Origin of the sequence: Suilimivivens sp. (genome assembly GCF_037359455.1) — a bacterium.
Taxonomy (GTDB): domain Bacteria; phylum Bacillota; class Clostridia; order Lachnospirales; family Lachnospiraceae; genus Suilimivivens; species Suilimivivens aceti.
Map to the genome: position 1 here is coordinate 1 of NZ_JAXXXI010000004.1, position 57,671 is coordinate 57,671.

A 57,671-nucleotide genomic window follows, 5' to 3' on the forward strand; every position below is an offset into this window, starting at 1 on the left:
ACCCACGTATCCAGCTTGGAAGGCTGGTGTTCTACCATTGAACTACACCCGCATATCAGATATGTTATTACAATTCTCACGAACAGATGTTATCATACCACAGAAGAACCTGAAAGTCAACGAAAAAATTGAATAAAAGATTGTAGATTGTAGGAAAAAGGTGCAAAAAAATTGACATAAGGGTACGATGTTCTTACAATAGAGATAACTAAAATTTCAAAGGGGATGGGTTAAAAATGAGTTTAAAAGAAAAGCATGCATTCAGTGAGAAGCAGCTTGTAAATCAGAGGTTTCTGGTATGTTACGGATCCGTGATCGGCATTCTGCTTCTGGCGTATATCGGGGAGTACATCAAGGGTAACAGGACACCTGGTTATCTGGCGGTATTCTGTACCATTATGATGATCCCGTTTCTTGCATGCATGATCCTGTATTTTGTGAAGAATAAGGAAAGTGCAGCGATCAAATACATAGGAATGGGCGGCTTTCTGATCCTGTATGCCTATGTCATGTTTACATCAGACAGTATCATTGCATTTGTTTACATTCTTCCCATGCTGACGGCGATCACACTTTTCCAGAATGGAAAGTTCAGTCTTGGAGCCGGATCACTGGCAGTTGCTATCAATGTATTTTATATTGTGGAAGAAGTGGGAAACGGCAGGGCAGACAGCAGTTCCATCATCAATTATGAAATTGCCCTGGCAGCAGTGCTTCTTGTGGATGTGTTCTGTATCGTATCCTCCAGAAATCTGGAGAGGATCAGCAATTTCAAGATGGCGCAGATTTCTGAGGAAAAAGAGCATACCGGGGAGATCCTGGAGAATATGACTTCCACCACCGGTGAGCTGATCGAAAAGATCACTGCTATTGATGCGCAGTCCAAGGATATGGAGTCCCAGGGTGAAAACAGCAAAAATGCGATCGAAGAGATCGTGACCGGAGCCAATGACCTGGCACAGACGATCCAGAAGCAGCTTGAAATGACAGAAAATATCGGTGTGCAGACGGACAATGCAGTACAGATTTCGGACAGGATCAGTGAGAAATTCCAGACCACACTGAAGATCACGGAAGAAGGCAATCAGGATATCGGACAGCTCCGGGCAGCGTCAGCTCAGACAGAGAGTGCGGGCGGCGAAGTCAGTGCGACCATGAACACATTGCTTGAACAGATCGAGGAAGCCAATAAGATCCTGCAGATGATCGCCGGTATCACGACACAGACCACGCTTCTTGCGCTCAACGCAAGTATAGAGGCTGCACATGCAGGCGAAGCTGGCAAGGGCTTTGCGGTAGTTGCAGATGAGATCAAGAATCTGGCAGCAGGCACAGAGCAGGCAACCCAGCAGATCAGCGACATGCTGGATGAGACCAAGAAAGAAGTAGAACTATTGAAGACCATGGTGTAGTGGAGGACAGCAGAAGAAACAGGCGGTGTCAGAGTCCGGCCACGGATGAAGAGGCATAAGCTGCAGATAAAAAGGAAACCGGTCAGACGGTGATGCTGCCGGTTTCGGAATCATAGGCCAGATAAAGGTGGATACCATCTTCAGTGTAGGTTTCCACAGGAAGCTCGATATCGTAGGTAACCCCTTCTGTGGTTTCCAGTGTAAGCATCCAGGGTGTGTTTTCTGCATTTCGTTTGATCTGGAGTCCTGTCAGGGACTGGGTCGGAGAAAGACTTTCAAGTCCGGAGAGGATATTGATACGGGCTCCTGCACTGTCCTTCTGATAGAGGGAGATCAGATCGAAGGAAAAAGAAGTATTATTGGTCAGAGAAAGAGGAATAGCTGTCAGTTCGGCGGCATCCTCTTCTTTTTTTGTATTTCCAAGCTGTGCAAGATAATCCTGATAGGATGCGATCAGCGTATCCATTGTGGACATCAGCAGGGTGATCTCCTCCTCTGACATGTCTTTCAGGTTATAGGACTGTATGGTATTCAGGTCATCCTGCAGGACGGAAAGAGCATCATCATAGGAGGTATCATCTACTTCCTTATGGACTTCTACTACTTCATTATGGATCTGTACAAGTTCTGTATATTTATCCTGTGCGGCCGCAAGCATCTCAGCGGAGGGAGCACAGCCTGTAAGGAAAGTAACAAGGAATGCCAGAATGAGGAAGAACGGAAGAAAATATTTATAGTAATGTTTCATAATAATTTTGTTAATCTCCTGCGAAAAGCTTTTTAATAACAGTATAAAGAATAAGGAGGAGAATAACAAGAGGAAAAATAAACCTGATGGACAGCCAGATCGTGACTGACTGTCCATGATAATCTGTCAGCACATAGATGGATTGCTGGCAGCATAGTTCCAGAAAGCCTTCTGCTCCATACTGGCATCAGGAAGGTCAGAAAGGGAATAATCCCTGCCAAGCTGTTCCCATTTGGAGCTGCCAAGGGAGTGATAGGGCATGATCTCACAGGATTGGATACAGGAGTAGGATTCCTGTAAATGACGTATAGCAGAAAAATGCTCTTCTGTATCGTTACAGCCGGGAATAATGGGGCAGCGGAGAATGAGAGGATGATGGATCTCATTCATATATGCAAGGTTCTCCAGCATGAGGTGATTATCAACACCTGTCAGCCGCCTGTGGAGTCCGGCACCAGTAGCTTTATAGTCCAACAGGAACAGATCCACATAACGGGTAAGCTCCCGAAATCGTGCCGGTGCAACGATGCCATTGGTTTCCAGACAGATGTGCAGATTTTCTTTCTTTGCTTCGGTAAGAAGCTCAAGCAGAAAATCGTACTGCGTAGTAGGTTCTCCACCAGAGATTGTGATGCCGCCACCGCTCTGTTCAAAATAAGGCCGGTCCTTTACCACTTCTGAAAGGATATCCTGTACACTGCGTTCCATGCCGAAAATCTTCAGGGCATTTGTCAGGCATTCCTGTACGCAGGTGCCACAGGCAGTACACAGAGAACGGTCTATATGATGTCCGTTTTCATCAAAAGAGTGTGCATGAACCGGACATACAGTAGTACAGCGCTCACAGCCAATGCAGTTGGAAGCTGTGTAGGAAAGTTCCGGCTGCTTTTGGAACGATTCCGGATTATGACACCAGAGACAGCGAATGTTGCAGCCCTTCAGAAAAACAGTGGTGCGGATCCCAGGACCATCGTGGAGACAGAATTTCTGTATATCAAAAATAATACCCATATTTCCTCACAATCTAGGAAGCAAACGTAGTACGTCTGATAATTTCTTCCTGTACAATGGGATCCAGTTCTACAAAGCGGGCACTGAAGCCACCGATCCTGACAATCAGGTTCTGATATTTCTCGGGATGCTCCTTGGCTTTGATCAGGTCATCCTTTCCAATTACCATCAGATTCAGCTGACTGCCATTATTCATGAAAAATGCCTGGATAAGCTGTTTCATTTTATCAAACTGGTCTGTAAACAGTTCTTTTGTAAAACGGATGTTATTAATCACGCCGGCATGCAGTGAGTGATCAAATTTGCGCATGGAATTTAAAAGTGCGGTGGCACCACTTCTGTCACAGCCAATAGAAGCCCCGTTGGCATTGGCAAGAGCTTCTCCATTTTTCCTTCCACAGGCAGATGCCATGGTGACATTGCCCCAGACAGCGCTTTCACTATTATTGACACTGACCATCATGTATTTATCAAGGCCGGTCTGATCTGTAAGGGCGAGGCTGGCCTTTGCGATATAGTTAAAGACACGGATTGCCATGCGGTCGGCTTCATCATTGTCGTTTCCGTACTTGGGGCAGGACTGCATAAGCCTGCGCTCCTTTTCATAGCCTTCAAAATTGGCATCCAGTATACTTACAAGCTGTTTTAAACTCATGATCTGCCTGTCATAAACAAGGGTTTTGATTGCAGTAAGACTGTCAGCGGCAGATATCATACCCATGATTTCAGTCATGCCGTGAAAATAGCGGACACCACCTTCTAAAAGAGGTTTACCTTTTTCCAAACAGTCGTGCATCAAAAGACTCAGATGAAGACACCCGGCATTTTCGGCAATGATATCGTAACAGTCTTTTTCTGCAAAGGCTACAAGAGTAAGCTCAGGATCTATCTGTGCAGTAAAGGCATCCCAGAGATCTTCAAAGGTTGCAAAATCCTCTACAGCACCAGTATCGGGACCGGCCTGTACCTGATAATACATATCTCTGCCGTGATGAAGGGCAAGCTCCAGTGCTTTCAACAGATTCAGGGAGCTGTTTGGAGTTCCCACACTCCGCCCCTCCAGAATATATTCACCACAGCCGGCCGGAATATAGCTCATGGCATCGTCCAGATTTACCTGAAAGGCTTTCTGGATAGCGGGAATATTGGTATCGTCACTGTACAGGATCGGAAAGGAGCAGCCTTCGGCATTTACCTGAAGGGCTTTGTCAAAAACAGTCTGGTTCATACCCTCGTAGCATCGTAATGTCAATTGGGGGATAACCTCTTTTGTCCGCCTGGTGGTTTCCATAAGGAGAAGAGCAAGCTGATCTGCATTCTGGGGATTTCTTCGTCCAAGACCGCCAAGGATGATGCGGGCGTCATGGATCTTGCCGATTCGCCTGATCTTTCCATAAAGATCAGTAAGATAGCTGATAGCTGTTTCTTCATCAATAATGCCCTGCTGAAGATCTGCAGCATAGAAATCGCCAAGATAAATATCCATACGGCCATAATTCATCAGGTCAGATATCACAGCATAGATCCAGAAAAGCTGCAGGGCTTCTAAAAAAGTATTTGGTTTCTGATAACGGATGCGGCTGAGGTCAGCGTAAATACGGCGCAGCTCTGTATTATCGGGATCCTTTTCCAAAAGGCTGCAGAGCTGATATTTGTAGAAATCAATGGCATCCTCAACTGTAGTAATCGTGATCAGCAGAGCCTGGATAAAAGGATCTGTCTGATCCTTCAGTGCAGCTTCTTCATAAAGATGGTGAAGTCCAAGCTGAAGAAGCTTGTCCAGATCGGGTATGGTGAGGGCAAGACGACCATCAGGAATGCTGGAAACGCCAAGGCGCCCTTCTTCCCCCAGTCTGTGTACAGCCTTTTGATATGGATCGAGATGACCATGCTTTGATGCAAAACGATCATTCAGCTTGTACAGAGTACGTTCTGTATGCCAGTAAGCAATGGCAGCTTCTATTTCATCAATCCGGGACAGGAATTCCCTATTATCGTCAAGAAGTTTTCTTGCCTGATCCTCTTCAAAAAAGTAAATGTATTTGCCGCCATATTGCGGACTGAAGCCAATAAAGGTGTGGTGAATACTGCCAGCAAGAAGATCTCCCTTCTGGAAATCCTGTAGAATGTGCGGAATCTGAAGCTTCAGTATGCGTGCCTCCCGGAGATACTTGTTCTCATTTGTGCGGTAAATTTCGGTAAAATGTAAAAAATAATCAAAGGTATCTTGGATATGTTTTCTATTCATTGTATAGATCTCCTGTCATATAATTCTGTTATCCTGCAGTTCTGAAAAATAGATTAATGAGACTGATTTCAGTGTATAACAGAAGTAAAAAATTCACCTTTACTCTATGCGCTTTTTATTATGCTGTATTGATAAGTTCTGTTACATATGCCTTGCGGCAAAATCCTTTGGAGTGCAGTGATAAATAGAGTGAAATACATTATAGAAATGACTCAGATTATTAAATCCGCACTGATAACAGATCTCAGTAATGCTGTACTTATTAGAAAGGATCAGCTCACAGGCATATACCATACGCTTACTGTTGATATACTCCGTGGGAGACATCTTATAATACTTCTGAAAGGAGCGGATCACGTGGGCCTGGGAATAGTTGCATAATTCCATGAGCCTTTGGAGCCCCTGGATATAATTGTGACGTTTGCTCATTTCAATATCCAGCTTGTAGAGCCAGTCCGGAATCAGCTGAGTTCTTGTATGGACAAATTCTGTTTCTGCGCCAAGCAGAGGATAATAGAGCTCAGAAGCGAAGGAACGGAATAAGGGGCGGCATTTTTGACTGGGGTACAGGGAAGCGAGCTCTAAAAGCATATCACGCAGATGATCAAACTGTTTTCCTTCTATTTTAAGGTGAATAGGAAGCAGAGGAGAGTCAATGACAGAAGGGGAAATGCCAAGGTATGAAAGAACGGGGGCGATTTCACTTATATAATACCCGATGTTAATGATCTTGAAATCAAAATAGTTAATGGCAGCGTAGCTGTGGACATCATTAGGGCGTATAAAGACAAGACTTCCCTGGGACAGGAGCTGCTGGGAATTATTGATGCTGTGAACAGCTTTGCCATAAGTTACCAGAAAGACCTCATAAAAATCATGATAATGATCTGGAAAAGTATCAGCAACACTTGTCTGGTACAGGGCACGGGGACCAAAATCATATTCTTCTTTTGCAAGTTTCAGAAAGATAGGTAGCATGAATCATTCTCTCCTTCAATAAAAAAGATTACCTATAAAATAAGTGTTCACATAAAAATTATCAATAGGAAATTCAAAAAAAGGGAAGATCAATATACCATAAAACATAGTCAACATGAAAGAGGAAAAAGGGACTGATATGGTGTTTAATAAAGTCAATCCAAATAAAAATGAACCAAAGGGAGGGCATCATAATGAAGAAAAAATGGATTGCAGCGATTATGACTGCAGCAATGGTTATGACAACACTTGCCGGATGCGGAAGCAGTACCGGTACAGCAACAGAAACTGACAGCACTGCAGCAGAAACACAGGAAACAGAGGCAGCAGATGACAGTACGGCAGCAGATGACAGTACGGCAGCAGGAGATGTTACCTTGTCTCTTGCATTCCATTATCCGGAAGATTTCTATGAAGAAAATATTGTTCCTATTGTGGATGAATTCAAGAAGCTTCACCCTGAATTAAAAGAAGTAAAATTTACAACACTGTCAGGTGCAAGTGATGAACAGCAGGTTACCAGACTGACTGGTGGACAATATGAGGATGTAATCCTTGTTCCTTCTGTTCTGCTGGCAAGTGAGCTGCCAAATTATTTTGCACCTCTAGGAGATGCGGCAGAAATGGCATCAAAATACTATTATGGTGACTATATGCAGTATGAAGGCCAGAGCTATGGCATTCCGATCGGTATCGTATACGAAGGACTTCTTTACAATAAAACAGTTTTGGATACATACTGTGATGGTGTGGTTCCCAAAACTCTCGATGAGCTGTATGCAGATCTCGAAAAGTGTAAAGAAAATGGTATTACGGGTATTTACACAAATGCAGGTTCTGTATGGACCATGCGTTACTGGGACAATCTGGCAATCACCATGTCTGGTGATGATGATTATGCAAATAAGATTCTGACAGATCAGACTCCGTGGGCTGAAGGAAGTGCTTTAAGAGAAGCTGATGATATTCTGGCTGATTTTGCAAAGAAGGGATATGTAGAAGCTGATGTTGTAACAGCAGATCAGTGGGATTCTTCACTGACATCCATTGGCGGAGAGAAAACTGCATTTATATTTACAGGTACATGGGCATTATCCCAGGCACAGGAGCATGCAGAAGAACTTGGTCTTTCCGCTGATTCTATTGGGTTTATTCCTTTCCCTTACAAGAATGATGTAAGTGCGGACAATAAGCTCAGAATGAGAATTGCGCAGGATCTGTTTATGGGTGTTAATAAGAATTCTGAAAACCTTGAGCTTGCAAAGGAATTTTGTGCATTCTTCTGTGAGAATATGGCCTTGGCACTTGGTATGAATGAAATCATGATTGACGGTGGTGAAAACCAGCCTGATCTTGCGTTCCTGCAGGATCTTGATTATGTAGAGACTTATACTTCTCCTGCAAAGGATCCTAAGATTCAGGAAATGGCAGGAACTGCTGAGATAGATGTTTACTCTTTCGATGGATATCTTCTTGATTATGTTATGCTGCCGGTTATGAATGGTGGAGAGCCTGAATATGATAAGCTGAATGAGCTCTGGGGAAAGAATTTCCAGTAAGCAGCTTCAGCACATGATAGCCTGATGGGAGGGCGGTATACGCTCTCCCATTCATTATACTATATGATATCAATATAGTATAAAAAAGACAAAAAAATAGTGAGAAAGTCGGAACAGGATGGAGGTACAGCAATTGGCAAAACAAGAAAAAGGGAAACTGGGATCCAAAAGAAAATGGCAGAAAAGAAAGATATTGATTCTGTTCTTAACAATTCCGATGCTCTTTCTTCTGTATTTTACAGTATATCCTATCATTACCATGTTTTATTACAGCTTTACGGACTGGAAGGGTTCTGTGTCACCGTATGATTTCGTGGGCGTTTATAATTACAAAAATATTTTTACAACAGAATCCTACAGAAATGTATTTGTGACGGCAGGTTATTATCTTCTGGCAGGGCTTCTGCAGCAGGTGCTCTCACTGTTTCTCGCAGTGATCATGAACAAGAAGCTGCGTGGGAGCGGCTTTTTTAAAGGAATCATTTTCTTCCCGTTCATTATGAATGGTGTAGCGGTAGCTATGGCATTCCGTATGTTCTATCAGATCGGTGGTGGATTGGATACGCTGATGAATGTGGCAGGTTTTGGTGACTATATTAAGGTATGGATTTCAGATCCTAAAACCTGCAATTTTGCACTGGCATTTATTTTCCTGTGGAAAAATGTGGGCTACAGCTTTCTGATCTATCTTGGAACTATGCAGTCTATTTCCTCGGAATATTATGATGCAGCAGCAATTGACGGAGCCGGGACATGGGCAATGTTCAAAGCCATTACTTATCCGAATATCAAAATGATTGTCGGACTGATGGCGACTTTCTCCATTGTGAATTCTATTTCTGTATTTGACATTCCTTATGTTCTCACGAATGGAAAGAATGGAACGAACTCCTTTTCCACAACACTGATTGAAACAGCATTCAGCTATAACAAATATGGACAGGCCTGTGCCATGGCAATCTGTATGCTGGTGATAGCAGCTGTTGTTATGGTGTTTAAGAATATTGTTTTCAAGGAGGAGAATGAGAATACATATGAGTGATAAAGTAAAAAAATACAGTATAGCTATCCTGAAATACATCATATTGATCTTTGTGGCATTTGTTGTCATTTATCCTCTGATCGGTGTTTTTCTGGCTTCCTTTAAAACGAAAATTGAATATCTCTCCACGGGCAGCATGGAGCTTCCAGAAAACTTTAAGAATTTCAGCAATTATGCAACTGTAATGATAAAGGGTAATGTGCTCAGAGGATTTATAAATACCATTTTTATTATTGTATTTGCCTGCATTATATCTACTGTATTGTGTACAATGGTTGCCTTCTGCCTGTCCCGTTTCCAGTTTAAGGGAAAGGGATTTATTGACAGATTTTATATGATGGCTTCCTTCGTGCCAGGCATTATCGTACATCTGATCATTTTCAAGGATTTTGCCAGAGTAGGTCTTGTCAATAATCTGTTCAGTGTTGTTATCCTATATTCCGGAGTAGATATTGTAAGCCTGTATCTTTACAGACAGTATCTGAATCAGATTTCCATTTCTGTAGATGAGTCTGCATTAATGGAAGGCTGTTCCTACTTCAGGATTTACTGGAATATTTTGCTCCCGATGTTAAAGCCTGCGATCGTAACTGCCTGCATTATTAAAATTACATATATTTATAATGATTTTTATACAGCATTTCTGTATCTGCCGGCAACAGAAAAAGGTGTCATGTCAACAGTGCTGTACCGCTTTATTGGTCCTTACTCGTCAGAATGGAGTGTGATCGCAGCAGGAATTATCGTGGTGAGTATACCTGTATTTGTAGGATTTATATTTGCACAGAAATGGATCTACAAGGGATTTTCAGATGGCGCAGTGAAAGGGTAAACAGGCTGGGCGATGAAAAAGTAAAAACAGATATTTAAAAGGAGAGAACTGCTGGAAGCAGAACTGCAGGATATAGAAAAATGAACAGAAATAGTAGCGAAAACAGATCATGGATGGATACCGGTAAAAGTGCAGGAGAACGTGCTGACCTGCTGCTTGCGGAAATGACACTGAAAGAAAAAGCAGGACAGCTGAATCAGAAGCTTTATGGATTCCGGATCTATGACAGAAAGGGTGATACTGTTACCCTGAAGGATGAATTTTATAAAGAGGTGGAGAACTGCGGAGGACTTGGAGCCCTGTACGGGCTGTACCGTTCGGATCCCTGGTCGGAGAGAGATTATGAAAACGGTCTTTGCGGAGAAATGGCCATAAAATTGTATAATGAGATCCAAAAGTACGTAATGGAGCATTCTAGACTTCATATTCCGGTCATGATGAGCTCGGAATGTCCTCACGGGCATCAGGCGCTGGACGGATATCTTCTTCCGGTTAATCTGGCTGCTGGTGCAACGTTTCATCCGGAACTTTTGCGGAAAGCATATCGTGTCTGTGGCAGTCAGCTGAAAGGTATGGGTGCCCACCTGGCGCTGTGCTCCATGTTGGATATGCTCCGGGATCCCAGATGGGGAAGATCTGAGGAATGCTATGGTGAGGATCCTTTCTTAAGCAGCAATCTGGCGGCAGCAGCGATCACGGGACTCCATGAAGGCGGTGTACAGGTGGTAGCCAAGCATTTTGCTGCACAGGGAGAATCAACTGGTGGCGTAAATGCCAGTGCAGCAAGAATTGGAGAGCATGAACTCAGAGAAATCCATCTGCCGGCCATGCAGGGTGCAGTAAAAGCCGGTGTAAGGGGTGTCATGGCTGCCTATAATGAGATCGATGGTATCTACTGTCATGCAAACAGGAAGCTGCTGACAGAGCTGCTGCGGAATGAATTCGGATTCGATGGCATTGTTATGGCAGATGCACTGGCAATCGATCAGCTTGATAAAATGACAGGTGATGGAACCGTTTCAGCAGGACTTGCACTCCGGGCAGGTGTAGATGTCGGGCTTCTGGACGAAGCCTACAGCCATCTGGAAGAGGCTGTAGGAAAAGGACTGATCACAGAGGATGAGATCAATCAGGCGGTACGCCGTGTCCTGAAGCTGAAATTTGAAGCGGGTATCTTTGAACATCCATTCGTTGAGGAAAATATGCTGCCGGAGTTTTCTTATGAGGAGTATCCGGAATCATTGAATCTTGCCAGAGAGTCTGTGATTCTGTTGAAAAACAGGGAAAACAGCCTGCCTCTTGAAAATGCCGGAAGTATTTTGGTCACTGGCCCAAATGCAGATGATATTTACAGCCAGCTTGGTGATTATACACCGCCTGTCAGGGAAAACTCGGTAACTACTGTTTATCAGGGAATTCATAAACAGTATCCGGAAGCAGAGATCCTTTTCGCAAAGGGAAGTGACCTGACAGAAACTACAGAGGAAATGCTTCTGGAAGCAGAAGAAAAAGCGGAAAAATGTGATGTGAGCGTTGTGGTTCTTGGTTCTTCATCCAGCCGCTTTACAGAGGCTGACTTTGATGCAAACGGTGCAGCCAGACTTTCTGATCACTTATATATGGACTGCGGGGAAGGCATGGACCGGTCAGAGCTGAATATCCCGGAAGCCCAAATGAGGCTGTTCCGCGCAGTACGGGCAAAGAGCAAAAAGGTGATCACTGTTGTTATAGCCGGACGTCCCATGATAATCAATGAAGTGGAAAAGGAGTCGGATGCTCTTCTTTTATCCTTCTATCCAGGACCCTGCGGCGGACAGGCCATTGCGGAGATCCTCCGTGGTATTGTAAATCCGTCCGGAAGACTTCCGGTATCCCTTCCGAGAGCAAACGGACAGCTGCCGGTTTATTATAATTACAAGAGCTCCTATCAGGCAATGCATTATCTGGATGAGAAGCAGAGTCCGTTGTTTTCCTTTGGATATGGGCTTGATTATACAGAATATACCTATACAGGTGTAAAGCTGGAGAAAAAGGAAATAACAGAAGAACAGCTTCAGAAAACAGGAGTGGAACTGCAGTTTAAGGTAAAAAATGCAGGGGACAGGGAAGGCTTTTGCGTTCCTCAGCTGTATATCACAGATCTGCAGGCTTCTGTAGTACGCCGTGTCCGTGAACTGAAGGGATTTACCAAGATCCGCCTGAAACCGGGAGAAGAAAAAGAGGCAGGAATACGGATTGCCTTTGATGAGCTTGCATTGTATAATTGTGATATGAATAAGGTAGTAGAACCCGGAATGTTCCGTATTGTCCTAATGGATCAGGACAGGGAACTGTGGCAGGGAGAACTTAAGGTAACAGAATAAACAGAAGAATTACCAAAGGATGGAATACGTATGAGTAAGATTATTGGAAAATCACTGCCAAATATTCCGTGGCAGGACAAGCCGGAAGGATATACCATGCCGGTATGGCGCTACAGCGAAAATCCGATCATCGGAAGAAACGGAAATAAGGTTTCCAACAGTGTTTTTAACAGTGCGGTAGTTCCGTTTGAGGATGGCTTTGCAGGGGTATTCCGCTGTGACAGCAGATCTATCAGTATGGATATTTTTGCAGGAAGAAGCAGGGATGGCATTCACTGGGAGATTGAGGATGAGCCGATCCATTTCGAGGGAGCGGATGAGGAGATCCTTCACAGGGAATACCGTTATGATCCGAGGGTCTGCTTTCTGGAGGACAGATATTATATTACATGGTGTAACGGCTATCATGGACCGACGATCGGCGTAGCCTATACCTATGATTTCAAGAAATTTGTACAGCTGGAGAATGCATTCCTTCCCTATAACAGGAATGGTGTGTTGTTCCCGGAGAAAATCGATGGCATGTATGCACTGCTCTCAAGACCCAGTGATACAGGACATACTCCTTTTGGTGATATTTTCGTCAGCTTCAGTAAGGACATGGAATTCTGGGGACATCACAGACATATCATGGGGCCTATCCCCGGAGATGAGTCTGCATGGCAATGCACTAAGGTAGGACCTGGGCCTATCCCGATCAAGACTGATGAAGGCTGGCTTCTGATCTATCATGGAGTTATCACGACCTGCAATGGCTTTGTTTATCGTATGGGTGTGGCACTTCTGGATCTGGAGAAGCCATGGAAGGTACTGGCGAGATCCAAAGAATATATTCTGGCGCCTCACGAATATTATGAGTGTGTTGGTGATGTGCCGAACGTAACCTTCCCCTGTGCGGCACTGACGGATGCAGATACGGGAAGGATTGCGATATATTACGGATGTGCGGATACTGTGACTGGTATGGCATTTACGACTGTGGATGAGCTTCTGGCAGCAGCAAGAAGATAACAGGGAAGCAGAACAGAATGAGGGCTACAGAAAGGAGCCGGGTGTGGAAAAAGCATATCAGCGTGAGTTCACCGGAGAAAAAAGCGGAAGCTTATATGTGAATTGCTGCGGACTGTCAAGGACAGAGCCGCTTCACAGCTTTGGTCCGGCCTTAAAGCCCCATTATCTGATCCATTATATTGTCAGCGGACGGGGGAGGCTTCAGCTTGGCGGCAAGGAATACCCGCTGGAGCAGGGCTACGGCTTTCTGATTCCACCGGAGGAGCTTGCTTTTTACCAGGCGGATGAAGCTGATCCCTGGACGTACGTGTGGGTGGGATTCTATGGCTCCCTGGCACAGGATGTGCTGAATTCCATGGGACTGTCCCTGACAAGCCCGGTATTTAAGACAGATAAAGGGAAAGAGATTTATCAGTCTGTGAAGGATATGCTGGAGCACAATACCTTTGGAGTATCCAATGAGCTCCGGAGAAATGGACAGCTTCAGCTATTCCTTTCCCTGATTGCAGAGAGTGCACCGGTTGAAGAAAGGGGAGAGGATGACAAGGCAGATACCTATGTGAAACGGGCTGTTGCTTTTATTGTCGGGAATTACTGCAATCCCATCAAGATCACGGATGTTGCCGATTACGTCTGTATTAACAGGAGCTATCTCTATACATTATTTAAGAAAGCCATGGGAATGTCACCCCAGCAGTTCCTTTCGGTATTCCGCCTGACCAAGGCGGCGGAGCTTCTGCAGGTAACGGTACTTCCGGTAGAAAGTATCGCCCTTTCCTGCGGCTATACGGATCCGCTGGTATTTTCCAAGGCATTCCGGCAGTTAAAGCAGATGTCACCCTCAGCATACCGTAAGGAGATGCAGAAGGGGGAAACCAGGAAGAATCAGGAATATCTGAAGCAGATTGAGGATTTTATCAATCAGGTCAATAAAATAAACGGTTAACATTTTGACAGGTTTGTATAACAAACCTGTCTGTTTTTTTTGTTGGTATTAATTTACCATAAGGGTACAAAGGTGAATGGAGGGTTGGCAATGAAAGAAACAGTTTTAAAGGAATTTGGAAAAGTATTTGGGGATACAGATGGCGTGAAGGTGTTTTTTGCACCGGGACGTGTAAATCTGATTGGAGAACATACAGACTATAACGGAGGTCATGTTTTTCCCTGTGCACTGACGATCGGGACCTATGCCGCCGCCAGGGTGAGAAATGACAGAAGACTCCGTTTCTATTCTATGAATTTTGAACAGCTTGGTGTGATCGAGTCTTCCCTTGACGGTCTGAAGCCGGAGAAGGAGGCAGACTGGACCAACTATCCGAAGGGTGTTATGTGGGCATTCGGGGAGAGAGGCTTTGAGATCCCGCAGGGGATGGACATTCTGTTAAATGGTAATATTCCCAATGGATCCGGACTTTCTTCCTCTGCATCCGTAGAGGTGCTGACAGGAGCGATCCTGCGTGATTTCTTCGGTTTCCAGGTAAGCAATCAGGATCTGGCACTGATCGGCCGGTTCTCTGAGAATAAATTCAACGGTGTCAACTGCGGCATCATGGATCAGTTTGCTATCGCCATGGGTAAGAAGGAGCATGCGATCTTCCTTGATACAGCTGATCTTTCCTATGCCTATGTGCCGGTGAAATTACAGAATGCGAAGATCGTGATCGCCTGCAGCAACAAGAAGAGAGGACTTGGGGATTCCAAGTACAATGAAAGAAGAAGCGAGTGCGAAACAGCACTGGCAGAGCTGCAGAAGGTAGTAGATATCAAGAGCCTTGGCGAGCTGAGTGAAGAGCAGTTTGAAGAATATAAGTCTGCGATCAAGGACGAAACAAGGGTCAGAAGGGCAAAGCATGCAGTTTATGAGAACCAGAGAACGCTGAAGGCAGTAAAGGCACTGGAGGCCAATGATATCGCACAGTTTGGACAGCTTATGAATGCTTCTCATGTTTCTCTTCGTGATGACTATGAGGTAACCGGTATCGAGCTTGATGCGCTGGTTGAGGCAGCATGGAAGGTGCCAGGTGTGATCGGATCCCGTATGACGGGTGCAGGCTTTGGCGGCTGTACTGTAAGTATCGTAGAGGATGACGCGATCGATACCTTTAAGAAACAGGTCGGTGATGCCTACCTTGCAAAGATCGGCTATGCAGCAGACTTTTATGTAGTAGAGATCGGAGACGGTCCGGTAATTTTATAAGGCAGGGGAGATAAGAAATGGAACAGAAAAAGATTTTTGACAATATCAGGAAGCTGACAGCATATGGGATCCTGACCGGACTTGTGCCGGAGGAGGACAAAATCTATACAATCAACAGACTGTTAGAGCTTTTTCAGCTGCAGGAGATCGATGACAGTGAGGAAGAGGTATGCGTTTCTGTAGAAGATCTGGAGGGGATCCTTGCCGAAATGCTGGATTATGCATATGAAGCAGGATTGATGGAAGAAAACAGTGTGGTTTACCGGGATCTGTTTGATACGAAGATCATGGGTATGCTGGTCGCAAGACCGAGTGAAGTGATCCGCACCTTCCGCGCACTCTATGCAGAGAACCCGAAGAAGGCTACTGAATATTATTACAAATTCAGCTGTGATACGGACTATATCCGCAGATACCGTATCAGGAAAGATAAAAAGTGGATCGCCTCTACAGAATATGGAGATCTGGATATTACGATCAACCTCTCCAAGCCGGAGAAGGATCCAAGGGCTATTGCAGCAGCCAGGAATGCGAAGCAGTCAAGCTATCCGAAGTGTCAGCTCTGCCGCGAAAATGAAGGCTATGCAGGCAGACTGAACCATCCGGCCAGACAGAACCACAGGATCATCCCGATCACTATTCAGGGAAGTGAGTGGGGATTCCAGTATTCTCCTTATGTATATTACAATGAGCACTGCATCGTATTTAACGGACAGCATGTGCCGATGAAGATCGATCACAATACCTTCTGCAAGCTGTTTGATTTTGTGAAGCAGTTCCCGCATTATATCCTTGGCTCCAACGCGGATCTGCCGATCGTGGGAGGCTCTATTTTAAGCCATGACCATTTCCAGGGCGGTCATTATGAGTTTGCCATGGCAAGAGCTGGTGTGGAGAGAAGCTTTACCGTTCCCGGCTTTGAGGATGTGGCAGCAGGCGTTGTGAAGTGGCCCATGTCCGTGATCCGCCTTTCCGGAGAGGATACAGAGAGGATCATTGCACTGGCAGATAAGATCCTGGATGCCTGGAGAGGCTACAGCGATGAGGCAGCCTTTATCTTTGCAGAGACAGACGGAGAGAAGCACAATACGATCACACCCATTGCCAGAAAGAGAGATGACAGATATGAGCTGGATCTGGTACTCCGCAATAACATTACCACAGAGGAGCATCCTCTTGGTGTGTATCATCCCCATGCAAAGCTGCATCACATCAAGAAGGAAAATATCGGTCTGATCGAGGTGATGGGAGTTGCCGTACTTCCGGCAAGGCTGAAGGGTGAGATGGAAGCCTTAAAGGAAGCTGTGCTGACAGGAAAGGATATCCGTAAGGATGAGGTTCTTGCAAAACATGCAGACTGGGTAGAGGAATTTTCTGCAAAGTATGATAAGATAGATGAGGAAAATATCGATACTGTCATAGAAAAGGAAATCGGTCTGGTGTTCATGCAGGTTCTTGAGGATGCAGGCGTTTATAAGAGGACTGCAGAGGGACAGGAGGCATTCGACCGGTTTATCAAGAGTCTGTAATATGAAATTTTTACTGGTTGGAATTAATTCCAAATATATCCATTCCAACCCTGCCATTCATTATCTGAAGCTGTATGCAGGGAAAGAATATCAAAATACCGTTGAACTGGCGGAGTATACGATCAATCATCTGAAGGAGCAGATCCTTTCCGATATTTACAGGAGAAGGCCGGATGCGGTCGGCATCTCCTGCTATATCTGGAATTTCAGGATGGTGCAGGAGCTTTTACCGGAGATCCACAAGGTACTGCCCGGCCGGGATATCTGGCTTGGAGGACCGGAGGTTTCTTTTGAGGGAGATGAAGTGCTTGCGCAGTTTCCTTATGTGACAGGGATCATGACAGGAGAAGGAGAGGAAACCTTCCGTGAGCTGCTCTCCTGCTACAGGGATGAGAAGGATTATCATGGAGTAAAGGGATTACTTCTGCCAGACGGATTTACAGGAAGCAGAAGGGAGCTGTCGATGGATGAGCTTCCTTTTTTGTATACCGATCTGCAGGAATATGAGAACAGGATCCTGTATTATGAAACCTCAAGAGGCTGTCCGTTCCAGTGTACCTACTGTCTTTCTTCCATAGAAAGAAAGGTGCGCCTCAGGAGTCATGAAAAAGTGGAGCAGGAGCTTTCTTATTTTCTTGCAAAGAAGGTACCGCAGGTAAAGTTTGTGGACAGAACCTTTAACTGTAACCGGGAGCATGCCCTTTTCATCTGGAATTATATCAGGGAACATGACAATGGTGTCACAAATTTCCACTTTGAGGTGGCTGCAGATATCATGAATGAAGAGCAGCTTGCAGCACTTGCTGCGATGCGGCCAGGGCTTGTGCAGCTTGAGATCGGTATTCAGACGACTAATGATAAGACACTTCATGAGATCAACAGGTATGCGGATACGAGACATATCGCCGGAGTGGTCGCAAGGCTCCGGGAGCCTGGCAATATCCATATCCATCTGGATCTGATCGCCGGACTGCCCTATGAAGATTATGAAAGCTTTGGGCGCTCTTTTGATGAGGTCTATGCCATGAAGCCGGAGCAGCTTCAGCTTGGATTCCTGAAGGTGCTGAAGGGCTCGCCCATGTATCACATGACGGAGCAGTACGGGATCGTCTATCAGAGTACACCGCCTTATGAGGTGCTTTATACGAAGTGGCTCAGCTTTGACGAGATCCTGCGGCTCAAACGGATCGAGGAAATGGTAGAGCTTTATTACAATTCCAATCAGTTCCGGAAAACACTGCTGGTGCTGGAACAGGCTTTTTCCGGGCCTTTTCAGATGTATTCCAGGCTCGCAGATTACTACGAGGAAAAGGGCTATTTTATTAATACACCGGCAAGGAGCTACCGCTATCAGGTGCTTCTTGATTTTGCCATGGAAAGGGAGCCGGAAAAAGCAGACCTTTATACAGAGCTTCTGACCTGCGACTATTATCTTCGGGAAAATGCCAAGAGCAGGCCATCCTTTGCGGCTGATCAGACCTGTTATTACAGGGAAATGGCGGATTTCTATGAAAAGGAAGAGAAGGAGCCGGAGATCCTTACGGGATATGAGGGCTATCATGCTAAACAGGTGATGAAAATGACCCATATGGAAGCTTTCTTTTATCCGGTGTGGGAGAACTGTCCGGAGAAGATCTGCGAAAGGTGGGAGAAGCCGGGCTTCCTGCTGTTTGATTATGAGAAACGAAATCCGCTCACCGGAGATGCCAGAACGGTGCTGATCTGAAGGAACCCGGCATATACTGATAAGGAATCAGCCTATCAGGAGCCTTTATATGGCATTTGTGCTTACCAATCTGTCGAATATGATCATCCCGGCGCTGGTCTTTTATATTATTGCTTACGGACTTGCCAGTCACTGTAAGATATATGAGGATTTTGTAAAAGGGGCGAAGGAAGGGCTGAAAACCGTGGTGGGGATCATGCCGACACTGGTGGCACTGATGATCGCAGTGGGAGTACTCCGATCTTCCGGCTTTCTTGATTTCCTGGAGGAGCTGTTCCTGCCGGTCTCAGAATATCTGCACTTTCCGGCACAGCTCCTGCCGCTTTCCTTTATCAGGATGTTTTCTTCTTCGGCCGCTACCGGGCTGGTGCTGGATATTTTCAAGAATTACGGGACAGATTCCTATATCGGGCTTGTCACTTCGATCATGATGAGCTGTACGGAAACGATTTTTTATACAATGAGCGTTTATTTCCTGGCGGCGAAGGTCACGAAGACCAGATATACGCTGCCGGGAGCACTGCTTGCCACGCTTTCCGGGATCATAGCGAGCGTGGTGATCGCAGGGGTGATCAGTGGATGAAAAATGGAGAGAATACGAATGAGCCAAAAAAGAGTATCTTTGAAATAAGTAATATTGGAGACCTGATCAAAGAGTAAAGAGATATGAGACAGAAAATAAAGTAATAAAATATACATATGTGACAACGCAGATAGAAACAGCAGGTATGTTTCTGACGCCGGTAGAAACATATTGTCAGGAGCAGCTTGAGGATCAGATCAGTCCAAAGCTCTTGATGAGATACAGAAACAGTGTCAGGGTCACGGAGCTGAAAAAGGTTGTGGTGACCACTACACTGGAGGTCAGGACTCCCTCATGTCCCATATTTTTGGACATGATGTAGCAGCTTACGGTAGTGGGGGAGCCGAGCATCACGAGGATACCCACAAGCTTCTCACTGGTGAAGCCCATATAGGCGGCGATCGGAAGAAAGATGATCGGCCAGAGTAATAATTTCATAGCAGAACAGATCAGCGTTGGCTTAATTTCAGCCAGCGCTTTTTTGCCCTCAAAGCCGGCACCAAGGCCGATCAGGGCAAGCGGTGTTGCCAGAACAGCGATATTATTTACCGTCTTTTCTGCAATCACGGGCATAGAGATGGGAAGCAGGGAAAAGATCATGCCGGCGGCGATGCTGAGGATAATGGGGTTTGTCAGGATGCCCTTCAGTGACTTCTTCAGGGCGGCAGGGGATAAGCCGCCATTTCCTTCTGCAGTCAGGGAAAGAATGATAACGGCAGCTACATTATAAAGAGGCACCGTGCCGATGATCATGAGGGGAGCCATTTTGGCATCTCCGTAAATATTCTGGATAAAGGCGATTCCAAGGACAGCGGCACTGCTCCGGTAGGAAGCCTGTACAAATTCTCCAACCAAGTCCTTTCTATGGGACAGGCAAGCTGTTATAATCCAGGTAAAGGCAATACAGAATAAGGTGGCGAAGAAGCAGAACAGGACATAACGGGTATCCCAGACCTCAGAGAAATCCGAGGAAGCGATATCGCGGAAGAGCAGGAAGGGAAGCGTCACCTTGAAGTTGAAGGAGTTTAAGGTCTTTACGAAGGAGGCATCCAGAAAGTGGATCTGCTGCAGGATGTAGCCAAAGACCATAAGCAGAAAAATAGGGATAGTTGCATTCAGGCTGAATATCAGATTTTCCATAAGTACTCCTTTATATTGCTTCTTTGCGCAGCTGTATTGTCGAAGCTGAAACGATTGTAAGGCGGTTTGGCTGTTTTGTCAATTGGAGGAAAGGATGTGGACAACATGGCGACAATAAATGGAATGCTGTGGATAGCGGGTGCCGGAGCCGGGATCATATTATTGATCGTGCTTCTGGTATTTTTTGTGAAAAGAAAGAAAAAGTCCCCGGATGTCTTTGAGGACATGGAGGGACATGAATTTGAATATTTCTGCGCAGACCTTCTGGCTGACAGGGGCTTTACCGAGGTTGAGGTGACGAAGGGGAGCGGAGATTATGGCATTGATATTCTGGCACAGAAGGATGGGGTGACCTATGCGATCCAGTGCAAGCGTTATACGGCACCGGTAGGGGTCAAGGCCATCCAGGAGGCCTATGCGGGAAGAGATTATTATGACCGGATGGTAGGAGCGGTCATGACCAATCAGTACTTCACGACACCGGCGGTAGAGGCGGCGAAGAAGCTGAAGATTCTGCTCTGGGACGGTGGCTATATCGAAGGTATGCTGGAGGAAAACTGAGTCCGGCGGCCTGCGCCGTACAGCTGCAGCCATATGCTGCGTGGTGACTTTCCACAAAAGTCAGGAGACCGCATACAGGGGCAGCGCCTCCCTCAGTGACTGGAAATCTGCAGGCCCCATTTCCAGCAGGAACTGGTGGAACCGGTACAGGGAAAAGTCCTTTTCCCACAGCACCATGGCTTCTTCCTTCAGCTTCAGGATTTCCAGATAGCCCACATAGTACTTGGGATAGCTGCAGGGCTCCTCTGTCAGATAAGCATAAACGGAATCTACAGAAGAAGGATCAGTGATGCCGATGGTCTTAAGGATCCCGGCAACCTGCTCTTTCGAAGCTCCATCATAATGGATGGCGATATCAAGAAGCGAGTAGAGCCCGAGGTGGAGATTACGGTTTAACCGGCAGGCCTCGTAGTAAGCGGCAGCATGGGGATTGTGCACAGCCATTTCCCTGGCATAGTCATAAGAGAGATTTTCCGCATAGTAGGCCCAGCCCTCGGTGTAGCCGCCGTAGTGGAGAAGATACCGGAGAGCCGGTGTTTCCATTTTTCCAAGATACTGTCTGCTGTAAATAGTCTGGTAGAGATGCCCGGGATAGCCTTCATGGGCCAGGGTGGTGTAAAGGGACAGGTTATCATGGAAATTGCTTCTGTTCAGACAGATCGTCTGAGTGCTCCAGTCATCAATCGGGGAGATCAGGTAGTAGGCAGGGCTGGTGTATTCCTCCATGGAGGAAGGAACCGTTTTCAGTACGACAGATACAGGAGAGAGTGGATCGGAAGCACAGGGGACAGGAAAATCCTTCTGGATCCGTTCATGGAGCTGCTTTAGGGCACCGGAGGCGGAGGACAGGGAAAGATCCAGGGAAGCAGTCAGCTCACTGTCACCGATCTCAGGATATTTTGTAAGGAGTGAAATCAGGGCATTATAATTATTCTCATAGTCTTCGTAGAGAAGAAGCTTGGTTTCGGATATGGGACGGTTACTGCCTGTAGTGGCAGAAAGAAGATACTCATAGTAAGCTTTTCCGTCAGGAAGGCTGGACAGTCCGGCTGGTGTGTGGCCATATTTCCGGAAGGAAGTAAAGGTGTCAGCCATTCTCACGTAGGTGGGGGCAAGGACGGACTGGAGCAGGCTGTCATTTCTGGCACAGAACACTTTCCCGTCTTCTTCACTTATACTGCCATCTTTTACGAGAAGGGAAACCTTTTCTTCAAATGTCTTCTGAAGAAAATGAGAGCCATCGAGGGCATCTTCCGGAAGAATGGTACTGCACTGCTTTATGACCTTATCTGCGGCTGCATGTGACATGAACAGACCGGCTTCTGCTTTCTCCTTTTCATAGAGAAGGAGACCGTCAAGGTAATCACCGGACTGTTCCAGCAGGGAAAGATAATCCTCCACATCCTTTCTGCTGCGGAAGGCATAGTCGGCAAGAAGGGAAGGAAAGCTGTTCTGGATCCCGCTTCCAGGGGAAAAGGGCTCCGGATAATAAGGGAAGGCGGTGGCTTTCAGCTGGGACTGCAGATAGCGTTCTGTTAGCAGACAGGTATAGGCATCCTCGGAAGAGAGGTGGTCCGTTGAGATCCTGGAAAGCACGGACAGTGCATTTTTCAGGGAGGCAGTCTCCTTTTCCCGGTCTTCTTCTGCACCGGAGTAAACAGGAAGAACGGGATCTTCATTCAAACCATAGGTGGAAGGATCAGCGATCAGGTAATGAAGAGTAAGAGTGTTGCCGGACAGCTCCGTATGAAACAGCTTTGATGAATACAGACGGAAAAGAAGGGAATCACTGCGGAAAACCAAAAAGCTGCCGGCAAGGAGTACGAGCAGGAGGAGCATAACGGGAACAAGATATTTTTTTGGACGGAAGAAATGATATTTCAAGGAAAACTCCCTAAAGAGGACTTCTATCCATTATATGCGGTGCGGTAAGGGAAAATGCTGTAAAAATGCCCTGTTAATGGGAAAATCAGAGCAACAATTAACGTAGACGGAAGTATGGCAATATGATAGAATAAAAAAGGTTAAAAAAATGTTTTTTCGGGTAAACGGAGGTAAGCATGAATAATCTGGAGCTAAAGAAAATGGCCAATGAAGTGCGTAAGGGCATCGTAACGGCTGTCCACAGCGCAAAGGCAGGTCATCCTGGTGGATCCCTGTCTGCAGCAGATATTTTTACGTATCTGTATTTTGAAGAAATGAATATTGATCCTGCTGATCCGGGGAAAGCAGACAGAGACCGGTTTGTACTGTCCAAGGGACATACAGCCCCCGGACTTTACTCTGCACTGGCGCACAGAGGATATTTCCCGGTTGAGGATCTCAAGACCCTGAGAAAGCTGGGTTCCTATCTGCAGGGACATCCCTGTATGCAGCATATTCCCGGTGTGGATATGTCAAGCGGATCTCTTGGGCAGGGTATTTCCGCAGCAACAGGAATGGCACTTGGTGCCAAGCTGGATCAGAGTGATGTCAGAGTATATACACTCCTTGGAGATGGTGAGATCCAGGAGGGACAGGTATGGGAGGCATCCATGTTTGCCGGATTCCGTAAGCTGGACAACCTGGTAGTGATCGTAGATAATAACGGACTGCAGATCGACGGAGCAGTAGATCAGGTATGTTCTCCTTATCCGATCGATGAAAAGTTCAAGGCTTTCAACTTCCATGTGATCAATGTGGATGCCCACGATTTTGATGCCCTTCGCGCGGCCTTCAAGGAAGCAAGAGAGACCAAGGGTATGCCAACAGCAATCATTGCCCACAGCATCAAGGGCAAGGGTGTTTCCTTCATGGAAGGACAGGCAGGCTGGCATGGCAAGGCGCCTAACGATGAAGAGTATGCTATCGCAATGGCAGATCTTGAGAAGATCAGCGAAGAGCTGAAGAAGGAGGAAGCATAATGGCAGAGGTAAAGAAGATCGCGACCAGAGAAAGCTACGGCAATGCGCTGGTAGAGCTGGGAGCAGAATATCCGGAACTTGTTGTGCTTGACGCAGATCTTGCAGCAGCGACCAAGACAGGCGTATTTAAGAAAGCGTATCCGGACAGGCATATTGATTGTGGTATTGCAGAATGTAATATGATGGGAATTGCAGCGGGACTGGCTACCATGGGTAAGATTCCCTTCGCCAGCAGCTTTGCTATGTTTGCGGCAGGCAGAGCCTTTGAGCAGGTAAGAAATTCTATCGGCTATCCTCATCTGAATGTAAAGATCGGTGCAACCCATGCAGGGATCACTGTAGGAGAGGATGGTGCGACTCATCAGTGTAATGAGGATATCGCCCTGATGAGAACCATTCCCGGAATGGTAGTTATGTGCCCGGCAGATGATATTGAAGCCAAGGCAGCAGTAAGGGCAGCTGTTGAGCATGAAGGTCCTGTTTATCTCCGCTTTGGACGTGCAGCATGTCCGGTGATCAATGACAGGCCTGATTACAAATTCGAGATCGGCAAGGGAACCGTAGTCAGAGAAGGAAGTGACCTGACCATCGTTGCCACTGGTATCTGTGTAGGTAATGCACTGGAAGCAGCAGAGATGCTGGCAGCTGATGGCATCAGCGCAGAGGTCATCAATATCTGCACGATCAAGCCTCTTGACGAGGAACTGATCATCAGGTCTGCAAAGAAGACCGGCAAGGTTGTGACTGCGGAAGAGCATTCTGTGATCGGCGGACTTGGCAGCGCTGTCTGTGATGCACTCTGCAAGAGCTATCCGGTACCGGTAATGAAGATTGGTATGCAGGATTGCTTTGGTGAGTCAGGATCTGCTTCTGCACTGCTTGAGAAGTACAAGCTGGATGGCAAGGGCATTTATGGGCAGATCAGTGATTTTCTGAAATAAAGGGATAAAGAATCTGGAGATAGAATAATTATGTACATTTTGGCACCATCCCTGCTTGCAGCGGATTTTACAATACTGGGAGAACAGATCAGGGAGATACAGAAAGCAGGTGTGAATTATCTGCATATTGATGTTATGGACGGTATGTTTGTACCTAGTATTTCCTTTGGTATGCCGCTGATTGCTTCGATCAGAAGTGCAACCACCCAGTTTTTTGATGTACATCTGATGATTACAGATCCTATTCGTTATATTAAAGACTTTGCGGAATGTGGTGCGGACGGCATCACATTCCATTTAGAGGCGGCAGACCATGTGGATGAGGTCATTGACAGGATCCATTCCCTGGGACTAAAGGCGGGACTTTCCATAAAACCCTCCACGCCACTGGAAGAGGTGTATCCTTATCTGCCAAAGCTGGATACTGTCCTCATTATGAGTGTAGAGCCGGGATTTGGCGGACAGGCCTTTATGGATGAGGCCTATGGGCGTATTGCAGAGCTTCGTAAATATATTAACAGCCACTGCCTTCCGGTGAAAATAGAGGTAGATGGCGGTATCGGCAAGAAAAATGTACGGGAAGTTCTGAGGGCAGGAGCTGATATCTGTGTAGCAGGATCAGCAGTATTCAAGAAGAGAAGCATCAGTGAGAATATCGCACACTTCATGGAGGCATTCCATGAATGTGAAGAAGAGGCCGGAAAGCCGGTTACTGAATAAGGCCTGTTAGAAGGTCTGGAACCGAGGATATATGGAAAAACTGGGAAGAAATGACATGTGCTGGTGCGGCAGCGGTAAGAAGTACAAGAACTGTCACATGGCACTCGATGAAAAGATCCATCATTACGCATTGCAGGGGCATATCGTCCCGACACACGATATCCTGAAAACACCGGAACAGATCCAGGGAATCCGTGACAGCAGTGTGATCAATATTGCAGTACTGGATGAAGTGGCGAAGATGATAAAGCCGGGTGTCAGCACAGAAGAGATCGACAGACTGGTCTATGATGTGACAACAAGGATGGGCGGTATTCCCGCGCCTTTGAATTATGAAGGCTTTCCGAAGAGTGTCTGCACATCTATTGATGAAGTGGTATGTCACGGAATCCCCTCCCCTGATAGGATCCTGAAGGAGGGGGAGATCGTCAACGTAGATGTTTCTACCATATATAAAGGTTACTTCTCCGATTCCTCCAGAATGTTCTGCATTGGAGAGGTCAGTGAGGAAAAGAAAAAGCTGGTGCAGGTAACGAAGGAGTGCGTGGAGCTTGGCCTTGAACAGGTAAAGCCCTGGAACTTCCTTGGAGACATGGCTCAGGTGATCAATGACCATGCAAAGGCAAATGGCTACAGCGTGGTGGTAGACATCGGTGGACATGGCGTTGGACTTGAATTCCATGAGGAGCCCTTTGTCAGCTATGTTACCAGGAAGGGTACAGAAATGCTGATGGTTCCCGGTATGGTATTTACCATTGAGCCTATGGTCAATATGGGAACCTGTGAGGTTTGTGTAGATGATAAAGATGGCTGGACTGTCTATACAGAAGACGGCAAGCCGTCAGCCCAGTGGGAGATTACGGTTGCTGTTACAGAAACTGGGCATGAAGTACTAACCTATTAATTGAAATCCGCTTGCCAACCCCTGTGAAAACGTGATACTATAAATATAGTAACGGACTGCGCAACTGGCGGAAGACAGGAGTCAAAAACTGTTGTGAGAGTACTCACGGGAAGCGTGGTAATAAATAAAATGCCGACCGCCTGGGCGAACACTTTTGAAGTGCCGCTCAGGCGGTTCTTTCATTACCATGCATGTGAAAATGATCATGCAGACCATTTGAAACTCAAAACAAGGAGGATAACCATGAAACAACTGTCACTGAAGGAAGAATTACAGAACAATGCATATCCCGGCAGAGGCATCGTGATCGGGAAATCAGCCAATGGCAGATATGCAGTCACAGCCTATTTTATCATGGGAAGAAGCACCAACAGCAGGAACAGGGTTTTTGTTGAGGACGGAGAAGGCATCCGTACACAGGCATTTGACCCATCCAAGCTGGAGGATCCCAGTCTGATCATCTATGCGCCAGTCAGAGTACTCGGGAATAAGACGATTGTAACAAACGGAGACCAGACAGATACCATTTATGAAGGAATGGATAAGCAGCTTACCTTTGAGCAGTCCTTAAGGAGCAGGGAATTCGAGCCGGACGGTCCTAATTATACCCCTCGTATTTCCGGCATCATTCACATTGAGAACGGCGGCTACAACTATGCGATGTCCATTTTGAAGAGCAACAACGGTAATTCGGACAGCTGTAACAGATATACCTTTGCCTATGAGAATCCGGCAGCAGGAGAGGGACATTTTATCCATACCTATATGCATGATGGCAATCCCCTTCCCAGCTTTGAAGGAGAACCAAAGCTGGTAGCAATCCCGGATGATATGGATGCTTTCACAGATATGCTATGGGAGAGCCTGAATGAGGACAACAAGGTATCCCTGTTTGTCCGTTATATCGAGATTGAGACCGGCAGATATACCACCAGAATCATGAACAAAAATAAATAGAGAGCTGTCTTACGAAGGGAGAAATACGATGAAAGAAATTCAGTTAAAATATGGATGCAACCCGAATCAGAAGCCGTCCCGTATCTTCATGGAGGATGGCAGTGAGCTTCCGGTTACCGTTTTAAACGGCAGACCCGGCTACATCAACTTTCTGGATGCCTTTAACGGCTGGCAGCTTGTAAAGGAACTGAAGGCAGCCACAGGACTTCCGGCAGCTACTTCCTTTAAGCATGTATCTCCTGCAGGGGCAGCAGTAGGACTTCCGCTGTCAGACACTCTTGCAAAGATCTACTGGGTGGATGACCTTGGAGAGCTTTCTCCCCTTGCCTGTGCATATGCGAGAGCAAGAGGTGCAGACCGTATGAGCTCCTTTGGTGATTTCATCGCACTGTCAGATGTCTGTGATGTGGACACGGCAAGGCTGATCAAGAGAGAGGTATCAGACGGTGTGATCGCACCGGGATATACAGAGGAAGCACTGGAGCTGTTAAAGGCCAAGAAAAAGGGTGCTTACAATGTGATCCAGATCGATGAATCCTATGTGCCTGCACCAATCGAACGCAAACAGGTATATGGCATCACCTTTGAACAGGGAAGAAATGAACTGGTGATCAACGAAGAGCTGTTCTCCAATATCGTAACGAAGAATAAAGAGCTTCCTGAGCAGGCAGTGATCGATATGAAGATTGCCCTGATCACACTGAAATATACACAGTCCAATTCTGTATGCTATGTAAAGGACGGACAGGCCATTGGCATCGGTGCGGGACAGCAGTCCAGGATCCATTGTACCAGGCTGGCAGGCCAGAAGGCAGACAACTGGTTCCTGCGTCAGTCGCCCCAGGTTATGAACCTTAAGTTTGTGGACGGTCTTGGCAGGGCAGACAGAGATAATGCGATTGATGTTTACATGGGTGATGAATGTATGGATGTCCTTGCAGAGGGAGCATGGCAGCGTGTATTCAAGGAGAAGCCTGAAGAGTTTACCAGAGAGGAAAAGAGAGCATGGCTTGACAGTCTCACCGGTGTAACGGTTGGCTCAGATGCATTCTTTCCTTTCTCTGACAATGTGGAGCGTGCCCATAAGAGCGGCGTGAAATACATTGTACAGCCTGGCGGCTCCGTCAGGGATGATGCAGTGATCGAATGCTGCGACAAGTATGATATGGTGATGGCATTTACCGGTATCCGCCTGTTCCACCATTAAAAATAAAATGTATTGGGAAAGGGGTTTCCTTATGCTTGATGTAGTAATTATCGGTGCGGGCGTCAGCGGCTGCGCCATTGCAAGAGAGCTTTCCAGAGAAAGGCTGCAGATCGCAGTGCTGGAAAAGAGTACAGATGTATGCGAAGGTACTTCCAAGGCGAACAGTGGTATCGCCCATGCCGGCTTTGATGCTAAGCCGGGAACACTGATGGCAAGGCTTAACCTTAAGGGAAGCGAAATGATGGAAAAGCTCTCCAAGGAGCTGGATTTTCCTTATAAGAAAAACGGATCGCTTGTTCTTTGCTTTGATGAAAAGGATATGGATAAGCTGGAGGAGCTGAAAGAGCGTGGAGAAAAGAACGGGGTGCGTGAGATCTCCATTCTGAATCAGGAAGAGCTCCGGAAGCTGGAACCGGAGGTGGGAGAGGGTGCCGTGGCAGCGCTGTATGCGCCTACAGGTGCGATCATCTGTCCCTTTGGCCTTACTATTGCGCTGGCGGAGAATGCGGCGGTGAACGGTGCAGAGTTCCATTTCGGAGCAGAAGTAACAGGAATCAAAAAGACAGAAAATGGTTACCTTGTCAGCACCACAAAGGGCGGTTTTGAGACAAAGACAGTTATCAATGCCGCCGGTGTATATGCTGACAGGATTCATAATATGGTCTGCTCCGAGGAGGACAGACTTACGATCACACCGAGAAAGGGTGAGTACCAGCTTTTCGATAAGAAGGTAGGAAATCTGGTATCCCATACGCTGTTCCAGCTCCCTACAGTGCTTGGCAAGGGTGTTCTCGTAACCCCTACAGTACACGGCAATCTTCTGATCGGTCCTACTGCAGAGGATATTCCTGATAAGGACGGAACGGACACGACAGCGGAAGGACTTTCTGATATCATGCAGAAGGCATCCTTAAGTGTGAAAAAGATCCCGGCAGGAGCTGTGATCACATCCTTTGCAGGACTTCGTGCCCATGGGGATCGGGGTGACTTTATTATCGGTGAAGTGAAGGGAGCAGAAGGCTTCTTTGATGTGGCTGGTATGGAATCACCGGGACTTACCTGTGCACCGGCAGTCGGCGAATATGTGGCAGCACTTGTGAAGGATAAGCTGCATCCGGAGAAAAAGGAGCATTTTATCAGTACCAGAAAGGGAATTCCCAGTATGGCACTGGCAGATGAATCAAGGAAAGAGAAGCTGATCCGTCAGAATCCGGCTTATGCCAATGTGATCTGCCGCTGTGAAATGGTGACAGAGGGTGAAATCCTGGATGCAATCCACAGACCTCTTGGCGCTACCACCACAGATGGCATCAAGAGAAGAACAAGGGCAGGCATGGGAAGGTGCCAGGCAGGCTTCTGTCTGCCAAAGACCATAGAGATCCTGGCAAGAGAGCTTCAGGTGCCTGTCAGCGAGATCCTGAAGAATGAGGCAGGCTCTTCCTATCTGCTTCCGGATGAAGAGACAGAGAAAGGCACAGATGCCGGAAAGGGAGGCTGCAGATGAAGAAGGATTTATTGATCATCGGGGGCGGCCCGGCAGGTATGGCTGCTGCTGTTGCCGCATATGACAAGGGCATTACGGATATCCTGATCCTGGAGAGAGACAGGGAACTTGGTGGTATTCTGAATCAGTGCATCCACAATGGATTTGGACTTCATACCTTTTCGGAAGAGCTGACAGGACCGGAGTATGCGGCGCGGTATGAAGAGATGGTATATGAAAGAAGGATCCCTTACCTGCTTGATACCATGGTAGTGAATGTGCAGGGCGGAGATCCCTGCCGGGTAACTGCCATGAACAGCATACAGGGACTGTTTACACTGGAAGCGAAGGCTGTGGTACTTGCCATGGGCTGCCGAGAGAGACCGAGGGGTGCCATGAACATACCGGGTTACCGTCCTTCCGGCATTTATTCCGCAGGAACAGCGCAGCGCTTTGTGAACCGGGAAGGCAGACTTCCGGGCAGGGAAGTCGTGATCCTGGGATCCGGTGATATCGGCCTTATCATGGCGAGAAGAATGCATCTGCAGGGTGCCAGGGTAAAGCTGGTTGCAGAGATCATGCCGTATTCCGGAGGACTTAGGAGAAATATTGTGCAGTGTCTGGACGACTTTGGCATTCCGTTAAAGCTCAGCCATACAGTAACGGAGATCCATGGAAAAGAAAGAGTGACCGGTGTTACGGTATCCAAAGTAGATGAAAATTTAAAGCCCATTCCGGGCAGTGAAGAATATGTTTCCTGTGATACTGTCCTTCTTTCCTGCGGTCTGATCCCTGAGAATGAGCTGTCAGAGGGAGCAGGGGCGGAAATGGATCCTGTGACAAAGGGACCTGTGGTCAATGCCGGTCTGATGACGACAGCAGAGGGTATTTTTGCCTGCGGCAATGTACTGCATGTGCATGATCTGGTGGATAACGTATCCAAAGAGGCAGAGCAGGCAGGATTTCATGCGGCAGAATATATCCGGAATAAGCCGGAGGGCTTTGGCAGGGCAGTCCGGCCGAAGATCCCTGAGAAGTCGAAGAGTGTGATCCCGGAGGGAAGAGATGCCAGTAAGACACTGATCTGTATCGGCTGTCCGAAGGGATGCATGATCACAGTAGACAAGGAGGAAGACGACAGTCTTGTCATTACGGGAAACAGCTGCAGGATCGGTGAAAACTACGCCAGAAATGAAATGACAGCACCGAAGAGGAGTCTGACCAGCATGATTCGGGTAGAGAAGGGATGTGACCCGGTGGTACCGGTGAAGACCAGGGATGAAATCCCTAAAGATAAGATCGAAGACTGCATGGAGATCATAAGAAATACTACGGTTACGGCACCTGTGAAGCTCGGAGAGGTTCTGATCAGGAATGCTGCAGGTACGGGGGTAGATATTGTAGCGACCGCAACCGTTATAGACAGATAAAAGAGAGGGTATGCTTATGGAGAAATATATCATGGCACTGGATCAGGGTACAACCAGCTCAAGATGTATCCTGTTCGACAAGGGGGGAAACATCTGCAGCATGGCGCAGAAGGAGTTTACCCAGATTTATCCAAAGCCCGGCTGGGTAGAGCATAATCCGGTAGAAATCTGGTCTTCGCAGCTCGCTGTCCTGACAGAAGCCATGGCGATGGCAGGGGCAGATGGGGAGGATATCTGCGGAATTGGTATCACCAACCAGAGAGAAACGACGATCGTCTGGGATAAGGAGACGGGAGAGCCGGTTTACAATGCTATTGTCTGGCAGTGCCGGAGGACAGCACCAAAGATCGATGAACTGGTGGCGGCAGGCTATGGAGAGATGATCAGGGAACGCACAGGTCTTGTACCGGATGCTTATTTCAGCGGCACGAAGATTGCCTGGATCCTGGACAATGTACCGGGTGCAAGAGAAAGAGCCGAAAAGGGAGAGCTTCTTTTTGGAACGGTGGATTCCTGGTTGATCTACAATCTGACCAAGGGTAAGGTGCATGTGACCGATTACACCAACGCATCAAGAACCATGATCTTTGATATACATAAGCTGTGCTGGGATCAGGAGCTGCTTTCCTTATTGAAGATACCGGAATGTATGCTTCCGGAGGTGAAGCCCTCCAGCTATATCTATGGGTATACGGACGCATCCGTGACCGGCAGTGAGATCCCGATTGGCGGAATTGCAGGAGATCAGCAGGCTGCATTATTCGGTCAGTGCTGCTTTGAAGCAGGACAGGTGAAGAATACCTACGGAACAGGCTGCTTTCTTCTGATGAATACGGGAGAACAGGCGATCGCTTCCGGGCATGGGCTTCTGACAACCATAGCAGCAAGCTGCACAGAAAAAGTGGAATATGCCCTTGAAGGCAGCGTGTTTGTGGCGGGCGCTGCGATCCAGTGGCTGAGGGATGGCATGCGTATGGTGAAAAGTGCATCCCAGACCAGTGAATATGCAGAAAGAGTACCGGATACGACAGGTGTTTATATTGTACCTGCTTTCGCGGGAATGGGAACCCCCTACTGGGATCCTTATGCCAGGGGAACGATCGTTGGTATTACCAGAGGCTGTGAAAAGGAGCACTTTATCCGTGCGGCGCTGGAATCCATTGCCTACCAGACGGTGGATGTGCTCCGGGCGATGGAGGAGGATGCTCAGGTAAATATTAAAGGACTTAAGGTAGACGGTGGTGCCAGTGCCAATGATTTTCTGATGCAGTTTCAGGCAGATATTCTTGGCGGTAAGGTTTACAGACCTGAGTGCATCGAAACTACAGCACTTGGTGCGGCATATCTTGCTGGCCTTGCCACAGGCTATTATAAGAGCCGGGAGGAGATCAGCGAAAACTGGAGGCTTTCCAGAGAGTTTGGCAGCGAAATGACAGAAGCTGACAGAGAAAAACTTCTGAAAGGGTGGAAAAGGGCAGTCCGGTGTGCCCTTGCCTTTGCAGCGGAGGAATCCAGATAATCAGGGAGGGATCATTTTTTGGAAATACAGGAAATTAAGGAAGAACTAAAAGACTCATTACAGAAGATACTGGCATATGCAGACTGTGATAAAAAGCTGGAGGAGGCATTTGCCAAAAGCCTTATCAGCTATAAGAGACTTTCACAGAAGAGCAGCAGTGATGATGCTGCCAGGATACTGCGGCATGAACTGACGGGATTGTTTTACAAGCTGTACGAAAAGGTGTTTGGGACTTTCGTAAAGACAGGAAAGCTTCCTGTCGTGATCCGGATGTTCCTGGAATTCGGATATGTGGATGAAGAGCTGGCAGGGATGGAAAATGCAGTTTATCTTTATCAGCTTGTAGAACAGCTTCCAACGAATCCGGGAGAGGGCGTATATTCTCTGTTTCAGTGGCTGGTGGCAGTTTATGCCGGCAAGAAGGAGCCAAGCCGGAATGAGCTGGATATGGATTACCGGGAATATTTAAGAGAAGAGAAAAGGATGAGACGGATTTCTCCGGAGGAGGAAGAAGCACTTCTGAAAAACAATCTGTCCCGTGTGAATTTTGAGATCAGAAATATGTTCATATCAGTGAATAAGATCACCTTCGGACAGCCGACTACCTTCTGTCCTGTATTTTCGAAGCATACGGTATTGAAGAGCTTAAGCAGCAGCCTGGTGACAGCTGAAAAGGTAAAAGCAATACTCGATAAGATAAGAAGTATTGATTTCGGCGTATTTTACAGGGACACACTTTACAGCAACCCGGATCGTGGACTGAATGGTCTTATGATCAAAACAGAGGTGCTGCCGGATGTGATCCTTCTTCCCAATGTAGGAAGCCGTGGTGTTATGTGGCAGGAGATCGAGGGAAGAAAGAGAGATACACCGGGACGTTTGATGTGTTCTATGTTCCATGTGGAAGATCTGGAAAAGACATTTATGGAGCTTGCGGGCGATTTCAGGTGGGAAATGTGCAAGCGTATTCAGGGGGGAAGATGGAATGACCTTTCAGAACCTTCCCTTACCAGTGAATATTGTGATTATGTGCAGTTCTTTAAAAGGAACCGGGAGCTGTCCAGTGATACGAAGGAAAAGATCAAAATGCAGATGGGGCGTGCCAGAAATAATTACCGGCAGATGTTTGTAGGTGATTATGTACAGTGGCTCCGATATGAGAGTACCGGCTCACCGAGATTGAATAAAGTAGTACGTCAGATCCTTGCGGTATATTGTCCATTCAGTGCAGCTGTCAGGAATAAGGTGGCAGTGAATCCTCTTTTTAAAGAGCCGATTGAAAAATATACGATCATTCATTCCAAAGAGGTTCATAAGATTACACTTCTTTGCAAAAAGATGGAAACAACAGGAGGTGTTCCTGCAGAACTGGCAGAATATCTGCGGTATCTGGAGGGCTGACAGGATATCTGCATTTCCTGGAGCGATGGGAGAATGCTATGAAAGAGAAATTTACGGCTGTCAGGAAGCTGACAGATAACAGATTCCTGAATTTATATGAAATGGATGCACTTGACCAGAAGGGACAGCCTTTTTCCTATTATTTCGCATCCAGGAACCCGGAGGATCAGCTTCCGCTAAAGACAGGAGAGGTCCCGAAAAACGGAATTGTGATCTATGCACTTCTGAAGGAGGATCCGTCAAGGCTTGTAATGATCAGACAGTACCGGTATCCACTGAATGATTATCTATATGAACTTCCGGCAGGTCTGATCGATCCAGGGGAAACACCAGGGGAAGCGGCTGCAAGAGAAATGAAAGAGGAAACAGGGCTTAGCTTTATACCGGCAGAAGGTGTCGATCCCGGATTTACAAAACCATATTTTCTTGGAGCCGGACTTACGGATGAAACAAGTACATCTGTATTTGGCTATGCAGATGGGGGCATTTCCACGGCTTTTGCAGAAAGTACGGAAACGATAGAAGTGCTGACAGTTGATAAGAAAGAAGCTGTGCGGATCCTGAGGGAAGAGAAGGTTTCCCTCAGGGCAGCCTTTCTGCTGATCATGTTTTTACAGCAGTGGGAAGAAGATCCTTTTGCTTTCCTGAAAAATGTCACAGGATGATAACGTATCGCCTGCGGCATTTTTGTTGTAAACAGCAATTTTTCTGCTCTGCTGGCGAAAAATGACGTTTTTGCAGCCTGCCTTAAAATGTCTTAAAAGTGGGAAAATTAACATTGAAAAGACATTGATCTGATTGACATTACTAAAAATTACCTTATAATTTAGTTAAATGGTTTTTGCGTAAAATGAAATTTGGAGGTTTTATGGCAGCAGTTTTTTTGGAAGAAGAAAAGATATTTAAGCTTGATACGAGAAATACAACTTATGTTATTGCAGTAGTAGATGACGAGCAGTTTTTAGGACATGTTTATTACGGAAAGAAGCTGAAGGAAGTCCATTTAGACGGTCTGCTCCGTATCCATGAGAACCCTTTTGTCCCTTCAAGGAACAACAGGGACAGGGTATCCTTCCTTGACAGCTTCCCGATGGAATATCCGGCACACGGACTTGGTGATTACAGAGAAAGCTGCATCAATATCCGCACAGAGAAAGGAAATGTGGGACTTGCCCTTTCTTACGTGTCACATAAGATCACGGAGGGAAAAGATGGACTTGAAGGTCTGCCGGCATCCTTTGGAAAAGCAGGAGAGTGTGAGACTCTTAAGATCCTTTGCGAGGATAAGGTAACAGGACTTCAGGTGATTCTGCAGTATGGTATTTTTGATGAAGCAGATGTAATCACAAGAAGTGTAAAGGTAGTGAACACAGGTAAGGAAAATCTTTATCTGACCAAGGTATATTCTGCCTGCCTTGATATGGATAATAAAGATTTTGAAGCGATTTCCCTGCATGGTTCCTGGGCAAGAGAGAGACAGATAGAGACAGTACCGGTAAGTCATGGCAAATACAGTGTGGAGTCCATACGTGGAGAGTCCAGCCATCAGGATCATCCGTTCCTGGCACTGAAGACGAAGAATGCCGATCAGGAAAATGGTGAAGTATATGCCATGCATTTTGTATATTCCGGCAATTTCAAGGCACAGGTACAGTCTGATCAGTTTGATCAGGTACGTATGACCATGGGAATCCATCCGGAAGATTTTACCTGGAAGCTGAAAGAGGGAGAATCCTTCCAGGCACCGGAGACCGTGCTTGTCTATTCTGCGCAGGGACTTGGACAGATGACGAGGATCTTCCATGATTTCTACAGAAATCATCTGATCCGCAGTGAGTACAAGAATCAGAAGAGACCTATCCTGATCAACAACTGGGAAGCTACTTATTTTGATTTTGATACAGACAAGCTGATCGCTATTGCAAAGCAGGCGTCAGCCCTTGGCATTGAGATGCTTGTTATGGATGATGGATGGTTTGGAAACCGCTATGATGACAACAGAGCGCTTGGCGACTGGTTTGTCAATGAAGAGAAGCTGAAGGGCGGACTGGAATATCTGGTTGACGAGGTCAATAAGCTTGGCATGAAGTTCGGTATCTGGTTTGAGCCTGAAATGATTTCCCCGGATTCTGACCTTTATCGCGCACATCCTGATTATGCCATTGCGATCCCAGGCAGGGAGCCCAGCCTCTGCAGAAATCAGTACGTGCTGGATCTGACCAGAAAGGAAGTCAGGGATTATGCTTATGAGTGCGTAGCGAAGATCCTTCGCAGCGCCAATATTGAATATGTAAAGTGGGATATGAACAGACAGCTTTCAGACATCGGTTCCCTTGAGCTTCCAGCAGATCAGATGGGTGAGCTGTATCACCGTTATGTACTGGCTGTTTATGAAATGCAGGAGAGAATGATGACAGAGTTCCCACACCTTCTTCTGGAGAACTGCTCCGGCGGCGGTGCAAGATTTGATCCGGGTATGCTGTATTACAGCCCGCAGATCTGGTGTTCTGATGATACCGATGCGATTGAAAGACTGAAGATCCAGGAAGGTACGGCACTGATCTATCCATTGTCCACAATGGGAGCACATGTTTCTGACTGCCCGAACCATACAGTAGGCAGAGTGACTCCTTTTGAAACAAGAGGGTATGTGGCACTGGCAGGAACCTTTGGCTATGAGCTGGATGTAACGAAAATCCCGGAGAGCGACAGGGAGCAGATCCCCGCACAGGTTGCCATGTATCATAAATATAATGATCTGGTAAGGGAAGGAGATTATTACAGGATCGCTTCCTATGCGGAGGATCATTATTTTGACTGCTATGGCGTTGTCAGCAAGGATAAGAAAGAAGCGCTGTATACCTATGTACAGGTACTGAATCGTCCCAACTATCACAGCAGAAGGATCTATCTGAAGGGACTGGCAGCAGAGAAGTACTATGCGATTGAAGGAGAAGATGGGACATGGTCAGGAGAACAGCTGATGAATGCCGGACTTCTGGTGCAGAATCCCTTTGGTGACTTTAAAGGAAAATTAATTCACCTGACAGAGGTGTAAACATAGAACAAACGGAAAGGAACAGATAAAAGATGGCATCAGAATATATCAATCAGTGGATCAGGATAGAGGAAGACGGGATCTATCTGGTATTTGGAGTGACAAAGGAAAATCAGCTGAAGTTATTTCATTTTTCAGCAAAGCCTCTTTCTGAACAGGAAGAAAAGAAACTGACAGAGAATGAAACATTTTTGCGGGAGGGTTTCCAGCTGGTACAGGTCAACTTCTCAGGCTATAACAGACCTTATGAAAAGCATGGCAACAAGCATATCGTAACAGCACCTGGTTATATGCTCACTTTCGTGGATATGAAAGATGAGCGCAACGAGACAGGAAGAGTGCTGACATTTATCCAGAAGGATGAGGAAACCGGAGCCAGGGTAGTGACAATCTGGCAGTTTTATCAGGGAACCACTACGATCAGGATGCAGAGTGAGGTGACCAATGAAGGAACTGAGGTGCAGACGCTGGAGTACATTTCGTCTTTCTATTATCTTGGCATCGAAAAAGAGGGAGAGATGAGCTCCGATGACAAGATGCAGCTCACCTTTGCACATAACGGCTGGCAGAAGGAAATGAATTTCCATACCTACAGCTTCCCGGCACTGGGGCTTCCACAGACTCAGCCTACGGTGTATCAGAGGACGTCAAAGACGATCGAACTGACCAATACAGGAAACTGGTCGACTAAGGAATATCTTCCAATGGGCTATCTGTCCAATGAGGAAGCAGATACTGCCATTTACTGGCAGATCGAGCATAATGGTTCCTGGCATGCAGAGATTAGTGATCAGAATGATCATTTTTATCTGGCGCTGAGCGGTCCGACCGAGGTACAGTCCCACTGGTTCCAGAATTTAAAGCCCGGTGAAAGCTTTACGACCGTGCCGGTGGCAGTTGGTGTATCAGATGCTGATTTTGCGAAGGCCATGGGGCAGCTTACGAAGTATCGCCGTATGATCCGCAGAGTAAATAAGGATGATGAGAATCTGCCTGTTATCTTTAATGATTATATGAACTGCCTTTTCGGAGATCCGACCACAGAAAAGGAGCTGCCTCTGATTGATGCGGCAGCAGAGGCGGGTTGTGAGTATTATGTTATTGATGCCGGCTGGTATGCACCGGGACTCTGGTGGGACAGCGTTGGCGAATGGCAGGAATCCAGAGAACGTTTCCCGGGCGGAATCAAAGAAGTAACTGATTATATCCGCGGCAAGGGAATGGTTCCCGGTGTCTGGCTTGAGCTGGAGGTTATGGGTATCAACTGCGAGAAGGCAAAGAATGCTCCTGATGACTGGTTCTTCATCCGTCATGGAAAGAGAGTCTTTGACAGAAGCAGGTATCAGCTCGATTTCCGTAACCCTGCTGTCATTGATCATGTCAATGAAGTAATAGACAGGGTTGTCAATGAGTACGGAGTGGGGTATATTAAAATGGATTACAATATCGAGCCCGGTATTGGTACAGAGCTTGACGCGGATAGTGTGGGAGCAGGACTCCTTGCCCATGAAAGAGCATATCTTGCCTGGCTTGACAGTGTATTTAAGAAATACCCTGATCTCGTGATTGAAAACTGTTCCAGCGGTGGTCTGCGTATTGACTATGCGCTGCTGTCCAGATACAGCATCCAGTCCACAAGCGATCAGGAGGACTATCAGAACTATGCTTCTATTGCAGTCAATGCACCGGCTGGTCTGACACCGGAGCAGGCGGCGGTATGGTCTTATCCGCAGAGAAACGGTGACGAAGAAGAAACCATCTTCAACATGGTTAATGCCATGCTTCTGCGTATCCATCAGAGCGGCCATCTGGCGGAGCTTTCTCCGGAGAGAGTGGCACTGGTGAAGGAAGGAATTTCCTATTACAAGGAAATCCGCAGTGATATTAAGAAGGCACTTCCTGACTGGCCGATCGGTCTTGCTGATACAAGATCTACTTTCCTGTGCAGTGCACTGAAGACAGAGAACAAGGCTTACCTTGCTGTATTCAGAAGAGATAAGGATGAAGAGGATGACAGAACCATGGTAAGAATCCCTCTGGCACATCTGTTTGAAGGCGAAAAGAAGCTCAGTGTAAAGCTGGCTTATCCACAGGAAGCCATGAAAGAAAATGTGGAGTATACTTATGAAGCCGACAGAAAGGTTCTGGCAGTTGACTTTAAGAAGAAAGTAATGGCCAGGATATTTGAAGTAACGGCCGAATAAAACGTGTAAGAATCCGGAAAGTCTTACATATATGTGGAGGGGAACATGGCGAAGGCAGTAAGACTTGCCGATATAGCAAAGATTTTAAATGTAAGTACAGTAACCGTCTCCAAGGCGCTTTCTGATCAGAAAGGCGTCAGCGAAGAGATGAGAGATAAGATCAAGCAGCTGGCGGAGGAAATGGGATATCAGTCTCCGTCAGAAGCAAGAAGAATGAAGGAACGCAAAAGCTACAATATCGGAATCATTATTTCTGACAGATATCTTGATCAGTATGAATCCTTTTACTGGAAAATGTACCGCGCAGTAGCGACCAAAGCAATCAGTAAAGAGTGCTTTACCATGCTGGAGGTACTCAGTGCGGAGGCAGAACAGGAGCGCAGGGAGCTCCCAAGGCTTCTTCAGGAGAACAAAGTGCAGGGAGTGATCATCATTGGTCTTCTGAAAGAGGATTATCTGAATATGTTGATCCGTGACGCACAGGTTCCTATGCTTTTTCTGGATTTTTATGATAAGGGACATGACTGTGACTGCGTGGTGACAGATAATTTTTACGGAATGTACAAGGTGACGGATTATCTGTTTGAGATGGGGCATAAGGATATTGCCTATGTGGGAACGCTTCTTTATACGGGAAGCATCACAGACCGCTATTTTGGTTATGCAAAAGCACTTCTTGAGCATGGACAGCAGGTGAGAGAGGACTGGGTGATCGAGGACAGGAATCTTTCTGATGGACAGAGAGGTGATGATTTTGAGTTCAGACTTCCGGAGCAGATGCCGACAGCATTTGTCTGCAACTGCGATCTGACAGCGGGGATTCTGATCAATGTGCTTGAGAAAAAAGGCTACCGGGTACCGGAGGATATTTCTGTTGCGGGATTTGATAATTTTATCCATCCAGGGATCTGCAATGTGGAGATCACGTCCTATGAAGTAGATATCAAGGAGATGGCAAGAAAAGCGATCAATACCCTGATCAAAAAGATGAACGGGGAAAGCTATAAGCAGGGGATCACTGTAGTAGACGGACATATGGTGGTCAAAAGCAGTGTCAAAAGAATTTAAGGTATCATGCCGGTCTGACGATAAACAAGAGGAGTCAGACCAGTATATTTTTTGAAAAGAGAAATAAAGTGGTTTGTGTTGTCAATACCGACAGCACTTCCAACTTCGTGGATTTTTAAAGAGGTGGTGAGCAGCAGATGCTTTGCCACCTTTATTCGTTTCTGATTCAGATACTGGAGGGGAGTCTCGCCAAAGGCAGTACCAAATTCACGGCAAAAGCGGTATTTACTTACATGAAAGCGCATGGCAAGCTCATCGAGGGAATAATTCTCCTCAAAATGATGATCAAACAGTATCCTGGCTTCCGCAAGATAGGAAGGCAGCAGAGGCTGGGGATCCTGATTGGCATGTCTAATAATACCTGCGACCAGAATATCTGTCAGCAAAGCATGGGAAAGCAGAGAACTCTGGTCAGAGGAAATAGCTGATGGAAGCTTCTGCAGATGCAGGGCAGTGTCTGAAAAGGGAGGTACATCCATGACAACAGGCTCCTGATCCTTTGACAGCAGTCCTGCGTAGCTTTTCAGGGAAGAGCCGGAGATCAGATACAGGGAAAATGCCCAGGGAGACAGGGCAGCATCCAGACGGAAACGTTTTTCACAGCTGCAGAAGACCATTGTGTTTTTAGTCAGGGTAAATACCTGGCTGCCAAACAGGAGCTTGCCACAGCCCTTACTGGTATAGAGCAGAAGATAACAGGAAAGAGGGGCTGCTTCATGGAACCAGGGAGCGTTGGCCTGACAGCTGCCGCTAGACAGAACATGCAGGAAAGGATTCTGCATTTCGACAGTGGAAGCGGCGGCAGCTATGGCATCTTTAAAAACGGAGGTTATCATTTCCATGGTTCTGTTCCTTTCTGAAGCCTGTGCCGGCTTTTCTTTGCATGATCCTGAGTGTAGCTGAGGTAATTTCATTGTATTATATTTTAGGAAAAGCTGCAAATAACAATCACACGCAATGAGTCTGAAAACAAGACAATTAAGTTAACATAAATTTACCTAAAAAACAAGCTAATAAATAAAATTTAAGCAATAATAAATCCACTTCAACGAAAATGTTTTCGTGAAAATAGATAAAAATACTAGGTTAAATTTGGTGAAAAAGAAGAAATAAACAATGTGTGCAATAATATAATATAAAAAACAACAATGAGTGATGATTAAAAAGTTAAATTAAATATAATTAAAATTAACCTACAAAATTAAGTTAAATGTTAAATCTGAATAACTTATAAGAAAAGGTTTATAAAAAAGGAGGATATTTTATTATGAAGCTGAGAAAAGCATTAGCACTTGGACTTGCAGCAGCCATGACTGTTTCCATGATCGGCTGCGGAAGCACAGCAGACACATCAACTGATACTGCTGACACAACAGAAGCTGCCGAAGAAACGACAGAAGCTGCTGATACTACAGAAGAAAGCACAGAAAGTGCAGACGCAACAACAGATGGCGTTCCCGGATATCTGGATATCAATCTTGATGATTACACAGATCTGACCGCTTCCATCAAGTTCCTTCACTGCAGAACTGACCGTGAGGAAGATGGTTCCATGGCAGAGATGATCGCTAAGTTTAATGAGAAGTTCCCTAACATTGAAGTTAAGACTGAGGGTGTTACAGATTATGCTGAGGATGCACTTCTTCGTCTGTCCCAGGGTAACTGGGGTGATGTTATGTGGATCCCTGCAGTTGATAAGAAGGATCTTTCTTCCTACTTCATGCCTCTTGGTTCAACAGAAGAAATGAGCAAGGCCCTGAACTTTGTTGATCAATGGTCATACGATGGAATTTCCTATGGTATTCCTGTATGGGGAAATGCACAGGGTGTTGTTTACAATAAGGCAGTATTTGAAGCAGCTGGCATTACAGAGCTTCCTACAACTCCTACAGAGTTCCTTGAAGACCTTCAGCTGATCAAAGACAATACAGATGCTATTCCGCTGTATACCAACTATGCAGCAGGATGGACAATGGGTGCATGGGATGCTTACATCGGTATTGTTTCTAACGGAGATGCTACATATATGAACCAGAAGTTTGTTCATACAGCAAATCCCTTTGATGATCCTGGTGATGATACCGGTATCTACAACCTGTACAGAATTCTCTATGATGCAGTTGCTAATGGCCTGACCGAAGATGATTATACAACAACTGACTGGGAAGGCAGCAAAGGTATGATCAACAATGGTCAGATCGGTGCTATGGTTCTTGGCTCATGGGCATATTCACAGATGGTTGAAGCTGGTGATCACGGTGATGACATCGGTTACATGCCCTTCCCTATGACTGTTGGAGGAACACAGTACGCACTTGCTGGCGGTGATTATAATTACGCAGTAAATATCAACTCTTCCGATGAGAACAAGACCGCTTCTCTCGTATTCATCAAGTGGATGCTTGAGGAATCCGGATGGTCTGTAAGGGAAGGCTGCTACTCAACAGTGATCGGTGGCGAGAACCCCGATATGTACTCTGCATTTGATGGCTGTGAGATGCTTTCTGATGAAGCTGCTATTGCAGGTGAAGAGGATTTCTTAAATGAAATGAATGCTGAATCCGAGCTGTCCTTCAATGCAGGTGGTAACGCTAAGGTTCAGAGCATTGTAGAAGCAGCAGCAACCGGCAGCAAGTCTCTTGACGATATCATGGCTGACTGGACAACTGCATGGAATGATGCGCAGGATGAACTGGAGATCGAAGTTTTATACTAATCAGAAATCCTGAAAGAAATTAAGTGATATTGTGAGCCGGGGAGGGAGTTTCTCCCTGGCTCTAAATGCGTCAGAGGACGTGCATTATCGTCGGGAGGAAAATTATATGGCAATGTCAAAGACGGTTGCCCCTTTAAAGAAAAGAACCTTTTTAGAATGGGCAAGAAGCAGAGATGGACAGAAGGTTTTTGTTATGATCGCATTTATGGTCATTCCTCTTGTTCTTCTGTTTACCTTTACCTACCTGCCTTTTGCAGAAATGTTTGGCTTCAGCTTTTATAAGATGAAGTATGTAGGTGAAAGAAAATTTGTAGGATTAAAGAATTATATTAAAGTGTTTGAGAGAGACGATTGTTTCGGAGCGTTAAAGCTGAGCCTTTATTATATGGCCGGTTCAATCGTGCAGCTGGCACTTTCCCTTTATCTGGCTACCGTACTCAGTTTTAAGGTAAAGGGCGGGAATATCTTCAAGGGATTCATGTTTTTCCCTTATTTGATCAATGGTATTGCAGTAGGCTTTATTTTTAAGTTTTTCTACACCAGGGGCTTTGTGTTCGATACTGTGCTTCAGTGGTGTGGCTTTCAGCTTGACAATCTTCCGTATTGGTTAAAAGACCAGAGTATCAATAATATTTCTCTGGTGGCTACTTCTGTATGGCGTTATTTCGGACAGAACATGGTGCTCTTTATCGGTGCGATCATGTCTGTGGATTCTGAGCTTTATGAAGCGGCAATGCTGGACGGTGCAAATAAATTCCAACAGTTCATTTATATTATCTTACCAAGTATCAAGACGATCATTACCTTAAATGTGATCCTGTCCATTACCGGATCCTTAAGTGCATTTGAGCCGCCTTATGTTATCACAGACGGTGCCAACGGAACGGGAACCTATTTTGTGGTCATGCACGAGATCGCACATACCCAGCAGAAGGTAGGTCTGGCATCTGCCATGGCGATCATCCTGCTATTGATCATTTTCGTAGCAACGATCCTGCAGAAGCTGTTCTTTAAGTATGTATTTAAGAATGCAGAGGACGAGGATATCAATGCAGCGGTAAGAAGAGAAAAGAAGCTGGCAAGGGCTGCAGCTAGAAAGGCAGGTAGATAAGCATGAGCTTTCGCAAAATTATACTTCATGTTCTGACAGCATTAAAGTATTTATCACTGGTATTCTTTTCCTTTGTTGCGATACTGCCGATCATATCCTGTGTTGTCACTGCTTTTAAGACAGATGCAGAGTACCAGAGTACCAATGTTATGACCATGCCGGAAAGCTGGCTCTATTTTAAGAATTTCGTTTATGCATTCGAAAATGCGCATATGGGTAAGGCATTTATCAATTCTACTATTATCCTGGTCTGTGTGCTGATAGTGTCTACGCTGGTGGGTACACAGCTTGCTTATGTGCTGAACCGTTTCAAGTTTCCGGGCAATAACCTGATCCGTAATCTGTTCCTGTTTGCCACACTGCTTCCCGGTGTTGCGATGCAGATCTCGGTTTATGAAATAATGACGAAATTAGGCTTTATTAATTCCCTGCTTGGTTATATCATTATGATGTGTGGTACTGATGTTATTTCCATTTATATTTACATCCAGTTTTTTGAAAATATTGATTATTCACTGGATGAATCAGGAATTATGGACGGAGCATCCTACTTCACGATTTTCTACAGGATACTGCTTCCTCTTTTAAAGCCTGCAATTGTAACCTCCTGTATTCTGAAGGGTGTTGGCACTTATAATGAATATTACAATGCCAATCTTTACCTGCAGGACAAGAAGCTGCTGCCAACCGTGGCTACCTCCCTGTATACCTTCGTAGGACCCCAGGGAAGCAAGTACAACCTGATCTGCGCGGGTGTTATCATTTCCCTACTTCCGGCACTCCTGGTATTTATTACCTGCCAGAAACAGATATACAGCGGACTGACTGCAGGTGCAGTCAAGGGCTAAGAGACAGAATCAGTTCCACAAAATGGTAAAGGAGAAGGAACAAAATGATGATGTTAGAAGAAGTAAAAGCACATTTGCTGAATGATATCATCCCTTTCTGGAAAAATCTGAGGGATGATGAATTTGGCGGTTATTATGGTTATATGGATTATGACCTGAAGGTGGATAAAAAGGCAGTGAAGGGCTGTATTTTAAACAGCAGAATCACATGGTTCTTCGCCAATGCCTACACGCTTCTTAAGGATGAGAGTCTTCTTGAGGAAGCAAAGCATGGATTTGCCTTCATGAAGGAACACTGCATGGATAAGGAAAACGGCGGTATTTTCTGGTCCATGAAGTATGACGGCACACCGGAGGATACAACCAAGCATACCTACAATCAGGCATTCTCTATTTATGCACTTTCCTCTTATTATGAGGCAACCCATGATGAGGAAGCTCTTGCCATGGCAAAGGAGCTGTTCCATATCATTGAGACGAAGTGCACTGATGAGATCGGTTATAAGGAAGCTTTTGACAAGGAATTCCATGAAGTGGAAAATGACAAGCTTTCTGAAAACGGTGTTATCGCTGAGAAAACCATGAATACCCTGCTTCATGTATTTGAAGCCTATACAGAGCTTTACCGGGTAGCAAAGCTCCCTGAGGTAAAGGAAAGACTTGAGTGGATCATGGATACCTTTGCTGATAAGGTATATAATCCAAAACTCCACAGACAGGAAGTATTCTTTGACAGGAACATGAACACCATTCTGGATCTGCATTCCTATGGTCATGATATCGAGACGGCATGGCTGATGGATCGTGGAGTTGAAGTTCTTGGTGAGAAGAAATATGAAGAGAAAATGACACCTATTACCAAGGATCTGACAGCAGAGATCTATAAGGTAGCCTTTGACGGACATTCCCTTGCAAATGAATGTGAGAAAGGTGTTGTAAATGTACATCGTATCTGGTGGGTGCAGGCAGAGACCGTGATCGGTTTCCTGAATGGCTGGCAGAAGGATCCTTCCAGGACAGAGTATCTGGATGCAGCAAAGTCTGAATGGCAGTTCATCAAGGATCATGTGATGGACAAGAGACAGGGATCTGAGTGGTTCTGGGAGGTAGACCCAAGCGGAAAGCCTTACGAGGGAAGACCTATCGTAGAACCCTGGAAATGCCCGTATCACAATGGAAGAATGTGCTTTGAGGTAATCAGAAGATTAGAAGGAAAAGAGATCTGAGAAAGGAGAAAGTGAGCATGTTACATCAGAAGTATGAAGAAGAATTAAAGAAATACGAAGCACTTATTAACAGGAAAAATGAAGTAGATCCTGATTTTTACAACGGGATATATGACCGCTATGTGAATCCGGTACTGACCAGAGAGCATATTCCGCTTACCTGGCAGTATGATTTAAACCCGGAAACCAATCCGTATTTCATGAAGAGACTGGGAATCAATGCGGTTATGAATTCCGGTGCGATCGAACTGAATGGAAAGTATTATCTGGTAGCCAGAATTGAAGGAGATGACAGAAAGTCCTTCTTTGGCGTAGCAGAAAGTGACAATGGAATCGATGGATTCCGTTTCTGGGATTACCCGATCCTGCTTCCGGATACCTGCAAGGAAGAGACTAACGTATATGATATGCGTCTCACCAAGCATGAGGATGGTTACATCTATGGCGTATTCTGTTCAGAGAGCAAGGATACCACAGTCAATGATCTTTCTGCAGCAGTTGCTGCAGCAGGTATTGTAAGGACAAAGGATCTGAAGACATGGGAGAGACTGCCTAACCTGGTAACCTTAAACTCCCCTCAGCAGAGAAACGTAGTACTGCATCCTGAATTTGTAAATGGCAAGTATGCTTTCTATACAAGACCGATGGATGACTTCATCGAGACAGGATCAGGCGGCGGTATCGGATTCGGACTCTGTGATGATATTACCCATGCTGTTATCGACGAAGAGAAGATGACAAGCCTTCGTAAGTATCATACCATTACTGAGGCCAAGAACGGTGCCGGTGCAGTGCCGATCAAGACAGAAAAGGGCTGGATCCATATTGCACACGGTGTAAGAAATACAGCAGCCGGACTCAGATATGTAATTTACGCATTCGCAACTGACTTAAATGATCCTTCCAGAGTGATCGCAGAGCCTTCAGGCCTGCTGATCGGACCAAGGGGCGGCGAGAGAGTCGGTGACGTATCCAACGTTGTATTTACCAACGGTGCGATCGCAAATGAAAAGGGCGAGGTATTTATTTACTACGCATCCAGTGATACAAGAATGCATGTTGCAACTACAACTGTTGACAAGCTGATCGATTATGTATTCAATACACCGAAGGATCCCGGCAGAAGCGTAGAGTGCGTAGCACAGAGATGTGAACTGATCAAAAAGAACCTGGAATTTCTTTCCAAATAAGACAAAAAGCCTTTGAGGCGTAAAGGAGATAATATGAGCGAAATTAAAATGATTGCCCCTCCGGTAAAGAATGTTCCCTGGCAGGAGAAGCCGGAAGGACTGACCGGAGCGCCTATCTGGAGATATACAGAGAACCCGATCATCGGACGTAATCCTGTAGAAGGCGTTGCCAGAATTTTCAACAGTGCCGTAATGCCTTATGGTGATGAGTTTATCGGCGTATTCCGTGGCGAGCAGACAAACGGCATCCCTTATATCTATATGGGAAGAAGCAAGGATGCGATCCACTGGGATTTTGATAAGGAGAAGATTCCTTTCGTGGATGAAGAAGGAAAGCCTTTCATGCCGAAGTATGCTTATGACCCCAGACTGGTAAAGGTAGAAGATACCTATTATATCATCTGGTGCCAGGACTTTTATGGTGCATCCATCGGTATGGCAAAGACAACTGATTTCAAGACCTTTACAAGGCTTGAGAACCCTTTTATTCCTTACAACAGAAACGCAGTTCTGTTCCCCAGAAAGATTCATGGAAACTACATGCTGTTGAGCCGCCCTTCTGACAGCGGTCATACACCCTTCGGTGATATCTTTGTCAGCGAGAGCCCTGACCTTGTTTACTGGGGAAAACACAGACACGTTATGGGCAAAGGCAGCGAATGGTGGGAGTCCGTTAAGATCGGCGGAGGTGCAGCTCCTATCGAGACAAGTGAAGGATGGCTGCTGTTCTATCACGGCGTAAGCGGAACCTGCAACGGCTTTGTATATTCCATCGGAGGTGCGATCCTGGATCTTGAGAATCCTTCTATCGTGAAGTACAGATGTGAGACCTTCCTGCTGACACCCGAAGAGTGGTATGAGGAGAGAGGATTCGTTCCCAACGTATGCTTCCCCTGCGCTACCATTCATGATCCTGAAAGCGGAAAGATCGCTATTTACTACGGATGTGCAGACAGCTATGTAGGCCTTGCATTTACCAAATTTGATGAGATCGTAGCATATATCAAAGAGCACAGTGTAGTAACAGAGGCTGATACAGAGATCGGTATCAGATAAGAAAAGGAACAGTGAAATAGTTTTAAAAAGGGCTTGTTAGATTCGTCAGCAGGCCCTTTCTTAATATTTCATGATTATAAAAAGCGAAAAGGAGCAAAACGATTATGGAATATCGGGTTAAGTTTGATCAGGGAATGATCAACAGAGGAAACTGGAAAAAAATCAAGGAATGTATGAAAAAGGCAGAGAGAGGAGAGGACATTACCACAGGTTTTCTTGGCGGTTCCATTACTCAGGGAAGTCTTTCTTCCACACCGCAGACCTGTTATGCCTATCTGGTATATGAGTGGTGGAAAAAGAAATTCCCGGAGTCAGAGATCACCTTTGTCAATGCGGGAATTGGCGGAACCACATCCCAGTTTGGCGTTTCCAGAGTAAAGGAGCATCTGCTTTCCTATCAGCCGGATTTCGTGCTGATCGAGTTTGCGGTGAATGATGAAAATACGGAATTCTTTGAGGAAACGTATGAGGGTCTTGTAAGAACCACACTGTCAGATGCCTGCAGACCGGCTGTTATGCTGATGAACAATGTCAGGTATGACGACGGACTGAATGCAGAGGAAATGCATCTGAAGGTAGCAAAGGCTTATGCACTTCCCATGGTCAGCATGAAGGAAACAATCTGGCCGGAGATTGAGTCCGGAAGGATCAAAAACAGAGAGATCACACCGGATGACCTTCATCCCAATGACGCAGGCCATGCACTGGTAGCCAAAGTGATCACTACCTTCCTTGAGAAGATATATGAGGACAGAAACAACGAGGAAGAAGCTGCCTTTGCAGAAGGGACACTTCCTGCACCGATCACAGAAAATGCCTATGAGCATTCTGTGAGATATCAGAATCATAATTCAGAGCCTGTTCTTGCAGGATTTGTGGCTGATCTAGAGCCTCAGGACAATATTCTTGAGATCTTCAGAAGAGGATGGACAGGAAGCCATGTGGGCGACAAGATTACCTTTGAGATCGAAGGAACCGGCATTGCGGTACAGTACCGTAAGAGTGTCAAGCAGCCCACTCCCATTGCAAAGGTTACAGTAGATGGCAGAGAAGATACGGCTATGGTATTAGATGGAAACTTTAAGGAGACATGGGGAGACTGTCTGTATATTGATACGGTGACAAGACATATGGAACCCGGTATACATAAGGTAGAGATCGAGATTGTGGAAGCAACAGAGCAGGATGCAGTTCCGTTTTACCTGGTATCCGTCATTGGATCCTGCTGACAGGGAAATTCGGAATAAAAGGAGATAAAACTATGTTTCGTGATGATTTTGTGTGGGGCGTTGCCAGCAGCGCCTATCAGGTAGAGGGAAGAGATCCGGAGGATGGATGCGGTAAGAACATCTGGGATACCTTTGCCGAAGAGGGAAGGATCCTGGATGGCAAGGATGCGTATACCGCCTGTGACCACATGCACAGATATAAAGAGGATTATAAGCTGATGAAGCTGCTTGGGATCAAAGCGTACCGCTTTTCCATGAGCTGGGCGAGGATCCTGCCGGAAGGTACGGGAAAGGTGAATGAAAAGGCTATTGCTATGTACCGGGACATGATCCTTTCCATGAAGGAGAACGGGATCGAGCCGTATATCACCATGTATCACTGGGAATTTCCGCAGGCGCTGCAGGACAAGGGCGGCTGGCTGAATGAGGATGTGATACAATGGTTCGGAGAATATGCGAAGGTAGTGGCAGAGAATTTCTCTGATATCTGCGAATATTTCATTACCTTAAATGAGCCGGAATGCTTTGTGGGACTTGGACACCTGTCGGGAGTGCATGCGCCGGGGCTAAAGCTTCCTTATAAAGATGTATTCCAGATCGCCCACAATGCACTTCGTGCCCATGGCCAGGCAGTTATCAATCTCCGGAAATATGCCAGCAGACCGATCAAGGTAGGCTATGCGCCGACCTGTGGCATGGCATATCCTGCTACTGACTCACCAGAGGATATCGAGGCAGCAAGAAAGACGCTGTTTGGCTTCCACCAGCCCATGGACAACTGGACCTGGAATGTGGCATGGTTCAATGATCCGGTATTTCTCGGAAAATATCCGGAAGAGGGACTTAAGAAATTTGCTGAGTATCTGCCGGAAATTACAGATGAGGATATGGAACTTATTTCCCAGCCCCTTGATTTTATGGGACAAAACATTTATAACGGATATATGATGAGACAGGGCGAGGACGGAGAGCCGGAGTATGTGGACAGGGAAGCAGGCGCTGCCAAGACAGCAGCAGGCTGGCCGGTTACGCCGGAGTGCTTCTACTATGGCGTGAAGTTCCTGTATGAGCGGTATCATTTACCTCTTTACATTACAGAGAACGGCATGTCCTGTCATGATGATGTGTCACTGGATGGCCATGTACATGATCCCAACAGACAGAATTTCCTGGATCTGTATATTTCTGCACTGCAGAGAGCAAATGATGACGGTGCTGATGTGCGGGGCTATTTCCTGTGGACCTTTCTTGATAATTTTGAATGGGACAAGGGATATACCGAGCGTTTTGGTATTGTATATGTAGATTTTAAGACACAGAAAAGAATTGTGAAGGATTCTGCATTCTGGTATCAGAAAATCATAGAATCCAATGGAAGGGAGTTAACTGTGAACAAGAAGACAAGGCCGATTTTGTTTTTGAATCCTGTGTTTAAGGAAATGATCTGGGGCGGCAATCAGCTTGCCGAGAAGTTTGGCTATGAGATCCCCAGTGACAGGACAGGTGAGTGCTGGGCAGTCAGCGCACATCCAAACGGAGACTGCACCGTAAGAGAAGGGGAATATGCAGGCAGAAAGCTTTCCGAGCTGTTCAAAGAGGAGCCGGAGCTGTTTGGAAACCTTCCTCTTGACCGGTTCCCTCTGCTGATCAAGATCATTGATGCCAAGGCAGATTTAAGTATCCAGGTACATCCTGATGATGCCTATGCCAAGGTACATGAGAACGGATCTCTTGGAAAGACAGAGTGCTGGTATATTCTGGACTGCCCTGAGGATGCGACACTGGTGGTTGGCCATAATGCAGGCAGCAGAGAAGAGCTGAAGGAAATGATCGATCAGAAGAGATGGTCAGAGCTGATCCGTGAAGTACCGGTGAAGAAGGGGGACTTTATCCAGATCAATCCCGGAACTGTCCACGCGATCAAGGGAGGCCTGATGATCCTGGAGACCCAGCAGAACAGCGATATTACCTATCGTGTGTATGACTATGACAGACTTTCCGATGGAAAGCCCCGTGAGCTTCATGTACAGCAGAGTATCGATGTGATCACTGTACCGGCACCTTCCGCAGAGGACAGTGTAAGCCACGCAGCAGATCTGCCAGCAAACACTATGAATGAGCTGATCGCCTGTGATTATTACAAGGTATACAAATTAACCGTAACAGAGCCGGTTTCCTTTGAGCAGGAGCATCCTTTCCTGATCATGAGCGTGATCGAGGGAGAAGGTCTTGTAAATGGACAGATGATCAGAAAGGGAGATCACTTTATCCTTCCTTCAGGCTTTGGCAAGGTGGATCTGCAGGGAGATATGACACTGATCGCATCTTCTGTAAAATAAAGAAAGCAGGAAAGACTAACTATGATCAATGAACAGTACAAAAACATGCTTGGAGGAAAATCCGTAATCAGGGAGTTTTCCGAATTCGCCGCAGCGAGAGGAAAAGAGATCGGATATGAAAATGTATTCGATTACAGTCTGGGAAATCCGTCTGTACCGGTGCCGGACGATTATACAAAGGAGATGGAAGAGCTCCTTAAGACAAAGACTTCCATGGAGCTGCACGGCTACAGTCCAAGTCTTGGACTTCCCGTATTCAAGGAAAGCGTGGCTGCGTCCCTGAACCGGAGATTTGGCATGAACTATACACCGGAATATATTTTCCCGACATCCGGTGCCGCAGGCGCTCTGGCACATGCCCTGCGCTGTGTGACAAAGCCGGGGGATGAGGTACTGACCTTCGCACCCTATTTCCCGGAATATGGTCCCTATGTCAATCTGACAGGAGCTGTTTTAAAGGTGGTTCCTGCTGATACGGAGAGCTTCCAGATCAATTTTGAGAAGCTTACTGAAATGCTGAACGAAAATACGGCAGCAGTGCTCATCAATACCCCGAACAATCCGTCCGGAGCTGTTTACAGCGCAGAAACACTGGAAAAGCTGGCAAAACTTCTGACAGAAAAGCAGCAGGAATATGGACACGAGATCTTTATCATTTCCGATGAACCTTACAGGGAGATCGTTTTTGACGGGGCAGAGCTTCCTTATGTTTCAAGGTTTTATGCAAATACTCTGTCCTGCTATTCCTATTCCAAGTCCCTGTCCCTTCCCGGTGAACGTATCGGTTATGTGGCAGTGAATCCAGCATGCAGGGATGCAGAGCTTCTGGTACCCATGATGGGACAGATCTCAAGAGGGATCGGACATAACTGCCCGTCCTCCAGTATCCAGCTTGCGGTAGCAAAGGTAGTAGATGAAACAGCGGATATGAAGGTATATGAGACCAATATGAAGCTGCTTTATCAGGCACTGACAGATCTTGGCTTTTCCTGTGTCAGACCGGGAGGCACCTTCTACATTTTCCCAAAGGCACTGGAAGAGGATGCAGTAGCATTCTGTAGGAAAGCGCTGCAGTATGACCTGATTCTGGTTCCCTCTGACAGTTTTGGGGTTAAAGGATATTTCCGTATGGCGTACTGTATTGATACGGAGAAGGTGGAAAGATCCCTGGAAGCCCTCCGCAGATTCGTGAAAGAGAATTATTAGGCGCGGATAGCTTTAAAGACTGCCACGGGCAGCAGAAAAGGAGTGAGCGTATGTACCAGGCAGGACTTGTTTTGGAAGGCGGTGGTATGAAGGGTGTGTATTCATCCGGCGTACTGGACTTTTTCCTGGATAAAGGGCTGGAATTTTCTTCCTGCTACGGCGTGTCTGCAGGAGCCTGTTCCCTGTGCAGCTTTCTGTCAAAGCAGCGGGGCAGGGCTTATCATGTGAATGTGGATTATCTGGATGATAAGAATTACTGCAGTGTATACAGTCTGCTGAAAACGGGGGATCTGTTTGGGGCAGAGATGTGCTATCACAGGATTCCGGATGAACTGAATCTGTACGATTATGATACTTTCAACCGGTATCCGGGCACCTTTTACAGTGTAGTTACAAACATAGAAACAGGACTTGCCGAATATATTCCTATTAAAGATATGAAGAAGGATATTGAAGTGGTCAGGGCATCGGCCTCACTGCCTCTTGTAGCCAATATCATCAGCTGGAACGGCAGAAAATATCTGGATGGCGGAATTTCTGATGCTATCCCGATCCGGAGATCCATAGAGGATGGCAATCAGAAAAATGTGGTGATCCTGACAAAGGAAGCAGGGTACCGCAGAAAGCCGACCAAGGTGGCAGGACTGGTTAAAATGAAGTACCGGAAATATCCAAAGCTTTATGAACTGATGAAAAACAGATATCTTACCTACAACGCCACACTGGATTATCTGGAGGAACAGGAAAAGGAAGGCAGGGCCTTTGTTTTAAGACCACAGCTTCCAAGTGGTGTGGGAAGGATTGAGAAGGACAGAGGAAAACTGCAGAAGCTGTATGAGACCGGCTATGCAGATGCAGAAAAAAATTATGACAGACTGATGGAATACCTGAAGGGAGAAACAAAATGTTAGAGATCATAAAGGCAATCGTCTACGGAATCGTGGAAGGCATCACGGAATGGCTGCCGATCAGCAGTACCGGACACCTGATCCTGGTAGAAAGGCTGATCCCGTTTCAGGAGACCAGTGATGGATTTTTCCAGATGTTTGATGTGGTCATCCAGCTTGGAGCCATTCTGGCAGTTGTGGTTCTGTTCTGGAATAAGATCTGGCCTTTCTACAGCAAAAAGAATCTCCGCTCCAGAAAAGGTGGCATCGTGAAGAGCGCCAAAGATCCGGCAGTGGGAAATGTGGCGCTGAGCATGGATGCCTTCTGGATGTGGGTCAAGATCGTAGTGGCCTGTATCCCGGCAGTGATCTACGGACTTCTTTTTGATGATATGGTCAGTGCTGCTTTTGAAAAGGAAATCGGAGAAAGCGGTGTGACTGTACAGGTGATCGTGGTCGCTGTGATGCTGGTCCTTGTAGGTATTCTGTTTATCGTGATCGAGAACTGGAATAAGAACCGGACACCGGTGACAACAAAGCTAACCCAGCTAACCTACAGGGATGCACTGATCATTGGTCTGTGTCAGCTTGTGGCAGCAGCGCTTCCAGGTACATCCAGATCCGGAGCTACTATCCTTGGTGCGATCATGATCGGTATTTCCAGAACGGTAGCGGCAGAGTTTACCTTTTTCCTGGCGATCCCAGTCATGTTTGGTGCAAGCCTTCTGAAGGTAGTAAAATTTGGCTTTGACTTCAGTGGTATGGAAATGGCATGCCTGCTCACCGGCACGGTGGTATCGTTTATTGTCTCTGTGTTTGTACTGCGGTTTCTGATGGGCTATATCAAGAAGCATGACTTTAAGGTTTTTGGCTGGTATCGTATTGTTTTAGGCATCCTGGTACTTCTGTATTTTGGCTTATCTGCCTGAAAGTTGACAGGATTTCAATTATGGAGTACACTTTCATCATGATATAGATACTAATTCATGCGGGTGAGAACCCTTACGTGTGCCAGCGTATCTGCTTTCACCGGCTGATTGACATGAGAGATCTGCTCTTGTGTGAAAGGAGTCATTGTTATGGAAGAAGTTAAGAAGACAACAGCAAAGGTAGTCGCCAAGGCAGCACCAGCAGCCAAGGCAGCAGAAGAGAAGAAGCCTGAGGTCAAGGCAGCAGCACCTGTTAAAGAGGTTGAAGCAAAGAAGGCTGAAGTAAAGAAGGCAGCGCCGGCAGCCAAGGCAGAGAAGAAAGCACCTGCGAAGAAGGCACCTGCAAAGAAAGCTGAAGTAAAGAAGGCAGCACCAGCAGCCAAGGCAGAGAAGAAAGCACCTGTTAAGAAGACAGCTGAAGTAGAAGAAACCGTAAACTTCCAGTTCAGCGGCAAGTCCTATACACCGGATGATCTGATGAAGATCTTCAGGGATGTATGGAAATATGACATGAACGGAAGAGAAGAAGATATCAGGAATGTAGAGCTTTATGTAAAGCCTGAAGAGAATACTACATACTTCGTTGTAAACGGCAGTATTACAGGAAGCTTCTTTATCTAAAGTAAGATATCGTACAGCGAAAGAAGATCCGGCGACTGATCTTAAAGACCGGAATATAAGAGAAAAATTAGAAATCCTGCAGGATTTTCCTGCAGGGTTTTTCTTTATAATCTTTAGAATTTTTTAATAAATATTTTCGTTATATCTGTTGACAATACCCATAGTAAGTGATAGTTTATGTTATGTAGATATTAGCACTCTAATGAGTTGAGTGCTAACAACCATAAAAGAAAGAGTTGGAAAGGGGATGACGGATATGCAGCTGGATGACAGAAAGATTAAGATCATGCAGGCCATTATCCGTAATTACCTGGAAACCGGGGAACCGGTGGGAAGCAGGACCATTTCCAAATATACAGATCTGAATCTTAGTTCGGCAACGATACGGAACGAGATGGCTGATCTGGAAGAGATGGGTTATATTTTACAGCCCCATACCTCCGCAGGAAGAATTCCTTCTGATAAGGGATACCGCTTATATGTGGATACCATGATGGAGAAGAAGGATAAGGAACTGGAAGAACTGAAGGAGCTCATTCTGGAGAAGGAAGACAAGATGGATAATCTGCTGAAGCAGGTAGCAAAGCTTCTGGCGGTGAATACCAACTATGCCTCCATGATCTCGGCACCGGCAGTTCATAAGAACAAGATCAAATTCCTGCAGCTTTCCAGAGTAGATAAGAATCAGCTGCTTGCTGTGATCGTTATGGAAGGTAACATGATCAAGAACAATATCCTTCCCGTAGCAGAGGAGCTGGATGATGAAACACTTCTGAAGCTGAACATCCTGCTGAATACACATTTAAGCGGTCTGGCGCCGGAGGAGATCAATCTTCCGATGATCACAAGGATGAAACAGCAGGCAGGCATACACAGTACCATCGTCGGAGACGTGGTAGATGCGCTTGCAGAAGGGATCAAAGAGGAAGAGGATCTTGAGATCTATACAAGCGGAGCCAATAATATTTTCAGGTATCCTGAGCTTGCAGACCAGCAGAAGGCGAGTGAGCTGATCAACACCTTCGAAGAGAAGGAGAAGCTGACAGAGCTTGTACAGGACAGCCTTTCTGATAATAATGAAACAGGCATTCAGGTTTATATTGGAAACGAGACTCAGATCCAGTCCATGCAGGACTGCAGTGTGGTAACTGCTACCTATGAACTGGGAGAAGGCATGAGAGGTACGATAGGAATTATCGGACCAAAGCGTATGGACTACGATAAGGTAATTGGAACTCTGAAGACCATTACGCATCAGCTTGATGAGCTTTACAATAAAAAGACGTAGCAAGGAGAGGAATGAAGCAGATGGCAGATGAAAAGGATATTAAGAAAGAAATTGAAATAGAAACACCGGAAGAGGAACCGGAGACACCTGCAGAGGAAACAGAAGCAGAAGTGGAAGAAGCTTCTGAAGAGACAGAAAAAGTGCAGGAAGAGGAAGCCAAAGAAGATAAGAAGGCTTTCAAGAAGAAACAGAAGGCAGACAAGAAGCAGGATGCCATGAAGGAGAAGATCGAAGAGCTGGAGGATAAGGTCAGACGCCAGATGGCTGAATTTGATAACTTCCGTAAG

Annotated in this window: 47 protein-coding genes and 1 riboswitch (1 of these 48 running past the window's edge); of the genes, 40 read left to right on the forward strand and 7 right to left on the reverse strand. The window is 46.2% G+C overall.

Annotated elements, in window-relative coordinates:
• Positions 1-236: 236 nt before the first annotated feature.
• A complete protein-coding gene (locus tag WJQ40_RS00365; RefSeq protein ID WP_337537526.1) occupies positions 237-1,412 on the forward strand; it encodes a methyl-accepting chemotaxis protein in 1,176 nt (391 codons plus the stop codon).
• A gap of 82 nt (positions 1,413-1,494) precedes the next feature.
• On the opposite strand, the gene WJQ40_RS00370 is transcribed toward WJQ40_RS00365, so the two are convergent.
• The 4 genes from WJQ40_RS00370 to WJQ40_RS00385 all read right to left on the reverse strand — a co-directional run bounded on the left by WJQ40_RS00370 (position 1,495) and on the right by WJQ40_RS00385 (position 6,397).
• Entirely contained in the window at positions 1,495-2,160 is a 666-nt protein-coding gene (locus WJQ40_RS00370; RefSeq protein ID WP_337537527.1) for a hypothetical protein, read from the reverse strand.
• Between the two features lie 126 nt (positions 2,161-2,286).
• A complete protein-coding gene (locus WJQ40_RS00375; RefSeq protein WP_262572677.1) occupies positions 2,287-3,171 on the reverse strand; it encodes a glycyl-radical enzyme activating protein in 885 nt (294 codons plus the stop codon).
• Between the two features lie 13 nt (positions 3,172-3,184).
• Positions 3,185-5,419 carry a pyruvate formate lyase family protein gene (locus tag WJQ40_RS00380; protein ID WP_337537528.1) on the reverse strand — a complete coding sequence of 745 codons (2,235 nt, stop codon included), beginning with the start codon at positions 5,417-5,419 and terminating at the stop codon, positions 3,185-3,187.
• 141 nt (positions 5,420-5,560) lie between these two features.
• On the reverse strand, positions 5,561-6,397 hold the full coding sequence (locus WJQ40_RS00385) for an AraC family transcriptional regulator (protein ID WP_262572673.1): 837 nt from the start codon (positions 6,395-6,397) through the stop codon (positions 5,561-5,563).
• Positions 6,398-6,591: 194 nt separating this feature from the next.
• Between WJQ40_RS00385 and WJQ40_RS00390 the strand changes: the two genes are divergently transcribed.
• From WJQ40_RS00390 to WJQ40_RS00435, 10 genes are all read left to right on the forward strand, one after another.
• A complete protein-coding gene (locus tag WJQ40_RS00390) occupies positions 6,592-7,956 on the forward strand; it encodes an extracellular solute-binding protein (RefSeq protein ID WP_337537529.1) in 1,365 nt (454 codons plus the stop codon).
• Between the two features lie 133 nt (positions 7,957-8,089).
• Complete coding sequence (locus WJQ40_RS00395; protein WP_337537530.1) at positions 8,090-8,998, forward strand: sugar ABC transporter permease; 909 nt, start codon at positions 8,090-8,092, stop codon at positions 8,996-8,998.
• Positions 8,991-9,830: a carbohydrate ABC transporter permease gene (locus WJQ40_RS00400; RefSeq protein ID WP_337537531.1), complete on the forward strand. Its 840-nt coding sequence runs from the start codon at positions 8,991-8,993 to the stop codon at positions 9,828-9,830. Before WJQ40_RS00395 ends, WJQ40_RS00400 begins: the two co-directional genes overlap by 8 nt.
• An 80-nt stretch (positions 9,831-9,910) precedes the next feature.
• Positions 9,911-12,193, forward strand: a complete 2,283-nt coding sequence (locus WJQ40_RS00405; RefSeq protein WP_337537532.1) for a glycoside hydrolase family 3 N-terminal domain-containing protein — start codon at positions 9,911-9,913, stop codon at positions 12,191-12,193.
• A gap of 30 nt (positions 12,194-12,223) precedes the next feature.
• Entirely contained in the window at positions 12,224-13,204 is a 981-nt protein-coding gene (locus WJQ40_RS00410) for a glycoside hydrolase family 130 protein (protein WP_337404854.1), read from the forward strand.
• A gap of 43 nt (positions 13,205-13,247) precedes the next feature.
• A complete protein-coding gene (locus WJQ40_RS00415) occupies positions 13,248-14,150 on the forward strand; it encodes an AraC family transcriptional regulator (protein WP_337537533.1) in 903 nt (300 codons plus the stop codon).
• A gap of 90 nt (positions 14,151-14,240) precedes the next feature.
• Positions 14,241-15,404 (forward strand): galactokinase, encoded by a 1,164-nt coding sequence (locus WJQ40_RS00420; RefSeq protein WP_337537534.1) that lies wholly within the window; start codon positions 14,241-14,243, stop codon positions 15,402-15,404.
• A gap of 17 nt (positions 15,405-15,421) precedes the next feature.
• Positions 15,422-16,933 (forward strand): UDP-glucose--hexose-1-phosphate uridylyltransferase, encoded by a 1,512-nt coding sequence (galT, locus tag WJQ40_RS00425; RefSeq protein WP_337404849.1) that lies wholly within the window; start codon positions 15,422-15,424, stop codon positions 16,931-16,933.
• A 1-nt stretch (position 16,934) separates the two neighbouring features.
• Positions 16,935-18,659 (forward strand): B12-binding domain-containing radical SAM protein, encoded by a 1,725-nt coding sequence (locus WJQ40_RS00430; protein ID WP_337537535.1) that lies wholly within the window; start codon positions 16,935-16,937, stop codon positions 18,657-18,659.
• 49 nt (positions 18,660-18,708) lie between these two features.
• Positions 18,709-19,242 carry a nucleoside recognition domain-containing protein gene (locus WJQ40_RS00435; RefSeq protein WP_337537536.1) on the forward strand — a complete coding sequence of 178 codons (534 nt, stop codon included), beginning with the start codon at positions 18,709-18,711 and terminating at the stop codon, positions 19,240-19,242.
• Positions 19,243-19,434: 192 nt separating this feature from the next.
• Here the strand turns inward: WJQ40_RS00435 and WJQ40_RS00440 are convergent, their stop codons facing one another.
• The gene (locus WJQ40_RS00440; RefSeq protein WP_337537537.1) at positions 19,435-20,382 is read right to left on the reverse strand and encodes an AEC family transporter; all 948 of its coding nucleotides are present in this window, start codon (positions 20,380-20,382) and stop codon (positions 19,435-19,437) included.
• Positions 20,383-20,487: 105 nt separating this feature from the next.
• On the opposite strand from WJQ40_RS00440, the gene WJQ40_RS00445 reads away from it, so the two are divergent.
• Positions 20,488-20,943 (forward strand): restriction endonuclease, encoded by a 456-nt coding sequence (locus tag WJQ40_RS00445; RefSeq protein ID WP_337404842.1) that lies wholly within the window; start codon positions 20,488-20,490, stop codon positions 20,941-20,943.
• A gap of 60 nt (positions 20,944-21,003) precedes the next feature.
• Here the strand turns inward: WJQ40_RS00445 and WJQ40_RS00450 are convergent, their stop codons facing one another.
• Positions 21,004-22,827, reverse strand: a complete 1,824-nt coding sequence (locus WJQ40_RS00450; protein WP_337537538.1) for a DUF885 domain-containing protein — start codon at positions 22,825-22,827, stop codon at positions 21,004-21,006.
• Positions 22,828-23,003: 176 nt separating this feature from the next.
• Here WJQ40_RS00450 and WJQ40_RS00455 point away from each other — a divergent pair, with 176 nt between their 5' ends.
• The 14 genes from WJQ40_RS00455 (at position 23,004) to WJQ40_RS00520 (ending at position 40,738) form a co-directional block, all read left to right on the forward strand.
• Positions 23,004-23,846, forward strand: coding sequence for a transketolase (locus WJQ40_RS00455; protein ID WP_118797198.1), 843 nt, complete (start codon positions 23,004-23,006; stop codon positions 23,844-23,846).
• A complete protein-coding gene (locus WJQ40_RS00460) occupies positions 23,846-24,787 on the forward strand; it encodes a transketolase family protein (RefSeq protein WP_118797199.1) in 942 nt (313 codons plus the stop codon). Before WJQ40_RS00455 ends, WJQ40_RS00460 begins: the two co-directional genes overlap by 1 nt.
• 27 nt (positions 24,788-24,814) lie before the next feature.
• Positions 24,815-25,507 (forward strand): ribulose-phosphate 3-epimerase, encoded by a 693-nt coding sequence (gene rpe, locus WJQ40_RS00465; RefSeq protein ID WP_262572763.1) that lies wholly within the window; start codon positions 24,815-24,817, stop codon positions 25,505-25,507.
• Between the two features lie 31 nt (positions 25,508-25,538).
• Complete coding sequence (locus tag WJQ40_RS00470) at positions 25,539-26,411, forward strand: methionyl aminopeptidase (protein WP_337537539.1); 873 nt, start codon at positions 25,539-25,541, stop codon at positions 26,409-26,411.
• Positions 26,412-26,461: 50 nt separating this feature from the next.
• Positions 26,462-26,564, forward strand: a riboswitch (ZMP/ZTP riboswitch).
• A 90-nt stretch (positions 26,565-26,654) separates the two neighbouring features.
• The gene (locus tag WJQ40_RS00475) at positions 26,655-27,368 is read left to right on the forward strand and encodes an IMP cyclohydrolase (protein ID WP_337537540.1); all 714 of its coding nucleotides are present in this window, start codon (positions 26,655-26,657) and stop codon (positions 27,366-27,368) included.
• Positions 27,369-27,396: 28 nt separating this feature from the next.
• Positions 27,397-28,575, forward strand: a complete 1,179-nt coding sequence (locus WJQ40_RS00480; protein ID WP_337537541.1) for a phosphoribosylaminoimidazolecarboxamide formyltransferase — start codon at positions 27,397-27,399, stop codon at positions 28,573-28,575.
• Positions 28,576-28,606: 31 nt separating this feature from the next.
• Positions 28,607-30,079 (forward strand): NAD(P)/FAD-dependent oxidoreductase, encoded by a 1,473-nt coding sequence (locus tag WJQ40_RS00485; RefSeq protein WP_337537542.1) that lies wholly within the window; start codon positions 28,607-28,609, stop codon positions 30,077-30,079.
• Positions 30,076-31,488, forward strand: a complete 1,413-nt coding sequence (locus WJQ40_RS00490) for an FAD-dependent oxidoreductase (RefSeq protein ID WP_337537543.1) — start codon at positions 30,076-30,078, stop codon at positions 31,486-31,488. Before WJQ40_RS00485 ends, WJQ40_RS00490 begins: the two co-directional genes overlap by 4 nt.
• A 16-nt stretch (positions 31,489-31,504) precedes the next feature.
• Complete coding sequence (glpK, locus tag WJQ40_RS00495) at positions 31,505-33,007, forward strand: glycerol kinase GlpK (RefSeq protein ID WP_337537544.1); 1,503 nt, start codon at positions 31,505-31,507, stop codon at positions 33,005-33,007.
• An 18-nt stretch (positions 33,008-33,025) separates the two neighbouring features.
• A complete protein-coding gene (locus WJQ40_RS00500; RefSeq protein ID WP_337537545.1) occupies positions 33,026-34,408 on the forward strand; it encodes a hypothetical protein in 1,383 nt (460 codons plus the stop codon).
• A 38-nt stretch (positions 34,409-34,446) separates the two neighbouring features.
• Positions 34,447-35,073, forward strand: a complete 627-nt coding sequence (locus tag WJQ40_RS00505) for an NUDIX hydrolase (protein WP_262572628.1) — start codon at positions 34,447-34,449, stop codon at positions 35,071-35,073.
• 203 nt (positions 35,074-35,276) lie between these two features.
• Positions 35,277-37,466 (forward strand): alpha-galactosidase, encoded by a 2,190-nt coding sequence (locus WJQ40_RS00510; RefSeq protein WP_337537546.1) that lies wholly within the window; start codon positions 35,277-35,279, stop codon positions 37,464-37,466.
• A gap of 32 nt (positions 37,467-37,498) precedes the next feature.
• Positions 37,499-39,670 (forward strand): glycoside hydrolase family 36 protein, encoded by a 2,172-nt coding sequence (locus WJQ40_RS00515; protein WP_337537547.1) that lies wholly within the window; start codon positions 37,499-37,501, stop codon positions 39,668-39,670.
• A gap of 45 nt (positions 39,671-39,715) precedes the next feature.
• Complete coding sequence (locus WJQ40_RS00520) at positions 39,716-40,738, forward strand: substrate-binding domain-containing protein (RefSeq protein WP_337537548.1); 1,023 nt, start codon at positions 39,716-39,718, stop codon at positions 40,736-40,738.
• Here WJQ40_RS00520 and WJQ40_RS00525 read toward each other — a convergent pair.
• Entirely contained in the window at positions 40,735-41,580 is an 846-nt protein-coding gene (locus tag WJQ40_RS00525; RefSeq protein WP_337404826.1) for an AraC family transcriptional regulator, read from the reverse strand. The two genes, WJQ40_RS00520 and WJQ40_RS00525, sit on opposite strands and share 4 nt — an antisense overlap.
• Positions 41,581-42,005: 425 nt before the next feature.
• Between WJQ40_RS00525 and WJQ40_RS00530 the strand changes: the two genes are divergently transcribed.
• The 14 genes from WJQ40_RS00530 to grpE all read left to right on the forward strand — a co-directional run.
• Positions 42,006-43,454, forward strand: coding sequence for an extracellular solute-binding protein (locus WJQ40_RS00530; RefSeq protein WP_337537549.1), 1,449 nt, complete (start codon positions 42,006-42,008; stop codon positions 43,452-43,454).
• 112 nt (positions 43,455-43,566) lie between these two features.
• Positions 43,567-44,565 (forward strand): sugar ABC transporter permease, encoded by a 999-nt coding sequence (locus WJQ40_RS00535; protein WP_262572761.1) that lies wholly within the window; start codon positions 43,567-43,569, stop codon positions 44,563-44,565.
• A 2-nt stretch (positions 44,566-44,567) separates the two neighbouring features.
• On the forward strand, positions 44,568-45,413 hold the full coding sequence (locus WJQ40_RS00540) for a carbohydrate ABC transporter permease (protein WP_118797214.1): 846 nt from the start codon (positions 44,568-44,570) through the stop codon (positions 45,411-45,413).
• Between the two features lie 44 nt (positions 45,414-45,457).
• Positions 45,458-46,639: an AGE family epimerase/isomerase gene (locus WJQ40_RS00545; RefSeq protein ID WP_337537550.1), complete on the forward strand. Its 1,182-nt coding sequence runs from the start codon at positions 45,458-45,460 to the stop codon at positions 46,637-46,639.
• Positions 46,640-46,656: 17 nt separating this feature from the next.
• Positions 46,657-47,829 (forward strand): glycosidase, encoded by a 1,173-nt coding sequence (locus WJQ40_RS00550; RefSeq protein ID WP_262572616.1) that lies wholly within the window; start codon positions 46,657-46,659, stop codon positions 47,827-47,829.
• Positions 47,830-47,862: 33 nt separating this feature from the next.
• Entirely contained in the window at positions 47,863-48,885 is a 1,023-nt protein-coding gene (locus tag WJQ40_RS00555) for a glycoside hydrolase family 130 protein (protein ID WP_262572613.1), read from the forward strand.
• 104 nt (positions 48,886-48,989) lie between these two features.
• On the forward strand, positions 48,990-50,114 hold the full coding sequence (locus tag WJQ40_RS00560; protein WP_337537551.1) for an SGNH/GDSL hydrolase family protein: 1,125 nt from the start codon (positions 48,990-48,992) through the stop codon (positions 50,112-50,114).
• A 32-nt stretch (positions 50,115-50,146) separates the two neighbouring features.
• Complete coding sequence (locus WJQ40_RS00565) at positions 50,147-52,453, forward strand: GH1 family beta-glucosidase (protein ID WP_337537552.1); 2,307 nt, start codon at positions 50,147-50,149, stop codon at positions 52,451-52,453.
• A gap of 21 nt (positions 52,454-52,474) precedes the next feature.
• A complete protein-coding gene (locus WJQ40_RS00570; RefSeq protein ID WP_337537553.1) occupies positions 52,475-53,659 on the forward strand; it encodes a pyridoxal phosphate-dependent aminotransferase in 1,185 nt (394 codons plus the stop codon).
• A gap of 50 nt (positions 53,660-53,709) precedes the next feature.
• On the forward strand, positions 53,710-54,570 hold the full coding sequence (locus WJQ40_RS00575; RefSeq protein WP_262572604.1) for a patatin family protein: 861 nt from the start codon (positions 53,710-53,712) through the stop codon (positions 54,568-54,570).
• Positions 54,564-55,475: an undecaprenyl-diphosphate phosphatase gene (locus WJQ40_RS00580; RefSeq protein WP_337404812.1), complete on the forward strand. Its 912-nt coding sequence runs from the start codon at positions 54,564-54,566 to the stop codon at positions 55,473-55,475. The genes WJQ40_RS00575 and WJQ40_RS00580 overlap by 7 nt, the downstream gene beginning before the upstream one ends.
• A gap of 150 nt (positions 55,476-55,625) precedes the next feature.
• Positions 55,626-56,096: a DUF6465 family protein gene (locus tag WJQ40_RS00585; RefSeq protein WP_337537554.1), complete on the forward strand. Its 471-nt coding sequence runs from the start codon at positions 55,626-55,628 to the stop codon at positions 56,094-56,096.
• 256 nt (positions 56,097-56,352) lie between these two features.
• Positions 56,353-57,384 (forward strand): heat-inducible transcriptional repressor HrcA, encoded by a 1,032-nt coding sequence (gene hrcA, locus WJQ40_RS00590; RefSeq protein WP_118797418.1) that lies wholly within the window; start codon positions 56,353-56,355, stop codon positions 57,382-57,384.
• 20 nt (positions 57,385-57,404) lie between these two features.
• Positions 57,405-57,671, forward strand: the beginning of a protein-coding gene (gene grpE, locus WJQ40_RS00595; RefSeq protein ID WP_337404876.1) for a nucleotide exchange factor GrpE. The gene runs 360 nt beyond the window's last position; the window shows 267 of its 627 coding nt (coding positions 1-267); its start codon is at positions 57,405-57,407; the stop codon falls past the right edge of the window.

What these genes read in the sequence shown, in the direction of transcription:
- WJQ40_RS00475 (WP_337537540.1), top strand. Translation starts at nt 26,655, where the DNA reads ATGAAACAACTGTCACTGAAGGAAGAATTACAGAACAATGCATATCCC.
- WJQ40_RS00445 (WP_337404842.1), top strand. Translation starts at nt 20,488, where the DNA reads ATGGCGACAATAAATGGAATGCTGTGGATAGCGGGTGCCGGAGCCGGG.
- WJQ40_RS00570 (WP_337537553.1), top strand. Translation starts at nt 52,475, where the DNA reads ATGATCAATGAACAGTACAAAAACATGCTTGGAGGAAAATCCGTAATC.
- WJQ40_RS00585 (WP_337537554.1), top strand. Translation starts at nt 55,626, where the DNA reads ATGGAAGAAGTTAAGAAGACAACAGCAAAGGTAGTCGCCAAGGCAGCA.
- WJQ40_RS00400 (WP_337537531.1), top strand. Translation starts at nt 8,991, where the DNA reads ATGAGTGATAAAGTAAAAAAATACAGTATAGCTATCCTGAAATACATC.
- WJQ40_RS00530 (WP_337537549.1), top strand. Translation starts at nt 42,006, where the DNA reads ATGAAGCTGAGAAAAGCATTAGCACTTGGACTTGCAGCAGCCATGACT.
- WJQ40_RS00430 (WP_337537535.1), top strand. Translation starts at nt 16,935, where the DNA reads ATGAAATTTTTACTGGTTGGAATTAATTCCAAATATATCCATTCCAAC.
- WJQ40_RS00545 (WP_337537550.1), top strand. Translation starts at nt 45,458, where the DNA reads ATGATGATGTTAGAAGAAGTAAAAGCACATTTGCTGAATGATATCATC.
- WJQ40_RS00555 (WP_262572613.1), top strand. Translation starts at nt 47,863, where the DNA reads ATGAGCGAAATTAAAATGATTGCCCCTCCGGTAAAGAATGTTCCCTGG.
- WJQ40_RS00390 (WP_337537529.1), top strand. Translation starts at nt 6,592, where the DNA reads ATGAAGAAAAAATGGATTGCAGCGATTATGACTGCAGCAATGGTTATG.
- WJQ40_RS00490 (WP_337537543.1), top strand. Translation starts at nt 30,076, where the DNA reads ATGAAGAAGGATTTATTGATCATCGGGGGCGGCCCGGCAGGTATGGCT.
- WJQ40_RS00560 (WP_337537551.1), top strand. Translation starts at nt 48,990, where the DNA reads ATGGAATATCGGGTTAAGTTTGATCAGGGAATGATCAACAGAGGAAAC.
- WJQ40_RS00385 (WP_262572673.1), bottom strand. Translation starts at nt 6,397, where the DNA reads ATGCTACCTATCTTTCTGAAACTTGCAAAAGAAGAATATGATTTTGGT.
- WJQ40_RS00380 (WP_337537528.1), bottom strand. Translation starts at nt 5,419, where the DNA reads ATGAATAGAAAACATATCCAAGATACCTTTGATTATTTTTTACATTTT.
- galT (WP_337404849.1), top strand. Translation starts at nt 15,422, where the DNA reads ATGGAACAGAAAAAGATTTTTGACAATATCAGGAAGCTGACAGCATAT.
- WJQ40_RS00455 (WP_118797198.1), top strand. Translation starts at nt 23,004, where the DNA reads ATGAATAATCTGGAGCTAAAGAAAATGGCCAATGAAGTGCGTAAGGGC.
- WJQ40_RS00370 (WP_337537527.1), bottom strand. Translation starts at nt 2,160, where the DNA reads ATGAAACATTACTATAAATATTTTCTTCCGTTCTTCCTCATTCTGGCA.
- WJQ40_RS00565 (WP_337537552.1), top strand. Translation starts at nt 50,147, where the DNA reads ATGTTTCGTGATGATTTTGTGTGGGGCGTTGCCAGCAGCGCCTATCAG.
- WJQ40_RS00535 (WP_262572761.1), top strand. Translation starts at nt 43,567, where the DNA reads ATGTCAAAGACGGTTGCCCCTTTAAAGAAAAGAACCTTTTTAGAATGG.
- WJQ40_RS00480 (WP_337537541.1), top strand. Translation starts at nt 27,397, where the DNA reads ATGAAAGAAATTCAGTTAAAATATGGATGCAACCCGAATCAGAAGCCG.
- hrcA (WP_118797418.1), top strand. Translation starts at nt 56,353, where the DNA reads ATGCAGCTGGATGACAGAAAGATTAAGATCATGCAGGCCATTATCCGT.
- WJQ40_RS00575 (WP_262572604.1), top strand. Translation starts at nt 53,710, where the DNA reads ATGTACCAGGCAGGACTTGTTTTGGAAGGCGGTGGTATGAAGGGTGTG.
- WJQ40_RS00470 (WP_337537539.1), top strand. Translation starts at nt 25,539, where the DNA reads ATGGAAAAACTGGGAAGAAATGACATGTGCTGGTGCGGCAGCGGTAAG.
- WJQ40_RS00540 (WP_118797214.1), top strand. Translation starts at nt 44,568, where the DNA reads ATGAGCTTTCGCAAAATTATACTTCATGTTCTGACAGCATTAAAGTAT.
- WJQ40_RS00405 (WP_337537532.1), top strand. Translation starts at nt 9,911, where the DNA reads ATGAACAGAAATAGTAGCGAAAACAGATCATGGATGGATACCGGTAAA.
- WJQ40_RS00485 (WP_337537542.1), top strand. Translation starts at nt 28,607, where the DNA reads ATGCTTGATGTAGTAATTATCGGTGCGGGCGTCAGCGGCTGCGCCATT.
- WJQ40_RS00525 (WP_337404826.1), bottom strand. Translation starts at nt 41,580, where the DNA reads ATGGAAATGATAACCTCCGTTTTTAAAGATGCCATAGCTGCCGCCGCT.
- WJQ40_RS00505 (WP_262572628.1), top strand. Translation starts at nt 34,447, where the DNA reads ATGAAAGAGAAATTTACGGCTGTCAGGAAGCTGACAGATAACAGATTC.
- WJQ40_RS00460 (WP_118797199.1), top strand. Translation starts at nt 23,846, where the DNA reads ATGGCAGAGGTAAAGAAGATCGCGACCAGAGAAAGCTACGGCAATGCG.
- WJQ40_RS00420 (WP_337537534.1), top strand. Translation starts at nt 14,241, where the DNA reads ATGAAAGAAACAGTTTTAAAGGAATTTGGAAAAGTATTTGGGGATACA.
- WJQ40_RS00510 (WP_337537546.1), top strand. Translation starts at nt 35,277, where the DNA reads ATGGCAGCAGTTTTTTTGGAAGAAGAAAAGATATTTAAGCTTGATACG.
- WJQ40_RS00515 (WP_337537547.1), top strand. Translation starts at nt 37,499, where the DNA reads ATGGCATCAGAATATATCAATCAGTGGATCAGGATAGAGGAAGACGGG.
- WJQ40_RS00435 (WP_337537536.1), top strand. Translation starts at nt 18,709, where the DNA reads ATGGCATTTGTGCTTACCAATCTGTCGAATATGATCATCCCGGCGCTG.
- WJQ40_RS00580 (WP_337404812.1), top strand. Translation starts at nt 54,564, where the DNA reads ATGTTAGAGATCATAAAGGCAATCGTCTACGGAATCGTGGAAGGCATC.
- WJQ40_RS00440 (WP_337537537.1), bottom strand. Translation starts at nt 20,382, where the DNA reads ATGGAAAATCTGATATTCAGCCTGAATGCAACTATCCCTATTTTTCTG.
- WJQ40_RS00520 (WP_337537548.1), top strand. Translation starts at nt 39,716, where the DNA reads ATGGCGAAGGCAGTAAGACTTGCCGATATAGCAAAGATTTTAAATGTA.
- WJQ40_RS00365 (WP_337537526.1), top strand. Translation starts at nt 237, where the DNA reads ATGAGTTTAAAAGAAAAGCATGCATTCAGTGAGAAGCAGCTTGTAAAT.
- WJQ40_RS00550 (WP_262572616.1), top strand. Translation starts at nt 46,657, where the DNA reads ATGTTACATCAGAAGTATGAAGAAGAATTAAAGAAATACGAAGCACTT.
- WJQ40_RS00410 (WP_337404854.1), top strand. Translation starts at nt 12,224, where the DNA reads ATGAGTAAGATTATTGGAAAATCACTGCCAAATATTCCGTGGCAGGAC.
- glpK (WP_337537544.1), top strand. Translation starts at nt 31,505, where the DNA reads ATGGAGAAATATATCATGGCACTGGATCAGGGTACAACCAGCTCAAGA.
- WJQ40_RS00375 (WP_262572677.1), bottom strand. Translation starts at nt 3,171, where the DNA reads ATGGGTATTATTTTTGATATACAGAAATTCTGTCTCCACGATGGTCCT.